At 26.7% G+C, this 57,671-nt stretch carries 63 protein-coding genes, 2 tRNA genes and 2 pseudogenes (2 of these 67 running past the window's edge); 25 read left to right on the top strand and 42 right to left on the bottom strand.

From position 1 onward, the window contains the following. From CNZW441b_RS01600 to CNZW441b_RS01585, 4 genes and pseudogenes are all read right to left on the bottom strand, one after another. Positions 1-268, bottom strand: a pseudogene (locus CNZW441b_RS01600) (type I restriction endonuclease) (its annotated part extends 662 nt beyond the left edge of the window); the annotation flags it as partial. 60 nt (positions 269-328) lie between these two features. Continuing rightward, complete coding sequence (locus CNZW441b_RS01595; RefSeq protein ID WP_216681463.1) at positions 329-1,300, bottom strand: iron-sulfur cluster assembly scaffold protein; 972 nt, start codon at positions 1,298-1,300, stop codon at positions 329-331. Between the two features lie 12 nt (positions 1,301-1,312). Next, entirely contained in the window at positions 1,313-2,494 is a 1,182-nt protein-coding gene (locus CNZW441b_RS01590) for a NifS family cysteine desulfurase (protein WP_216681462.1), read from the bottom strand. 99 nt (positions 2,495-2,593) lie between these two features. Then, complete coding sequence (locus tag CNZW441b_RS01585) at positions 2,594-3,748, bottom strand: hypothetical protein (RefSeq protein WP_131165922.1); 1,155 nt, start codon at positions 3,746-3,748, stop codon at positions 2,594-2,596. Positions 3,749-3,884: 136 nt separating this feature from the next. Between CNZW441b_RS01585 and rpmI the strand changes: the two genes are divergently transcribed. From rpmI to cheQ, 4 genes are all read left to right on the top strand, one after another. After that, a complete protein-coding gene (gene rpmI, locus CNZW441b_RS01580; protein ID WP_002862434.1) occupies positions 3,885-4,076 on the top strand; it encodes a 50S ribosomal protein L35 in 192 nt (63 codons plus the stop codon). A gap of 81 nt (positions 4,077-4,157) precedes the next feature. Beyond that, positions 4,158-4,514, top strand: a complete 357-nt coding sequence (gene rplT, locus CNZW441b_RS01575) for a 50S ribosomal protein L20 (RefSeq protein ID WP_131163019.1) — start codon at positions 4,158-4,160, stop codon at positions 4,512-4,514. Positions 4,515-4,658: 144 nt separating this feature from the next. Next, positions 4,659-5,528 carry a cheVAW transcriptional regulator CheP gene (cheP, locus tag CNZW441b_RS01570; protein ID WP_131163018.1) on the top strand — a complete coding sequence of 290 codons (870 nt, stop codon included), beginning with the start codon at positions 4,659-4,661 and terminating at the stop codon, positions 5,526-5,528. Positions 5,529-5,532: 4 nt separating this feature from the next. Next, on the top strand, positions 5,533-6,012 hold the full coding sequence (gene cheQ / locus CNZW441b_RS01565; protein WP_131163017.1) for a cheVAW transcriptional regulator CheQ: 480 nt from the start codon (positions 5,533-5,535) through the stop codon (positions 6,010-6,012). Here cheQ and CNZW441b_RS01560 read toward each other — a convergent pair. Then, positions 6,009-6,155: a highly acidic protein gene (locus CNZW441b_RS01560; protein ID WP_131163016.1), complete on the bottom strand. Its 147-nt coding sequence runs from the start codon at positions 6,153-6,155 to the stop codon at positions 6,009-6,011. The genes cheQ and CNZW441b_RS01560 overlap by 4 nt on opposite strands. A gap of 89 nt (positions 6,156-6,244) precedes the next feature. Between CNZW441b_RS01560 and moaC the strand changes: the two genes are divergently transcribed. From moaC to CNZW441b_RS01535, 5 genes are read left to right on the top strand one after another with little or no spacing between them, the layout of a single operon-like run. Next, positions 6,245-6,718: a cyclic pyranopterin monophosphate synthase MoaC gene (gene moaC, locus CNZW441b_RS01555; protein WP_131163015.1), complete on the top strand. Its 474-nt coding sequence runs from the start codon at positions 6,245-6,247 to the stop codon at positions 6,716-6,718. Continuing rightward, positions 6,696-6,959, top strand: a complete 264-nt coding sequence (locus CNZW441b_RS01550) for an HP0495 family protein (protein WP_131163014.1) — start codon at positions 6,696-6,698, stop codon at positions 6,957-6,959. Before moaC ends, CNZW441b_RS01550 begins: the two co-directional genes overlap by 23 nt. A gap of 14 nt (positions 6,960-6,973) precedes the next feature. Then, positions 6,974-8,110 carry a hypothetical protein gene (locus CNZW441b_RS01545; RefSeq protein ID WP_131163013.1) on the top strand — a complete coding sequence of 379 codons (1,137 nt, stop codon included), beginning with the start codon at positions 6,974-6,976 and terminating at the stop codon, positions 8,108-8,110. 12 nt (positions 8,111-8,122) lie between these two features. Continuing rightward, positions 8,123-9,292 (top strand): DUF945 family protein, encoded by a 1,170-nt coding sequence (locus CNZW441b_RS01540; protein WP_131165921.1) that lies wholly within the window; start codon positions 8,123-8,125, stop codon positions 9,290-9,292. Continuing rightward, positions 9,289-10,470 carry a replication-associated recombination protein A gene (locus CNZW441b_RS01535; protein WP_216681461.1) on the top strand — a complete coding sequence of 394 codons (1,182 nt, stop codon included), beginning with the start codon at positions 9,289-9,291 and terminating at the stop codon, positions 10,468-10,470. The genes CNZW441b_RS01540 and CNZW441b_RS01535 overlap by 4 nt, the downstream gene beginning before the upstream one ends. Before the next feature lie 195 nt (positions 10,471-10,665). Here the strand turns inward: CNZW441b_RS01535 and purM are convergent, their stop codons facing one another. After that, positions 10,666-11,655: a phosphoribosylformylglycinamidine cyclo-ligase gene (gene purM, locus CNZW441b_RS01530; protein ID WP_131163010.1), complete on the bottom strand. Its 990-nt coding sequence runs from the start codon at positions 11,653-11,655 to the stop codon at positions 10,666-10,668. Between the two features lie 60 nt (positions 11,656-11,715). Here purM and coaE point away from each other — a divergent pair, with 60 nt between their 5' ends. The 3 genes from coaE to CNZW441b_RS01515 are packed head-to-tail and all read left to right on the top strand — an operon-like array spanning position 11,716 to position 13,775. Next, positions 11,716-12,333, top strand: coding sequence for a dephospho-CoA kinase (coaE, locus tag CNZW441b_RS01525; protein WP_131163009.1), 618 nt, complete (start codon positions 11,716-11,718; stop codon positions 12,331-12,333). Beyond that, positions 12,320-13,069, top strand: a complete 750-nt coding sequence (dapF, locus tag CNZW441b_RS01520) for a diaminopimelate epimerase (protein WP_131163008.1) — start codon at positions 12,320-12,322, stop codon at positions 13,067-13,069. Before coaE ends, dapF begins: the two co-directional genes overlap by 14 nt. Beyond that, positions 13,044-13,775: a glucosaminidase domain-containing protein gene (locus CNZW441b_RS01515; protein ID WP_341747182.1), complete on the top strand. Its 732-nt coding sequence runs from the start codon at positions 13,044-13,046 to the stop codon at positions 13,773-13,775. Before dapF ends, CNZW441b_RS01515 begins: the two co-directional genes overlap by 26 nt. Here CNZW441b_RS01515 and CNZW441b_RS01510 read toward each other — a convergent pair. The 7 genes from CNZW441b_RS01510 to CNZW441b_RS01480 form a co-directional block, all read right to left on the bottom strand. Further along, positions 13,743-14,771 carry an ATP-binding protein gene (locus tag CNZW441b_RS01510; protein ID WP_131163007.1) on the bottom strand — a complete coding sequence of 343 codons (1,029 nt, stop codon included), beginning with the start codon at positions 14,769-14,771 and terminating at the stop codon, positions 13,743-13,745. The two genes, CNZW441b_RS01515 and CNZW441b_RS01510, sit on opposite strands and share 33 nt — an antisense overlap. A 5-nt stretch (positions 14,772-14,776) precedes the next feature. Beyond that, positions 14,777-15,844: a peptide chain release factor 1 gene (gene prfA / locus CNZW441b_RS01505; RefSeq protein ID WP_131163006.1), complete on the bottom strand. Its 1,068-nt coding sequence runs from the start codon at positions 15,842-15,844 to the stop codon at positions 14,777-14,779. Positions 15,845-15,850: 6 nt separating this feature from the next. Then, positions 15,851-16,114 (bottom strand): 30S ribosomal protein S20, encoded by a 264-nt coding sequence (rpsT, locus tag CNZW441b_RS01500; protein ID WP_131163005.1) that lies wholly within the window; start codon positions 16,112-16,114, stop codon positions 15,851-15,853. 83 nt (positions 16,115-16,197) lie between these two features. Further along, positions 16,198-16,689: a phosphatidylglycerophosphatase A family protein gene (locus CNZW441b_RS01495; protein WP_131163004.1), complete on the bottom strand. Its 492-nt coding sequence runs from the start codon at positions 16,687-16,689 to the stop codon at positions 16,198-16,200. A gap of 2 nt (positions 16,690-16,691) precedes the next feature. Beyond that, complete coding sequence (locus CNZW441b_RS01490; RefSeq protein ID WP_131163003.1) at positions 16,692-17,858, bottom strand: sulfate adenylyltransferase; 1,167 nt, start codon at positions 17,856-17,858, stop codon at positions 16,692-16,694. Further along, entirely contained in the window at positions 17,836-18,726 is an 891-nt protein-coding gene (locus CNZW441b_RS01485; RefSeq protein ID WP_131163002.1) for a DNA-binding transcriptional response regulator, read from the bottom strand. Before CNZW441b_RS01485 ends, CNZW441b_RS01490 begins: the two co-directional genes overlap by 23 nt. Continuing rightward, positions 18,726-19,838 carry a bifunctional 2-C-methyl-D-erythritol 4-phosphate cytidylyltransferase/2-C-methyl-D-erythritol 2,4-cyclodiphosphate synthase gene (locus tag CNZW441b_RS01480; RefSeq protein WP_131163001.1) on the bottom strand — a complete coding sequence of 371 codons (1,113 nt, stop codon included), beginning with the start codon at positions 19,836-19,838 and terminating at the stop codon, positions 18,726-18,728. Before CNZW441b_RS01480 ends, CNZW441b_RS01485 begins: the two co-directional genes overlap by 1 nt. Before the next feature lie 118 nt (positions 19,839-19,956). On the opposite strand from CNZW441b_RS01480, the gene CNZW441b_RS01475 reads away from it, so the two are divergent. Then, complete coding sequence (locus CNZW441b_RS01475; protein ID WP_216681460.1) at positions 19,957-21,060, top strand: Mrp/NBP35 family ATP-binding protein; 1,104 nt, start codon at positions 19,957-19,959, stop codon at positions 21,058-21,060. Between the two features lie 18 nt (positions 21,061-21,078). Then, complete coding sequence (locus CNZW441b_RS01470; protein ID WP_131162999.1) at positions 21,079-22,239, top strand: tetrahydrodipicolinate N-succinyltransferase N-terminal domain-containing protein; 1,161 nt, start codon at positions 21,079-21,081, stop codon at positions 22,237-22,239. A 32-nt stretch (positions 22,240-22,271) separates the two neighbouring features. On the opposite strand, the gene CNZW441b_RS01465 is transcribed toward CNZW441b_RS01470, so the two are convergent. The 4 genes from CNZW441b_RS01465 to CNZW441b_RS01450 form a co-directional block, all read right to left on the bottom strand. Continuing rightward, positions 22,272-22,739, bottom strand: coding sequence for a Dps family protein (locus tag CNZW441b_RS01465; protein WP_131162998.1), 468 nt, complete (start codon positions 22,737-22,739; stop codon positions 22,272-22,274). Between the two features lie 120 nt (positions 22,740-22,859). Further along, positions 22,860-24,083, bottom strand: coding sequence for a glucose-6-phosphate isomerase (locus tag CNZW441b_RS01460; RefSeq protein WP_131162997.1), 1,224 nt, complete (start codon positions 24,081-24,083; stop codon positions 22,860-22,862). Further along, positions 24,077-24,901 carry a UTP--glucose-1-phosphate uridylyltransferase GalU gene (galU, locus tag CNZW441b_RS01455; protein ID WP_131165909.1) on the bottom strand — a complete coding sequence of 275 codons (825 nt, stop codon included), beginning with the start codon at positions 24,899-24,901 and terminating at the stop codon, positions 24,077-24,079. Before galU ends, CNZW441b_RS01460 begins: the two co-directional genes overlap by 7 nt. A gap of 89 nt (positions 24,902-24,990) precedes the next feature. Further along, positions 24,991-25,065: transfer RNA gene (locus tag CNZW441b_RS01450), tRNA-Glu, on the bottom strand. 126 nt (positions 25,066-25,191) lie between these two features. Between CNZW441b_RS01450 and CNZW441b_RS01445 the strand changes: the two genes are divergently transcribed. Continuing rightward, positions 25,192-25,755 (top strand): manganese efflux pump MntP, encoded by a 564-nt coding sequence (locus CNZW441b_RS01445; protein ID WP_131162995.1) that lies wholly within the window; start codon positions 25,192-25,194, stop codon positions 25,753-25,755. Here the strand turns inward: CNZW441b_RS01445 and CNZW441b_RS01440 are convergent. Then, positions 25,752-26,510: an exodeoxyribonuclease III gene (locus tag CNZW441b_RS01440; protein ID WP_216681595.1), complete on the bottom strand. Its 759-nt coding sequence runs from the start codon at positions 26,508-26,510 to the stop codon at positions 25,752-25,754. The two genes, CNZW441b_RS01445 and CNZW441b_RS01440, sit on opposite strands and share 4 nt — an antisense overlap. A 104-nt stretch (positions 26,511-26,614) precedes the next feature. On the opposite strand from CNZW441b_RS01440, the gene CNZW441b_RS01435 reads away from it, so the two are divergent. Genes CNZW441b_RS01435 through pyrC form a run of 4 tightly spaced genes read left to right on the top strand, consistent with a single transcriptional unit; the run spans position 26,615 to position 29,777 of the window. Next, a complete protein-coding gene (locus CNZW441b_RS01435) occupies positions 26,615-28,138 on the top strand; it encodes a phosphoethanolamine transferase (RefSeq protein WP_216681459.1) in 1,524 nt (507 codons plus the stop codon). Next, the gene (locus CNZW441b_RS01430) at positions 28,135-28,491 is read left to right on the top strand and encodes a diacylglycerol kinase (RefSeq protein WP_131162992.1); all 357 of its coding nucleotides are present in this window, start codon (positions 28,135-28,137) and stop codon (positions 28,489-28,491) included. The genes CNZW441b_RS01435 and CNZW441b_RS01430 overlap by 4 nt, the downstream gene beginning before the upstream one ends. Further along, positions 28,488-28,721 carry a replication/maintenance protein RepL gene (locus tag CNZW441b_RS01425; protein WP_131162991.1) on the top strand — a complete coding sequence of 78 codons (234 nt, stop codon included), beginning with the start codon at positions 28,488-28,490 and terminating at the stop codon, positions 28,719-28,721. Before CNZW441b_RS01430 ends, CNZW441b_RS01425 begins: the two co-directional genes overlap by 4 nt. Positions 28,722-28,769: 48 nt before the next feature. Further along, the gene (gene pyrC / locus CNZW441b_RS01420; RefSeq protein WP_216681458.1) at positions 28,770-29,777 is read left to right on the top strand and encodes a dihydroorotase; all 1,008 of its coding nucleotides are present in this window, start codon (positions 28,770-28,772) and stop codon (positions 29,775-29,777) included. Between the two features lie 17 nt (positions 29,778-29,794). Here the strand turns inward: pyrC and CNZW441b_RS01415 are convergent. From CNZW441b_RS01415 to CNZW441b_RS01385, 7 genes and pseudogenes are all read right to left on the bottom strand, one after another. Then, positions 29,795-30,170: pseudogene (locus CNZW441b_RS01415) on the bottom strand (NINE protein). 44 nt (positions 30,171-30,214) lie between these two features. Beyond that, on the bottom strand, positions 30,215-30,925 hold the full coding sequence (locus CNZW441b_RS01410; protein ID WP_216681457.1) for a class I SAM-dependent methyltransferase: 711 nt from the start codon (positions 30,923-30,925) through the stop codon (positions 30,215-30,217). Between the two features lie 17 nt (positions 30,926-30,942). Next, positions 30,943-31,383 carry an aminoglycoside 6'-N-acetyltransferase gene (gene aac(6') / locus CNZW441b_RS01405; RefSeq protein WP_243830590.1) on the bottom strand — a complete coding sequence of 147 codons (441 nt, stop codon included), beginning with the start codon at positions 31,381-31,383 and terminating at the stop codon, positions 30,943-30,945. Continuing rightward, a complete protein-coding gene (kdsB, locus tag CNZW441b_RS01400; protein ID WP_131165905.1) occupies positions 31,373-32,092 on the bottom strand; it encodes a 3-deoxy-manno-octulosonate cytidylyltransferase in 720 nt (239 codons plus the stop codon). The genes aac(6') and kdsB overlap by 11 nt, the downstream gene beginning before the upstream one ends. Next, positions 32,089-33,492 carry a threonine synthase gene (gene thrC, locus CNZW441b_RS01395; RefSeq protein ID WP_131165904.1) on the bottom strand — a complete coding sequence of 468 codons (1,404 nt, stop codon included), beginning with the start codon at positions 33,490-33,492 and terminating at the stop codon, positions 32,089-32,091. Before thrC ends, kdsB begins: the two co-directional genes overlap by 4 nt. After that, entirely contained in the window at positions 33,479-34,390 is a 912-nt protein-coding gene (locus tag CNZW441b_RS01390) for a tetraacyldisaccharide 4'-kinase (RefSeq protein ID WP_424944996.1), read from the bottom strand. The genes thrC and CNZW441b_RS01390 overlap by 14 nt, the downstream gene beginning before the upstream one ends. Further along, the gene (locus tag CNZW441b_RS01385; protein ID WP_131165902.1) at positions 34,377-35,123 is read right to left on the bottom strand and encodes an NAD+ synthase; all 747 of its coding nucleotides are present in this window, start codon (positions 35,121-35,123) and stop codon (positions 34,377-34,379) included. The genes CNZW441b_RS01390 and CNZW441b_RS01385 overlap by 14 nt, the downstream gene beginning before the upstream one ends. A 61-nt stretch (positions 35,124-35,184) precedes the next feature. On the opposite strand from CNZW441b_RS01385, the gene CNZW441b_RS01380 reads away from it, so the two are divergent. From CNZW441b_RS01380 to CNZW441b_RS01370, 3 genes are read left to right on the top strand one after another with little or no spacing between them, the layout of a single operon-like run. Then, positions 35,185-35,784 (top strand): MBL fold metallo-hydrolase, encoded by a 600-nt coding sequence (locus tag CNZW441b_RS01380; protein WP_131165901.1) that lies wholly within the window; start codon positions 35,185-35,187, stop codon positions 35,782-35,784. After that, entirely contained in the window at positions 35,781-36,071 is a 291-nt protein-coding gene (locus CNZW441b_RS01375) for a hypothetical protein (RefSeq protein WP_131165900.1), read from the top strand. Before CNZW441b_RS01380 ends, CNZW441b_RS01375 begins: the two co-directional genes overlap by 4 nt. Continuing rightward, positions 36,071-36,694 carry a YggS family pyridoxal phosphate-dependent enzyme gene (locus CNZW441b_RS01370; RefSeq protein WP_131162980.1) on the top strand — a complete coding sequence of 208 codons (624 nt, stop codon included), beginning with the start codon at positions 36,071-36,073 and terminating at the stop codon, positions 36,692-36,694. Before CNZW441b_RS01375 ends, CNZW441b_RS01370 begins: the two co-directional genes overlap by 1 nt. Positions 36,695-36,712: 18 nt before the next feature. Here the strand turns inward: CNZW441b_RS01370 and CNZW441b_RS01365 are convergent, their stop codons facing one another. The 11 genes from CNZW441b_RS01365 to pheS form a co-directional block, all read right to left on the bottom strand. Then, positions 36,713-37,462 (bottom strand): flagellin, encoded by a 750-nt coding sequence (locus tag CNZW441b_RS01365; protein ID WP_131165899.1) that lies wholly within the window; start codon positions 37,460-37,462, stop codon positions 36,713-36,715. Between the two features lie 30 nt (positions 37,463-37,492). Continuing rightward, entirely contained in the window at positions 37,493-37,969 is a 477-nt protein-coding gene (locus CNZW441b_RS01360; protein WP_131165898.1) for a DUF4149 domain-containing protein, read from the bottom strand. Further along, positions 37,966-38,772: a peptide chain release factor N(5)-glutamine methyltransferase gene (gene prmC, locus CNZW441b_RS01355; protein WP_131162977.1), complete on the bottom strand. Its 807-nt coding sequence runs from the start codon at positions 38,770-38,772 to the stop codon at positions 37,966-37,968. Before prmC ends, CNZW441b_RS01360 begins: the two co-directional genes overlap by 4 nt. After that, the gene (locus tag CNZW441b_RS01350; protein WP_216681456.1) at positions 38,769-39,956 is read right to left on the bottom strand and encodes a M48 family metallopeptidase; all 1,188 of its coding nucleotides are present in this window, start codon (positions 39,954-39,956) and stop codon (positions 38,769-38,771) included. The genes prmC and CNZW441b_RS01350 overlap by 4 nt, the downstream gene beginning before the upstream one ends. A gap of 243 nt (positions 39,957-40,199) precedes the next feature. Continuing rightward, positions 40,200-42,116: a ribosomal protection-like ABC-F family protein gene (abc-f, locus tag CNZW441b_RS01345; RefSeq protein ID WP_216681455.1), complete on the bottom strand. Its 1,917-nt coding sequence runs from the start codon at positions 42,114-42,116 to the stop codon at positions 40,200-40,202. 21 nt (positions 42,117-42,137) lie between these two features. After that, positions 42,138-42,620, bottom strand: a complete 483-nt coding sequence (locus CNZW441b_RS01340; RefSeq protein WP_216681454.1) for a hypothetical protein — start codon at positions 42,618-42,620, stop codon at positions 42,138-42,140. Next, positions 42,620-44,287, bottom strand: a complete 1,668-nt coding sequence (locus CNZW441b_RS01335) for a 30S ribosomal protein S1 (protein ID WP_216681453.1) — start codon at positions 44,285-44,287, stop codon at positions 42,620-42,622. The genes CNZW441b_RS01340 and CNZW441b_RS01335 overlap by 1 nt, the downstream gene beginning before the upstream one ends. A gap of 92 nt (positions 44,288-44,379) precedes the next feature. Next, positions 44,380-45,213 carry a 4-hydroxy-3-methylbut-2-enyl diphosphate reductase gene (locus CNZW441b_RS01330; protein WP_131165895.1) on the bottom strand — a complete coding sequence of 278 codons (834 nt, stop codon included), beginning with the start codon at positions 45,211-45,213 and terminating at the stop codon, positions 44,380-44,382. Next, on the bottom strand, positions 45,203-46,483 hold the full coding sequence (gene aroA / locus CNZW441b_RS01325; protein WP_216681452.1) for a 3-phosphoshikimate 1-carboxyvinyltransferase: 1,281 nt from the start codon (positions 46,481-46,483) through the stop codon (positions 45,203-45,205). The genes CNZW441b_RS01330 and aroA overlap by 11 nt, the downstream gene beginning before the upstream one ends. After that, complete coding sequence (gene pheT, locus CNZW441b_RS01320) at positions 46,480-48,801, bottom strand: phenylalanine--tRNA ligase subunit beta (protein ID WP_216681451.1); 2,322 nt, start codon at positions 48,799-48,801, stop codon at positions 46,480-46,482. Before pheT ends, aroA begins: the two co-directional genes overlap by 4 nt. Next, positions 48,798-49,790, bottom strand: a complete 993-nt coding sequence (pheS, locus tag CNZW441b_RS01315) for a phenylalanine--tRNA ligase subunit alpha (RefSeq protein ID WP_131162968.1) — start codon at positions 49,788-49,790, stop codon at positions 48,798-48,800. Before pheS ends, pheT begins: the two co-directional genes overlap by 4 nt. Before the next feature lie 116 nt (positions 49,791-49,906). Here pheS and CNZW441b_RS01310 point away from each other — a divergent pair, with 116 nt between their 5' ends. After that, positions 49,907-50,224, top strand: coding sequence for a histidine triad nucleotide-binding protein (locus CNZW441b_RS01310; RefSeq protein ID WP_216681450.1), 318 nt, complete (start codon positions 49,907-49,909; stop codon positions 50,222-50,224). Positions 50,225-50,257: 33 nt separating this feature from the next. Here CNZW441b_RS01310 and pckA read toward each other — a convergent pair whose 3' ends face one another. Genes pckA through CNZW441b_RS01290 form a run of 4 tightly spaced genes read right to left on the bottom strand, consistent with a single transcriptional unit; the run spans position 50,258 to position 56,332 of the window. Further along, a complete protein-coding gene (pckA, locus tag CNZW441b_RS01305) occupies positions 50,258-51,829 on the bottom strand; it encodes a phosphoenolpyruvate carboxykinase (ATP) (RefSeq protein WP_216681449.1) in 1,572 nt (523 codons plus the stop codon). Positions 51,830-51,847: 18 nt separating this feature from the next. Further along, the gene (locus CNZW441b_RS01300; protein ID WP_216681448.1) at positions 51,848-53,626 is read right to left on the bottom strand and encodes a biotin/lipoyl-containing protein; all 1,779 of its coding nucleotides are present in this window, start codon (positions 53,624-53,626) and stop codon (positions 51,848-51,850) included. A gap of 33 nt (positions 53,627-53,659) precedes the next feature. Then, entirely contained in the window at positions 53,660-54,988 is a 1,329-nt protein-coding gene (locus tag CNZW441b_RS01295; RefSeq protein ID WP_131165891.1) for a sodium-dependent transporter, read from the bottom strand. Positions 54,989-54,991: 3 nt separating this feature from the next. Further along, positions 54,992-56,332: a sodium-dependent transporter gene (locus tag CNZW441b_RS01290; protein ID WP_131165890.1), complete on the bottom strand. Its 1,341-nt coding sequence runs from the start codon at positions 56,330-56,332 to the stop codon at positions 54,992-54,994. Positions 56,333-56,544: 212 nt separating this feature from the next. Between CNZW441b_RS01290 and CNZW441b_RS01285 the strand changes: the two genes are divergently transcribed. Next, entirely contained in the window at positions 56,545-56,880 is a 336-nt protein-coding gene (locus CNZW441b_RS01285; RefSeq protein ID WP_131165889.1) for a F0F1 ATP synthase subunit C, read from the top strand. 39 nt (positions 56,881-56,919) lie between these two features. Next, positions 56,920-57,005, top strand: a tRNA-Leu gene (locus CNZW441b_RS01280). 7 nt (positions 57,006-57,012) lie between these two features. Here CNZW441b_RS01280 and CNZW441b_RS01275 read toward each other — a convergent pair. Next, complete coding sequence (locus CNZW441b_RS01275; protein WP_131165888.1) at positions 57,013-57,633, bottom strand: thiamine diphosphokinase; 621 nt, start codon at positions 57,631-57,633, stop codon at positions 57,013-57,015. Continuing rightward, positions 57,611-57,671, bottom strand: the end of a protein-coding gene (pnuC, locus tag CNZW441b_RS01270; protein ID WP_166683063.1) for a nicotinamide riboside transporter PnuC. The gene runs 620 nt beyond the window's last position; only the last 61 of its 681 coding nucleotides appear in the window; the start codon falls outside the window, past its right edge; it ends in the stop codon at positions 57,611-57,613. The genes CNZW441b_RS01275 and pnuC overlap by 23 nt, the downstream gene beginning before the upstream one ends.

Below are 57,671 nucleotides of genomic sequence, written 5' to 3'. Positions count from 1 at the left end.
TAAAATTAACCTAATCCATATCAGTGAAAAATCTATACTCAATTCCATTAGTAAGAATAGCGAATTTTATACTTGGACTAGCATTAAAATATCTTATAAGCTGATTATTGTGATTATTTAAATTTTCAGTATGATTTTTAGCTTCGATAAGAATAAAAGGTTTTGAGTCTTTAAAAATTGCATAATCAACCTTTTCACCTTTTTTTATACCTATATCTGCAGTGTATTCTGGTACTACAACACTGGGGTTAAAAACATCATAACCTAAAACTTAAAATTTAAGTTTTATAAAAATTAAAGCTTATAATATAAGCTTTAATCAAATAAATCAAACAGGCAATACGCGTATATTTGGACTTAATTCTTCTTGTAAAATATTTTCTATAGCATAAAGTGTCGATCCACTGCCACTAGAACATCCACTACAAGCACCAAGATAACGTATATATACATCGATCGTTGCATTTTCTGATTTTTGTATATCAATTACTTCTAAATCTCCACCATCGCCATGTAGCATTGGACGAATTTCACTATCTAAAACAGTCTCTACTGCTTTTAATTGTTTTACAACAGTCATATCATTAAAAGAAATATCATTTTTTAAATTTCCTTGAAGTTTTTCTTTTTCCATTTCAGCCCTAGTTTGTGCCAAAATATCAACTAAATAATACTCTCTACTCTCATGTCCACCTGGTTTTACGCAAGATTTGCAAAATGCTCCTGCTTTTGTAAACTGAGTAATTTCTTCAACAGAATGCAAATCATTAAGTTTAATCACTTCTTTAATTGTTCCAAGGCTCACCCTAGCACATTCACAAACTATAATTTGATCTTCAAAATCTTCTGGATTTACTCCTTTATACTGAGCTGCTGCTTGTTTAATGACATCATAAGCCATTACAGAACAATGCATTTTTTGCGGTGGAACAGCTGGGGTTTCTGGATTATCACGCATTGCAAATTCAACATCTAAATTAGTAATTTTAACAGCTTCATCAACTTTTTTTCCTATACAAAGTTCAACCATAGTATCACTACTTGCAATAGCCGTCCCACAACCAAAACTTTTAAATTTAGCATCTATAATAGTATCTGTTTTCTCATCAACAAGCCAATAAAGTCTTACAGCATCGCCACAACTTTCTGCTCCAAAATCTGCAACGATTAATTTTGCATTACGAGCTTTGGCATCTTCTTCATTAAATTCACCCATATGTTTTGGATTATTCATTCTATCTTGAACTTTTTGAGAATACTCCTCCCAAATTGATCCACCAATTAAACTATTTTTTCCCATAATATTTTCCTTCTATTTATAATTATTTGGATTGTAAGCGTATGTAGAAGAGATAGCTCTTAATCTTTGTGTTGCATTTTCAATTTGTCTTGCAACATAATCAATCTCTTCTTCTGTATTAAAACGTGATAAAGAAAGTCTTAAGGCTGTATGAGCTAAATCATTTTCTGCTCCAATAGCTTCCATTATAGGATTACTTTCAAGCGCCTCACTGGCACAAGCTGATCCTGTGCTAGCTGCAATACCGTTTTTATTAAGATCCCAAAGCATTGCTTCTCCTTCAACCCCTTTTATACTTGCTAAAATTGTATTAGGCACTCTATATTCTCTTCTTCCAATAACTGAAGTATCCTTAATAGATAAAATTCTATCTTCTAATTTATCCCTTAAGCGTCTAATATGAGAATTTTCAAAATCCAACATTGTATTTGCAATACGCAAAGCTTCTGCCATGGCAACGATAAAAGCTACATTTAATGTTCCGCTTCTACGTCCTCCCATATGCTCTCCTCCGTGTAACAAAGGAGTTAATTTTAAACCTTTTTTAATAAAAAGTCCGCCAACTCCTTTAGGACCATGAAACTTATGAGCCGAAAAAGAAGCAAAATCAACATTTACATCTCTTAAATTTACTTTAATCTTTCCCACAGCTTGCGTAGCATCTGTATGGAATAAAGCTCCATATTGATGAGAAAGCTCGGCCATTTCTTTAATAGGAAAAATCATACCTGTTTCATTATTTGCCCACATAACACTTACTAATGCGGTTTTATCACTAATAACACTTTTTAAGTCCTCAAGAGTAGAAACACCCTCATCATTTACAGGAAGTTCTATTACTTTTACTCCTAAAGATTTTAAAAACATAGCAGCACCTATAACAGCTGGATGTTCAACGCTTGAAATAATTACTTCATTACGATCTTTATGCAAAATATAATCAAAATAAACACTTTTTAAAACCCAATTAATACTTTCTGTTGCACAAGAAGTGATAACTATATCATCTAAATCACTGGCACCAAGCCCAGCATAAAGCTTATCCATAGCTTCTCTTAAGGCTGGATGAGTCTGTGAGCCCCATTGATGAAGACTATTTGGGTTGCCATACATATCCTTAAAAAACGGCAACATTAATTCATAAGCATTAGGATCAAGCATAGTAGTTGCATTATTATCTAAATATACTTTCATTTTTTTCCTCATAAATAATTAGGATATTTTTTATCCTGTTAATCTTTTAAACTGATAATAACACAATTTTATAAAATTTAGTTTAAATTATAGAGATATTTAAGACATTACATTAATATAAGAATATAAAATTTTATTTAAATTTGCTTGTCTTTCTCTATGCTTTAAAAAATAATTAAAACTTTGAGTTTTTTCTTGATTGATCTGAGATAAATTTTTATTATTATTTTGATTTTGATACTCTTGTTTTAAGGTATCAAATTCTTTAACTAAAGAATCTGTATAAATTTTAAAAATAGAACTAGAATTTGCAAATTCCCTTAAATCCATATCTTTTTGATAGTTGATATATTGTTGAAAAAATACAGAAAGCTTTTCTTTAGAGATTGTATTTTTATCAACACCATTTACATAAAGATAAAGATCAAAACTCATTTTTTTCTCATTATTTTCTTTAATATAATCTTCAATTGATTCTTTTCCTTCTAAAATTTTATATAAATTTTTATGAGAGTTAAGATCAAGACTTATAGGTTTCATAAAAAAATTTATTTCTTCTTCATTTTTACTTTTTATATCTTGATAAATAAAATTAACCAAAAGACCGGATTTTGAAACTTCTGAATTCTTGCTTAAATACGGTTTAATAATGTCATTCGATGAAGTATTATTTATCGCTTTATCAAAATGAAAATTAATAATTTTATTATCAAGCATTAAGGTATTTAAATTTTTATTTTTATCTAAGGTTAAATTTAATACTTCTTGATTTTCATATATACGATTAACTTGCCCTAGCAAATTCCCATTATCAGTTGAAAATCCTTGCATAAGTTTAGAAATTTTATCACGACTTAAGCTATTATTGTCATTTTCTCCAAAATTTTGATTTACAGCCTTTAAGGAGCTATAATAGCTATTGAGTATATAAGGTAAGTCTATTTGATTATAATTTAAATTTTCATCTTGTCTAACCATCTCTTTAGCTATGCTTCTTGCACTTTTAATATGAATTTGATATGTTTCTGGAATACGAGAAATTCTATTTAAATCTTCGCTAAAAAAACCCTGCTCATTTATTCTAAAGCCAAATTCACTTGGATAAGTTGTCTGAGTAAACTTATAATCAAGAAATGAATTTAACTCATTATTTACATCAATAATCTCTTGTTTATTATTTAAATTTAACAATGTACTTTTTTCATAATGAGTTAAAGCCAAATTTTGATATGGATTAGCTAAACCTACTAACATAAAAATCTCTTTTCAAAAATATTGCTAAAATTTATAAGCAAAAGTTGTGCCAAATTTAATAGCTTTAAATTCAGCATAAAAAAAGCAAATTTTCACTAGTATTTCATACATTATTCTTAAAATTTAAAGGAAAAATATGCCAAAAATGAAAAGCGTTAAAAGCGCTGTTAAACGCTTTAAAGTAGGTAAAAATAAGATCAAAAGAGGCTCTGCTTTTAGAAGTCATATTTTGACAAAAAAACCTGCAAAAAGAATGCGTGATCTTAGAACAGCAAAATATGTTCATAGTACAAATATAAAAGCTGTTGAAAAAATGTTAGGAATTTAAGTTTTTGACAAAAGTCATTTAAACTCCCCTAAGATAAGGGAAAGATCCATTTTGGACGCCAATTTGTAAAAAGGAATAAATATGGCAAGAGTAAAAACAGGTGTAGTAAGACGCCGCAGACATAAAAAAATTTTAAAACTAGCGAGAGGCTTTTATAGCGGTCGTCGTAAGCATTTTAGAAAAGCAAAAGAACAACTAGAAAGAAGTCTAGTTTATGCTTATCGTGATAGACGTCGCAAAAAAAGAGATTTCCGTCGTTTATGGATTATACGTATTAACGCTGCTTGTAGGTTGAACAATATCAGCTACTCTAGATTTATTAACGGCTTAAAAAAGGCAAATATAGAGCTTGATAGAAAAATTCTAGCTAATTTGGCTATGAATGATGCTGATGCTTTTTCAAAAATAGTTCAAAACGTCAAAGAACATTTAAAATAATCTTTTAGAGTCAATTTTATATTTGACTCTAACTTTACTGCAAGATATCTTCATTAAAAAATAAATTTATTTATAGCTAAATAGTAAATTAAAATTTAGATATAATAAAAACTTACAACTATAAACCATAGAAAAGGAATAAAAATGCAATCAAGCAATGAAGATATAAATGAGATTTTACTTAAAAGCGTAGAAATTCTTCCTCCTTTACCAGATACAATTGTAAAGCTTAATAATTATATAGAAAAATCAGGATCTAACATAGAAACAAACAAAGTAGCCGAAATAATCTCTAGTGATCCTTTAATAACAGCTAAGCTTTTAAAACTTGCTAATTCTCCTTATTATGGTTTTTCAAGAGAAATCACAACTATTAATCAAGTTATTACTTTATTAGGCATTGGAAATATTAAAAATCTTATTGCTGCTGATTCTATTAAAGATAATTTTAAAGTTGACCTTTCTCCTTATGGTTTAGATACTTCAGTATTTTTAAATTCTTGTAGAGAAGAAATACTTTTTATTGCAAATTGGCTTAATGAAGAAGACAGACAACTCTCTTATCTTCTTGCTCCATGTGCTCTATTATTGAGACTTGGAATGATTATATTTGCTAATTTTTTAATACAAAATAATAAAGATAAAGAATTTTTAGAATATCTTAAAAAAACAGGATTAAGCGACATAAAAGAAGCTGAAAATAAATATTTAGGGGTTGATCATATATCATTTTTGGGCTTCTTACTTCATCGCTGGAATTTCGATGAAAGCTTAGTTGAAACTATCTGTTATATTCACACTCCGCATTCTGCTTCTGAAAAAGTTAAAAAATCATCCTATGCTTTATCAGTTATCGACCATCTTTTTACCCCATATAATGGTAGTTCCCCTTTTAATGTTAAAACTGCTATATCACTTCTTGAGGAGGCTAATTCTCAAGGAATTTCTTTTAATATGCATAATTTTCTAGCAAAATTACCCCCTAAAGCAAAAGAAAATTTAAATAAAAATTGAAGCATTGATGAAAACTATCATCTTGCCTCCAAATGAATTCTTAGATGATTATATTTTAAATGCCGAATTTCATAAAATTGCAAATATTTCAAAAAATGCTTATAAATTTTGGAAAAATATTAATATAGCCAAATATCAAGGGACAAGAACAATTTTTTTACATAAAAATTGTATTTTAAAAAAATATAGACATATTGTAAAACAATGTAGCGACTTAAGCGGTTTTGTTCTTGCAAGCTCTTTTTGTTCTTTTACAACTTTAGCCCCTTCACATCTAGTTAAAAAAAATAATTCTTCTATTTATAAACTTTTAGAAATTAAAGAAATTTATGGAATCAAATTTGTTAATTTAAAAGCATTTTATGATTTTTTAGGGCTAGACTACCATCAATTTATCTATATAGAAAAATGTCATTTTTTTAGCCCAGCCCCTTTTGAAAAGCGTATTAAGATTACTGAGAGCATGTGTGTTGGATATTATTAGTCCATTTCATAAAAATCATCTTTATCCTCATCGCTGTATTCATAATCATCCTCATCATAATTATAATTTTTTTGATGCTCTTCATAATCTTGACTTTCTTCAAATTCATCATAATCTAAATATTCTTCTTCATCATAAGCCATTTTTTCTCTCCTTATAAATTATATAGGCTATTTTAGCTTAAATTTTTAATCACTTTGTTATAATTTAATATTTTTATTAAGGCATATTTATGAAAATTACACATTTAGATAAAAATAATCAACCCCAAATGGTTGATATAAGTGCAAAAGATATTACTCAAAGAATTGCTATAGCAAGTGGAATTATTTCCATGAGTAAAGAAGCTTTTAATGCCATAAAACAAAATGCAGTCAAAAAAGGACCTGTTTTGCAAACCGCAGTTATAGCAGCAATTATGGGAGCTAAAAAAACAAGCGAGCTTATACCTATGTGCCATCCATTAATGCTTAGCAAAATTCAAACAGATATAGTAGAAAATGAAAAAGAATATTCTTTCAAGTTATCAGTAAGCATAAAGTGCGAAGGAAAAACAGGTGTTGAAATGGAAGCACTTACAGCCGTAAGCATTGGTTTGCTTACTATTTATGATATGGTTAAAGCTATTGATAAAACCATGTGTATTAATAATATTATCTTAGAACATAAACAAGGAGGTAAAAGTGGAGAATATAATAGATCTTAACCAAGAACCCATTATAAATTATCCTACCTATTGGGATTATAAAGTTATTTTTCGTACAGAAATAAAAGCAGAAGAAATTTTTATAGATATTCTAAAACAAAGAGATTTTAAATTTAAACATACAAACTCAAGCAAAAATGGAAAATATCAAAGTTATTTGCTTTCTGTTTATGTAGATAGCAAAATAGACCGTTTAAATATTTTTGAAAAATTAAAAAATAAAGCCCAATTTGTTTTATAGAAAGAATATTAAATATGAAAAATACTATAATTATTTTTGAAAATTCACTTTTAAACTCCCCTAAAGAAAATATTGAAAATTTAATTGAAAAATTAGTTTTTAATCTAGCAAAAGAGCAAATAGATAGAAATAAAAATAATTCTCAAGAAATTCTTAACCAACTTCTAGTTGAATTTTTAAATTCTCTTAAAAAAATTAACTTATTAAACGATGAAAATGTAACTTTGCTTATAAGAACTCTTATTAAAGCAAGTATTTATGAGGAAGAAAAAATTCTTTATAATTACATTGATAAGTTAGCCATTTTCAAAAGAAAGGTCGAAAATCAAAAAAATATGCTAAAAAATCAAATTAGTAATAATTTTTTAGAATTCGAAAAAACCTTACTTCAATCACCTTATAAAGATGATTTGCTTGGCAATATAAATGATGCAATTTTATTTGATATTGAAATGTTAGGAATTTTAAAAGAAACTGCAGAAAGTGCATTTTTAACCACACTTGAAAAAGGTGAAGATATAGAACTAACAAGTAGCGAGATTGCTAAAAATCTTGTATATAATGCTATTTGTGAAACGAATTTTGAAAAAGAAAGAATGCTTAAAATATCAAGCATAATACTAAACACTACTTTTGAAATAGCTAATGAATCTATAGCTTATGCTAAAGATTTATGTCTAGGAAGCATTAAAGGAACCCAAGAAGGCATTGCTTTAGGTATAGAGAAATTTAAAAATTCTCTTGCTTATACAAATTTTAAAGAAGATATTTATATAAAAAGCAAAGAATTGATACGAATAGAAGATGATTTTATTGATCTTTTAAAAGTTGAAAGTAAAAAACAAAATAACCCTTCTAAAAAAATTGTTGAAAGTTTACTAGAAAATGAATTAGATAATATATTTGCAAAGCTTAAACGCTTTGCTTCAGAAAGCAGAGAACAGCTTATTTTTAATCTTCATGAACTTAGAAATAATCCAAAAATTAATGATTTTAATAAGCTTGCTCAAAAGAAAATTTATGAATTTAAACAAGAAATTTTTGAACTTGAAAAAATAAGCAATGAGAAATACAATGATTTAAATTCTAAAAAAGCAAAAAAACTAGGTATAAGACTTTGGGAAAAAGCAAAAAAATTAATAAAAAAATAACCAGGATGAAATATGAAAAAAATTATTAGCATTTTAGCGATACTTATAATAGCTTACTTTGCGCATATTTTTTATATAAGCAAGTTAAATCAAAAAATTTTTAATCTTATTACCCAAAATACAGAATTTTATAAAATTGAAAATGTTAATTTTAATCAAGGCTTCTTTAAATCTCATGCAACATATGATATTGTATTTACAAATTTAAATAAAAATTTAAAAAGCAAAGTTGAATTAAATATGTATAATAATTTTTTCACTTCTAAAAATATAGAAGGTAATTTTAGTAATCCTTTTTTTGATTCAGATGAAATTCTTGGTAAATTTAATACAAAAATAACATTTAATGATGCAAATTTTAATATTTATTTTAATGATATAAATTTAAATCATAAAAAAGAAAATTTTATTTTTAAAGGTCTTAAAGCAAATATCTTATTTGATAAACAAATCAAAATCAAAAACGCTAGTCTTAATATAGACCAAATTATTGTAGATTCATTTTATGAACATATTAAAATAGACAATATAAGTTTCAATAATCATATAAATACCGCTCTTCATATCAATGAATTCTTAAATACTTTTTATGAAAGCGAACAAGAAATTAAAATCTCTAATCTTGATATAGATAAAATTAATTTTACAAATATTATTTCTAGAATGGATACTAATTTAAATGATAATAATACCTTAAATTTTAATATGTCTTTAAATATTGACAATATTTCCAATGAAATTACACCAGACTCTAAAGAAGAGATTAAAAATCTTAAATTAAATCTGTCTTTAAATCAAATATCAAAAAAGATTTTAGAAAATTTAAATAAAGAACTTAATCAAGGAGAAAAACCAAATCTTGAAGTTTATTTAAAAGAATTTTTAAAATTTAATCCTAGTTTAAATATGCAAGAATTTAGTTTTTTTAAAGATAAAAAAGAAATCAAAATGAATGCAAATATACAAACTTATAATACAGATTATCAAATTAAAGCAACAATTACTAGTGATGAAAAAATTTCAAAACTATTTCCTAGCACTATTTTTATAGGCGGATTTGATGAATATTTTGTACAAAAAAATGGGAAGTATGTTATGGATTTTAGTTTAAATAATACAGAAAATGATTTTCATATGAAAATTAATGGAAATGATTTAAATTTAGGAATTTCTTTAGATTGAATAATTTAAGTTTAAAATTTCGTCCTAAAAATTTAGACGAAGTTTTAGGACAATATGAGCTTGTAGAAATCTTTAAAAGATTTATTACTATGCAAAAACTTCCTCATAGCATTTTTTTTGGTCCAGCAGGTTGTGGAAAAACAAGTTTTGCAAGAATAGTAGCCAAAGAATTTGGACTTGATTTTTATGAATTTGATGGCGGCAATTTTAAACTTGAAGAACTTAGAAAAATATTGGAAAATTATAAAAATAGCCTTTATAAACCATTTATTTTTATAGACGAAATTCATCGTCTTAATAAAATTCAACAAGAAATACTTTTAATTCCTATGGAAAATTATCGTTGTATTATAATAGGAGCAAGTACAGAGAATCCTTATTTTGTATTAAGTGAAGGTATTAGAAGTCGTTCTATGCTTTTTGAATTTCAAAGTTTAAAAGCCAAAGATCTTGATATATTATTTTCAAAAATACAAAAAGAATTAGAATTTAGTATAGATGAGGACGCAAAAAAACTATTGCTCCAAAGTTCAGATACAAGATCGATGTTAAATTGGCTTGAATTTGCACTTGTTTTAAATGAAAAGCATATTAGTTTAACAAACCTTAAAAAACTTAAAAATAACATTTCCAATGAAGGAGCAAATTCAAAAGATACACATTTTATTTTAATTAGCGCCTTAATTAAAAGCTTAAGGGGAAGTGATGTAGATGCTAGTCTTTATTATCTAGCTAGATTGATACAAAGTGGAGAAAATGCAGATTTTATAGCAAGACGTCTTGTAATTTTTGCAAGTGAGGACATAGGTAATGCTGATCCTAATGCCTTAAATTTAGCAGTTTCAACTTTACAAGCAGTTAAAAATATAGGCTATCCAGAAGCTAGAATCATTTTATCGCAATGTGTAGTATATTTAGCAAGCGCCATAAAATCAAATTCAAGTTATAAAGCTATCAATCAAGCTTTAACCTATGCAAAAAATAACAAAGCTTTAGAAATTCCAAATTTTTTAAATAACAATCATGAGGATAAAAAGAACTATCTTTATCCTCATGATTTTGGAGGCTGGGTTAAACAAAAATACCTTAGTAAAGATATAAAATTTTATGAAAGTAAGGGTTTTGGCGATGAGGCAAGACTTTTGCAAAATTTAAAAAATATAAAAAATAAAAATTAAAACTTTTTAGTATTAATAAACCACTTCATTAGTGATTTTAAAAAAATTAATTTTTATCTTCATTGCAAATTTCACTTATTTTTTAGTAATAGTAATAAAAATTTTCATTAATCTATCAAACAATGATTTTAAAAATCTTCTACAAACCTTAAAAACCCAGCCAATATTTTATCTAATGTTTTAAAATAATACTTCTTATTCTAAAATAACTCCTTCATTAATCACCACTTCCCCTATAATAAAAGCATCTGAATTTTCTAATACTTTGCTTACATTTTTAGGATCTATAATCATTATTAAACCTACTCCCATATTAAAACTTCTATACATTTCATCTTCCTCAACTGCTTCTGCTATGGTATAAAAAATTTCAGGGGTTTTTAAATAATGTTTTCTAATCACTGCACCCATACCTCTTGGCAGAACTCGTGGTAAATTTTCTATAATTCCACCACCTGTTATATGAGCTAAAGCATTGATAAAAGGTTTTAATTTTAAAAAATCTTTTACATAAATACGCGTAGGTTCTAATAATATATCAATTAATTTTTTACCATCTATTTTATCATCAAAATTCATTCTTAATTCTTCAAATAATACTTTTCTAGCCAAAGAATACCCATTAGAATGAAGCCCAGAACTTGGCAAAGCCAATAAAATATCCCCATTTTTAACAAATTTCATTCTATCTAACTCATCCTCTTCAGCTATGCCTACAGCAAAACCAGCTAAATCAAAATCATTTTTTGCATACATTCCAGGCATTTCAGCTGTCTCTCCGCCTATTAAAGCACAATTTGCTTCTTTACATCCTTTAACAATACTTGCTATAACAGCCTTTGCAACTTCAATTTCAAGTTTAGCACTAGCATAATAATCCAAAAAAAATAAAGGGGTGGCAAAATTGCAAATTAGATCATTTACACACATAGCAACTAAATCTTGACCTATAAAATCATATCTTTTACTCTCTATAGCAAGACGTAGTTTTGTTCCAACTCCATCTGTAGCTCCTAGTATAATAGGCTTATTAAAACCATTTGGCATTCTAAAAGCCCCGGCAAAAGATCCAATATCCCCTACAACATTATCATTAAAAGTCTCTTTCACCAAAGGCTTAATTGCCTTTACAAAAGCATTTCCTTTATCTACGCTTACACCTGCATCTTCATATGAAATTTTCATTTATTTTCCTTTAAGAATGAAAAAGATATTTTAACGAAATAAATTTTAATAAGGCATAAGATGAAAAATGCTTTTTTTGTAACTGCTTCTATAGCCTGTGGAAAAAGTTCCTTTATCAAAATTGCTAATTCTATGGGATTTAAAAGCATTAGCGCAGACAAAATTGCTCATCAAATTTTAGACAGTTTTTCTAAAGAACTTATAGAAATTTTTAGTCCATTTAATACAGATAAATTAAATTTGATTAACGATCATAAAATAGATAGAAAAAATCTTGGCAAAATAATCTTTTCAAATCCACAAGCAAAAAAAATCTTAGAAGATTTTACTCATCCTAAAATAAGAATTAAAATTTTAGAACAAATGCAAATTCTAGAACAAGAAAATAAACCCTTTTTTATAGAAATTCCGCTTTTTTTTGAAAGCGGGGCTTATAAAAATTTAGGTAAAGTAATTTTAATTTATACCTCCAAAGAATTAAGTTTAAAAAGACTCATGCAAAGAGATAATTTAAACAAAGAAGAAGCTTTAAAAAGAATTAATGCTTTAATGGACATAGAAAAAAAAGTCTCTTTGGCCGATTTTGTAATCACCAATGAAAGCTCTTATGAGATTTTTCAAAAAAAAAGTATAAAATTTATTGAAAAACTTTCTAAGGAAACAAATGAAATTTTATAAATATTACGCCAGTGGAAATGATTTTATTATATTTAATGCCAATCAAAAAGGAGATAAAAGCATGCTTGCTAAAACTCTTTGCAACCGTTATGAAGGCATAGGTGCAGATGGAATGATAGCCATATTAAAGCATGATAAACTTGACTTTGAATGGGAATTTTATAACAATGATGGCAGTAAAGCTGATATGTGTGGTAATGGAGCTAGAGCAGCGGCACATTTTGCACATCATTTTAATCATCAAAAAGAAAATATTAACTTTTTAACAGGCGCTGGCATTATAAAAGCACAAATTAAAAATGATCTTGTTAGTATTAATTTAGGAAAAATAAAATACATAAAAGAACCCTTTATTTTTGAAAATAAACTTTGGCAAGAGTGTGATAGTGGTGTGCCACATTTAGTGCATTTTTGTGATGATATTAATCAATTTGATATTCAAAAAGCTAAATTTTTAAGAGATAAATATAATGCTAATGTAAATTATGCTCAAATCATTGATAAATCAACTATAAAAGTGCGAACCTTTGAACGAGGAGTTGAAAACGAAACCTTAGCTTGTGGAACAGGAATGGGAGCTTGTTTTTATTTAGCTTTTCTAAAATCTTTAGTATATAATGAAGTAAAAATAATACCAAAAAGCAATGAAGAATTAATTTTTAGTTTTAAAGATGATGAAATATTTTTTCAAGGTAAAGTGAGATGTTGCTTTGAAGCTAATTATTATTTGCTTTAGTTTTATTTTTCTTTATGGATTTGATAGTTTTGAAAAAAACTATTATAAATTAAGTCCTGAAGAACAAAGAGAAATATTTTTCAATAAAATGAATGAAATGTTTGATAATTCATTTGAGAATATATTAAAAGAAAGAGAATTTGCTCAGAATTTTATCAATGAAGGGGCTAAAACAGGTTTTAGAAACCTTGATATAAATGGTTTAAAAAAACTTATTGAACTTAAAAATAAATATCGTATAAATAATTTATTTAATTTAGATGAATACGAAAAGAAAATTAATCTCATTCCAAAATCCATGGGAATAGCACAAGCCTTAGTTGAAAGTGCAACTGCAACTAGCCGTTTTGCAAGAGAAGCAAATAATTTATTTGGAGAATGGACCTGGGGAGAAAAAGGTTTGGTTCCCAATGAAAGACAAGAAGGAAAAAAACATAAAATAAGAATTTTTGATTCTTTGCAAGAAAGTGTTGATTCTTATATTCTTAATTTAAATCGCCATTTTGCCTATGAAGATTTTAGATCGTTAAGACAAAGTTGTTTCATTCAAGGCAAAAACATTACAGGAATCAAAGCTATTGAAAATTTACACTCTTACTCAGAAAATAAAAATGCTTATATAGGGATTATTAAAAAAATCATAGAAAAATATGAGCTTGAAAAATATGACACTTTAAAAACTCAAAGCCCATTTATCAAAAGGTAAAATCTCAAATTTAACTCCTTGCTCAAAAAAATTTTCCTCATTAGAAAGAGTAATAAAAAATATATGAAATATGTCAAGTTCTAGTGCCTTTGGCAATATTTTCTTGGCCTTAAGTTTTAATAAATCTATATCCAAAGTAGGACTTGCTATAAAGGCTATTTTAGATTTTTTTAAATAAAAAGTAAAAAATTTATTAAAATAAATATCTTCTTTAAATTTAAATAATTCATTTAAAATAAGATTTTCAAAAAGTTTTTTAAAATCTTTTTCTATACAAAAAGAATTTTTAAAAGCAAAATCTTGAAAATAAATTTTTTTTAAAGCTTTACTATCATGTTCCACCTTATAAATAACATACTCATTTTCTAGCTTTTTAATACTTTTATATACACTATCTTTTGAAGTTTTAATTTTATTTTTTAAATTTTGAAAAAGTTTAGTAATGCTAATTTGATTTCCAAGATTACAAGCAAGATATTTTAAAATTTCAAGCTCTAATGCCGTAAAATTATCCCTTAACATTTGATTGTTTAAATTAGATCTTCCATAATTTAAAAAAAGTCCCAAAGAATGATTAGAAGTTATATTTTTACTCATACTAAGAAATTCTTCAAAATCAAAATAATCAAGCTCCAATTCCTGAAAGCCTTCTATTTTTAAATCTTTTTTATTTGTACTTAAAATAATAGGTATATTTATATTTTTTAAAGATATATGATTTTCTAAATTATATAAGCAAAGAATTTTAATTTTTGTATTTTTTTGCAAAAAAGAAGGTAAATTATTTAAACTTTTCTCCTCAAATCTTAAATCTTTTAAATCTAAAAATAAAATTTCATCACTTTTAAACTGAGAAAGATAATTAAAAATTAAAGTTTTTTTACCGCAATATTTTGGTCCCTTAAGAAGTGTGTATGCAGAAGTAATTTTTACTTTTCTTTCATAGGCTAACTCAAATTTATGAGGATTTTCATAAAAAAAATTTAAAATCCTCATAAAAATTAAAGATTTTGTTCTTGCAAAGATAAAGACTGATAATGAGCAATTAATGGCTCTATTATTTCATCAAAAAGTCCATCTTGCATAATTGCATCTAAACGATAAAGCGTTAAGTTGATACGATGATCACTAATTCTATTTTGCGGGAAATTATAAGTTCTAATACGCTCACTTCTATCTCCACTTCCCACTTGAGACTTTCTTGCTTCACTTTCCTTGGCTAAACGTTCATTTTCTTGCATTTCATAAAGTCTTGCTTTTAAAACTTTCATTGCACTTTCTTTATTTTTATGCTGACTCTTACCATCTTGGTTTACTACAACTATTCCACTTGGAATATGAGTTATACGCACAGCACTATCAGTAGTATTAACACTTTGCCCACCATGACCACTTGAACGCATTACATCAATTTTTAAATCATTAGGATTAATTTCAATTTCTATATCATCAACTTCGGGCATAACAGCAACGGTTATTGCTGAAGTATGGACTCTACCTTGTGATTCAGTTTGAGGAACTCTTTGAACGCGATGGGTTCCGCCTTCATATTTTAATCTAGAATAAGCACCATTGCCTTTAACAAGCATTATAATTTCTTTAAATCCTCCAACGCTGCCTTCGCTTGAACTTACAATTTCAAGTTTATAATCACGAGTTTCAGCATATCTTGCATAAGCTTTAACAAGATCTCCTACAAATAAAGAAGCCTCATCTCCGCCTGTTCCAGCACGAATTTCTAGAAAAATATTTCTCTCATCATTGGGATCTTTTGGTAAAAGCAGAATTTTTATCTCTTCTTCGAATTTTGGCCTTAAGTCTTCTAGATTTTTAAGCTCCTCTTTAGCAAGTTCACCTAAATCTATATCACTTAATAATTTTTTATTCTCTTCAATATTTTGCAAAATTTTAAAATATTCTTTTATTTTAGCAACAATAGGTTCTAAATTCTTTTGCTCTTTAGAGAGCAGTGTCATTTTGCTAATATCTTTTAAAACATCAGTATCACTCAGAAGAGAATTAAGCTCTTCATAGCGTTTTAAAAAAGGTTCTAATTTCTCAGCTAACATTAAAATCTATGCAATTTTATTCACCAAAAGTGCCAAACGACTTACGCGACGTGAAGCGGTTTGTTTTTTTAAAAAACCACGACTAACCATAGCATGTATGCTTTTATTGGCTACTTTTAAAGCTTCATTTGCAGCATTTTTGTCATTATTTTCAACAGCTACTCTAACAGCTTTGGTAATGTTTTTAAGTCTTGTGCGGTAAAATCTATTTCTTTCTGTCTTTTTAATTGTTTGTCTTGCTCTTTTTTCAGCTGATTTATGGTTTGCCATAAGCTTTTCTTCCTTTTTTGAAATTAAAACTTAAATTATATAAGAATAAATTTAAAAATATATTAATTTAAGTTAAAATTAATTTAAAATAAGTTTTTTAAACCAATATCCCATTGTAATAAATTAAAATGATTTAAAATTCCATAAATAACAGCACTTAATAATCCTGCAAACAATCCTGCTAACATATCATCTAGCATTACTCCTAAGCCTCCTTTAAATTTTTTATCAACTACTCCTATAATAGAAGGCTTTAAGATATCAAACACCCTAAATAACACAAAAGAAAGCAAAAAAGCAAAAACCGTATTTCCAAAAATTGCCAAAGCTAAAAATACTCCAGCAACCTCATCAATAACTATATGTTTATCATCATGAATTCCGCTTTGTTTTTCATAATCATCAATTATGCGAATTGAAGCAATAAAAATAAGTATAGAAAGCAAAAACAAAGTTTGCATTCCTAAATATTTTAAAATAAAAAACGCAGGAATTAAAGCAGCTAAAGTTCCAGAAGTTCCAGAAGCTTTTTTGACACAACCAGAGTAAAAAAAAGTTAAATATAGCTTTTGCATGTTTACACCATGTAAGACATTTGATGGACTTCTAAAAGTTTTTGATAAAACTCTTCATCTTTTTTGTATTCTAAAATTCCATTAGTAGGAAAGAGATCATTATAAATTTTTTGCATATTTTTAAAACGATTTGGAAAGAGTTTACTTAAAATCATGCTTGAAATTTCCTTTCTCATAAAAATAGCTGGTGGAATGATTCCTGCTCTTAATAATTCTTTTAAAGAGTTACTATTAAAATGCATATGATGATGATGACCATGAGGACATGATTTTGTACTTACTATAATAGCACACTTATCACAAAAAACAAACTCAGGCAAAACAATCACTTCAATACCGTAATCTTTAGCAAATTCATCTAAAATAGTTTTAGGTTGATTGCAATCATAAAACATTCCAAGCCCTGTATGATTTTGTCCTACAATCAATTTCGTACAACCTAAATTCTTAGCAATAGTTCCTTCAAGTCCAGGATTTAAATGGGCATGAAATATATAAGTATCTTGCAAAGGAAATACAAAAATGCGTTCAGGTGGCAAATAATCTTTTATAAACTGGTTTAAATATTTTTCTTTAAGAGAAAAATCAAGTCCATTTTCTTCATAAGACTCTATCAAAAAAACCACTACTAAATCAGCCTTATCAATACTCCACCTAAAAATTCTTTCATGGGCTCTATGCAAAGGATCAAAACTTGAAACAATCGCTGTGATTTTTTTTGCATTAAGGTTATTTTTAATGCTTAAAAATTTCTCCTTAATGCTTTTAATAGGAGAATTGTAAATTTCAAATTCTCCGCTAATACATACATTGGTCTTATCATCTAAAAAACATTCATTAAAATTAAAAATGCTTGTAAAATGACTTTTATATTTAAATTGGGAATGAAAAACTATATGTCCAACTATTTGATTATTTAAAATAAGATCAATTTTATCTCCAAATTCAATGTTTTTTAAAATTTCCTTAACTTTATCATATTTGCAAACAAAGGTTAATGGATAAAGAAAAGTATGACCCTTAAATTTTTTTGTGCGAGAAATTTCCTCACTTTCTTCTTCATTCATTAAATATTTATAAGGACCAAGCATCCCTTCTTTAATGAGTGCAAGAATTTTAAATTCGTTAGCATTAATAACTATATTTTTATTTTCTTTTACTGATTTCATATTTTTTCCTTTTTTCCCATAAAGACTTTCTCGAAATCCCTAATTTTTTAGATAAATCCGTATCTGGAAAAATATTTTGATAAGTAAGTATTATATATTTTACATATTCATCAATAGTTAAAATTTCATTATTATTAATATTTTTTTCATCATTTTTTAAATCAATATAATCAAAATTCATAGGTTTTTCTAGTGTAGTACTTGTATGCAAAATCACCATTTTATCTTTAATAAAATTTAAAACCCTTTCTTTGTCTGTATTTTTTAAAACTTGAAAATTACTTATATACACAATATTATTATAAGAAATAAGCTTAAAAATTTTTTCTAATGAGCTTAGTTCTGAAAGATCAATATATGAAAAGATTAGATCATACTTTTTCATATAATTAAAAACAAAAAAATCAGCATTATTTTGATTATTTGCTTGTAGTATGAGAGGAAATTTAATTTTTTTATAATTATATTCAACGGCTTTTAGATTTTTAAAATGAGATTTAAAATAACTCTCATAGGTATTGTTTAAAACAAGAAGCTTCCTAAAATCTTGATGATGTTTAATCTTTCTTAATAATTCCTCCATCATAAAAGGTTTTTGAATATAATCACTAGCTCCCATTTTTAACGGATCAGAAACAGTATCTGTACTTATATATGAAATAAGAAGAACTATAATACTTGATTTAAATTTTTCAACCGCATTAATAAAATTACTAGTATTTGTAGAAAGAAGAACAACATCATAAGTTTTTTCATCTTTTAACTCATCAAAAGAATTAATAATTTCACACCAATACCCAATTTCACTTAATTTCATACTTATACTCTGTGCTAAGTAAATTTCATTTTCTACAATTAAAACTCTCATTATATTGTCCAATCAAAATATTTCAAATTTACACAAGATAAAACAGCAATACCCTCTTCTCTACCTATAAAACCCAACTTTTCTGTCGTAGTAGCTTTTACATTAACCCTAAATTCATCTATTTCCAAAACTTTAGCTATATTTTTTGCAATATCTTGTTTAAAATCTAACAATTTTGGAACCTGTGTTATAACAGTTATATCAGTGTTTATAATTTCAAATCCTACTTCTTTAACCTTTTTATAGGCTTGCTTTAAAAGCTCCATAGAATTAGCATCTTTAAATTTCATATTTGTATCAGGAAAAAGCTCACCTATATCTCCAAGCGCTGCAGCACCAAGTAAAGCATCGGTTAAAGAATGCGCTAAAACATCACCATCGCTATGAGCTTTTAAGCCCTTGTTAGGATGAATTTTAACTCCTCCTAAAAGTAAAGGGCGATTTTCTCCAAATTCATGCACATCAAAACCATTACCACAAAAAATTTCGCTACTTGGTTTTGGTAAATTTAATTTTTTTAAATCTTCTTTAAAAGTGATTTTTCTTGCACTCTCTTCTCCTTCAACATACCAAATTTTTCCACCTACTGAAGCAATAGCACTACTATCATCGCTAAATTCTTTATCCATTTCTAAAGCTTTTTTAAGCAAAGAGGTGCGTGAAATTTGAGGAGTTTGAACAAGCTTAATTTTTTCTCTTGGCAAAATTTCTTCATCAAATAAAGTAGTATCAACAACTTTTAAAATAGGAGTTATACAATCTGCATGATTAATATTATTAATCAATCTTTCAAATAATTCCTTAGAAATAAATGCTCTAGCAGCATCACTAACCATAACAAATTCACTATCAATTTTCTTAAGAGCATTTTTTAAAGATTGAGATCTTGATTTAGCACCTTCAACAATTTCATAATGAGAAGTAAATTTTTTCATATAAGCAGTATTACCAGAAGTAACAACAACTTTTTTGAAATGATATAAAGAACTTAAATTTTTAGTCACATACAACCAAAGAGGGTCATTTTTTAAACGAATAAATTGTTTTTTTACATCTAAATTAAACCTACTAGAATCTCCGGCTGCAAGTATTATTAAACTTATATCAAGCATACCTTTCCCTTTTTAAGCGAGAATTATAATTTAATATATGTTACCATATTAAACACTTATAAAAAGCTAAATTTTATTTTTTTGTTAGTAGAATAATATTTTAATATAAGGAGAATTAATGTTAAAAAAAATTGAAGAAAAACTTAAAAACATCAAATATCCTGGTTTTGAAAGAGATATTGTTAGTTTTGGTTTTGTAAAAAATATACGTTTTGAAGATGAAATAGTTTTCATCGATATTGAAATAGTATCTGCAAATCCTCAAATTGCAAAAGAACTTAAAGATAATATTGAAACACATCTTAAAGAACTAAATTTAAAAGAGCTAAAAATTAATATCATACAACCTAAAATTCCTGAAGAAAAAAGTAATTCTAGAAGTGGAAAAAACATAGCTCCTCAAATTAAAAACTTCATTATGATTTCTAGCGGTAAAGGAGGAGTAGGCAAAAGTACTACTGCTGTTAATTTAGCTATCTCTATGGCAAAAATGGGTAAAAAAGTAGGACTTTTAGACGCAGATATTTATGGACCTAACATTCCAAGAATGCTTGGAGAAACTGGAACTCAACCAGAAGTTATTGGGCAAAAATTAAAACCTATCTTAACACATGGAATTTATATGATGAGCATGGGTGTTTTAATTGAAGAAGGACAAGGGCTTATGTGGCGTGGAGCTATGATTATGAAAGCTGTAGAACAACTTCTATCTGATGTTATTTGGCCAGAACTTGATGTGCTTCTTCTTGATATGCCTCCTGGAACAGGGGATGCTCAAATTACCTCAGCACAAAGCATTCCAATAACTGCTGGAGTTTGTGTAAGCACTCCTCAAATTGTCTCGCTTGATGATAGCAAAAGGGCATTAGATATGTTTAATAAACTTTACATTCCTATAGCAGGGATTATTGAAAATATGAGTGGATTTTTATGCCCTGATAATGGAAAAGAATATGATATTTTTGGTAAAGGCACAGCAGAAAATATAGCAAAAATTTATAATAGCGAGGTCTTAGCTCAAATTCCTATAGAAATGATAGTTAGAGAAGGAGGAGATGAGGGAAAACCTATAAGTTTCTATCACCCTGAAAGTCTAAGTGCAAAACGCTATATGATAGCAGCTGAAAAAATCTGGCAGTTTATAGAAAAAATCAATCAAGAAGGTGGAGTTAACAATTCTAAAATCCAACCTACAACAAATGGTAAAAATGCCTGTTCTTAAAATATAAGGAGAAAAATAATGATAAATTCTAAAGAAGATTTTTTACTTTTTGTAAAACAAATAGAACAAAAACAAGGATATAAAAGTCCAAAAGCTTTTGGTATCGCAAGACTTGATCGTGGACAAATTAATAAAAATAAAATTTTACAAGCAAATTTTGCTTTTGTAAATTTTGAACAAAATTATGCTTCGGCTGCCATCATGTTTGAAGCTTTTAATAAAAGAGGAGTAGAGATTGACTTTAATGCAAGTGAATTTGTCAATGTCTTAAAATTAGAGGATATTGAATTTGCTCTTTCTTGTTTTAAACCATTTTTAGAAGAAGAAGGTCATCAAAATATTGATTTACTCAAAATTATTAAAGAATCTTTTAAAGATGATGAATATGCTTTTGTGTGTATTTTTGAAGATAAAGAACCTTTAAGCGTTGAAAGTGTCTATTTAAAGCTTTATCTTATTTCAACCAAGAAAGTTCCTTTAAGATCTTTAAATTTAAATGGAGCTTTTGGTCTTTTAAGTAATGTTGCTTGGAGTGATGATAAGCCTATAGAATTAGAATATTTAAGAGTCAATCAAATGAAACTTAAGATGAAAAATCAATATCCAAAAATTGATTTTGTTGATAAATTTCCAAGGTTTTTATCTCATATTATCCCAGAAGAAAATACAAGAATTCTTGAAAGTTCTAAAGTTAGAATGGGAGCACATCTAGCAGCAGGAACAACTATAATGCCAGGTGCAAGCTATGTTAATTTTAATTCAGGCACAACAGGTGCTTGTATGGTTGAAGGGCGTATTAGTTCCTCGGTAATAGTTGGAGAAGGTACTGATATAGGAGGTGGTGCTTCTATCTTAGGTGTATTAAGTGGAACAAGTGGAAATGCTATTAGCATAGGCAAATCTTGTCTTCTAGGAGCAAATTCAGTTACAGGCATACCTTTAGGAGATAATTGTATAGTCGATGCTGGAATTGCTGTTTTAGAAGGAACTAAATTCTTGCTTAAGGATAAAGACAAACTTCAAAAAGTAAATAAAGATTTTGAATTTTCAAAAGATATGTATAAAGGATTAGAACTTCAAGGTTTAAATGGACTTCATTTTAGACAAGATTCTATTAGCGGGGCTATGATCGTAGGATTTAATAAAAAAGCAATAAAACTTAATGAAGATTTACATTAAGCAGAGAAATTTCTCTGCTTAAAATTATTTATTTAACAACAGCTTTGAGAACTTGTTTGACAAGAACTTTGTAAAGTTGATCTTAACATCCAAAGATCTTTTTCATATTTAGCAATTTTTTCTTGTGCAAAAGCAGCTGTAGTTGTATCATTGACTTTTTCAGATTCTTCATTTAATTTTTTAAATTCTCCTAAAAGATATTCATAATCTTGTTTAATAAGATCAACCACTTCAATAGGAGTAAAGCAATCTTTATCTACTTTTGGACTTTTAGCTTTTTCTACTAAAGTCTTTCTGCAAACTATAGCTTTTTCTCCAAGTTGCAATACTCTCTCAGCACAATCATCAAAAAGTTCAGCCATTTCTTCATAAGCTTTTTCTGTATATTCGTGGATTGCAAAAAACTGAAGTCCTTTAACATTCCAATGATAATTATGAAATTTAATCCATAAATGATGTGCATCTGCTTGAATTTGTAATAATTGATTTACTACTGACATTTTATCTCCTTTTTTAATTTTTAAAATTATAACATAAAATTATTAAATAATAATTATTATTAAATAAAATTTTTTATTATAATTTTACTTTACTCTATTATACTCTTTTTCTGTAAAAAATTAACGAGAATTTAATATATTTTTTAAAATAAGCTTTCCAACTTCAACACCAGGTTGATCATAAGTGTTTATTCCTAGCATAATCCCGCAAGCAGAAGTAAAAAGTTCATAATAATACATTAAATACCCTATATGCCAAGGATCAAGATATTCAATTTCAATCAAATCAACACTAAGATTTTCAGAAATTAATGCATGCATTGTTGCATCACACTGAGCATTTAAAAGTTCTTGTAATTTTATATTATTACTTGATGAATCTAAAAATTTAAAATTAATATCTGGTATGATAGGAGAATTTTTAAGATTTTTTATTTTTAGAAAAGTTATAGTTTTATTTTTAGGACCATCCATAATAAGTTGCAAAAAACTATGCTGATCTCTTGCTCCAATTAAAGCAATAGGAGTTAAACCTATTCTTTTGTATCCTTGTTTTTTGCCCAAACTCTCAGCAATAAGCTGTATATACCATTCATTAAAACCTCTAAAAATATCATTATAACTAAATAAAACATTAATATTGGCATTTTTATGCGTACAATAATGATAAGCTTTTTGCAAAATTTCATCTTTTTTATGGATAAAAAAATCTTCAAAACAAGCTCTAGCTCCATTTAAAAGCTCTTTTGCATCATAACCACAAAAACAAAACGGCACTATACCTACAGCCGAAAGTATACTAAAACGTCCTCCAACATTATTTGGAATAAAAAAAGTTTTTATATTTAAATCTTTAGCTTGCTTATGCAGATTTGAATCTTTATCTGTAATAAAAATAAAATAATCTTGTAACTCATTCAATTTTAAATTAAAATATCCAATAATAATTTTAAAAATTGAAATAACCTCAATAGTATTACCCGTTTTACTTGTAATTAAAAAAAGACTTTCTTTAATATCAATACATTTTAAAATTTCCATCAAAGTAGAAGATGAAGTATTATCTATAATATAAAGATTCTTTAAACTCGTATTTTGATTAAAAAGCAAATCTTTTAGAGCTTTCACCCCGCAACTTGATCCGCCCATTCCAACTAAAATAATATTTTTAATATATTCTTTATCTTTGATAAATTCTTTACTTTCATCAATAAGCTTTAAACTTGTGTCAATTAAATGATAATATCCTACATCTCCACTTTCAAATTCATCATTAATACGATTAGCATAAGATCTAATATTCTCAAATTTTGTCGTCTTAAAAAATAAAGTATTTTTTAGCATAGACTTTTCTTATAGAAAAAATTAGTTGCTTCTACAAAACCATCAACACTCCCACAATCAAAACGTTTTCCTTGAAATTTATAAGCTAAAACCATACCACTTAAAGCTTGGGTTAATAAAGCATCAGTAAGTTGAATTTCTCCATTTTTTCCAGCTTTAGTATTTTCTAAAATACCAAAAATATCTGGAGTTAAAATATATCTTCCTATTATTGCTAAATTACTTGGAGCTTCATTAATATCTGGTTTTTCTATCATAGAATTTACCATAACTAAATTATCTTCTACATTATTTCCAGTAACTATTCCATAATTTGAAACTTGATCTTTTGGCACTTCCATAACTGCAACAATAGTGCAACGATATTTTTCATAAATTTTAACCATTTGAGACATTACATTAAAGCCTTCTTCATTAACACACAAATCATCAGCTAATATCACCCCAAAAGCCTCATCTCCAACTAATGGTTTGCTTTTTAAAATCGCATCACCCAAGCCTTTCATTTGATTTTGTCTTGTAAATGTAAAAGTACAACGATCTATTAAAGATCTTATATCATTTAATAAATACTCTTTTTTTGTTCCTGAAATTTGATGTTCGAGTTCATATGAAATATCAAAATAATCCTCTAAAGCTCTCTTTCCTCTTCCTGTTACAAATCCCATATTATCCATACCAGCCTCTAAAGCTTCATCAACACCATAATGAATAAGAGGCTTATTAAGAATTGGTAACATTTCTTTTGGAAGAGTTTTTGTTGCGGGCAAAAATCTTGTTCCATAACCGGCTGCTGGAAAAATACAAGTTTGAAGCATAAATTTTCCTTATCTTATTTTATTAGAAAAATTATAACAGAATTTATTAAAAATTAATTTAGAAAGCAAAGTGTGATTTTATAAAAAAGTGGTGACCCATACGAGACTCGAACTCGTGTTACCGCCGTGAAAGGGCGATGTCCTAACCGCTAGACGAATGGGCCTTTCAGTTTAATATGAGTTTTAAAGAATGAATTATACATTTATTATTCTTAATATTATATTAAATTATAAATTAATATTTTTAAATTATAATTTCATTATTTTTGCAAATCATACAAAGGTTAAATATGGATATTTTTAGTTTAATTTTTCTATCTATTGCTTTGGCAATGGATGCTTTTGCTGTCTCTTTATGCAAAGGTTTTAGCGTTAAAAAATTAAATATAAAACATTATCTTTTGGTAGGAGTTTATTTTGGTGGCTTTCAAGCTTTAATGCCTTTATTAGGATATATTATAGGGATAGAATTTGAACCTTTTGTTAGAGAAATTGATCATTGGATAGCTTTTATACTGCTTGCTTTTATTGGCATAAAAATGATTAAAGAATCATTTGAAAATAAAAGTTGTGAAAATATAGCAAACGAATTTAATTTTAAAACCATGCTCTCCTTAGCCATTGCAACAAGTATTGATGCATTTGCCATAGGAGTAAGTTTTGCTTTTTTACAAGTTAATTTATTATTAGCACTTTTTTTAATTGGTTTTATTACCTTTATACTTTGTATTTTTGCACTTAAAATTGGTAATCAATTTGGCGTTTATCTAAGCTCTAAAGCAGAGTTATTAGGAGGTGGAGTTTTAATCTTGCTTGGGGTAAAAATTTTGATTCAGCATCTATTTTTTGATTAAATATCAATCTCAATACCAACAGGAGCATGATCTGAGCCAAACACATCATCTCTTATAAAAGCATTTTTTAATTTATTTTTTAAACCAGCGGAAATAAAAAAATAATCAATTCTCCAACCCACATTTCTTTCTCTTGCTTTCATTCTATAACTCCACCACGAATATCTTTCTTTGACATCTCCATTGATTTCTCTAAATGTATCAATAAAACCCATATTAAGCAAATCATCAATCCAAGCTCTTTCTATAGGTAAAAATCCTGAAGTATTTGAATTTGCTTTTGGATGAGTAAGATCTATTTCCTTGTGTGCAGTATTTACATCGCCACAAATAATAATTTCTTTTTTTTCATTTAAAAGTTTTTCAAGATATATTAAAAAATCTTTATAAAATTTCATTTTAAAATTTAAACGTTCTTCATCTTTTTGCCCATTAGGAAAATAAATATTAAAAAGAACTATATTTTTAAAACGATGTTCTAAAACCCTTCCCTCATCATCATCAAAAAATTCACATTTTTTTACTTCACATTCAAAATTACAAAGACTCATAACTCCAGAATATCCTGGCCTTTTTGCAGAATTAGAATAAATATATTTAAAAGGATATTCATAAATTTTTTTAGGAAACTTATCTTCATGAGCTTTGATTTCTTGAAAACCTATAAAATCAATTTTTTCTTCATTGATCCAATCTAATGCATTTTTATCACAAATAGCTCTTAAACCATTTACATTCCAAGATAATAACTTCATATCTATCCTTAAAATAAAAAGTGCAATCATAACACATTTTTTCAATTTGTGCCATGCGTTAATTTAATATTTTTATAATAAATTTTTGAATTTGAAAGGAAAATATGCTAAAAATCTCATGGTTTAAATTTGTATTATTAAATTCTTTATTAATAACTTGCTTAAATTTCAATCTTTTTATTTTTGTATATGAAAAGATTCAAAATACTTGGCTTACTTTGGCTTTCATTGTTATGTATTTTTTATTGATACATACTATTTTTTCTTTATTGTTTATTAAATTTCTTACAAAAATTTTCTCTATATTTTTTATTTTAAGTTCTTTAATAAGTATATATTTTATTCATTATTATGGAGTTTTAATAGACTCTGATATGATTTTAAACGCTATGCAAACAGATATAAAAGAAGTCAAAGAACTCATAAATTGGCGTTTAATCCTTTTAACTCTAGGTTCTTTAATATTAATCATTTTTATTATTAAATTAAAAATAGTTAATTCTAAAATACTTCCTACTAAAATAATGAGTATATTTTTAGCTTTAATTTTATTTTTATGTATATTTTTACCTTTAACTAAAACTTATATTCCATTTTTTAGAAATTATAATGAAATTAGAATGTATAACACCCCTTTTTATCAAATTTACTCTTTATGGCGCTACTATAGTAAAAATATAAAAGCCAAAGAAAAATTTAAAATCATAGAAAATGATGCTTATATAGAAGATAATACCAGCAAAAAACTTCTTATTTTGGTAGTGGGCGAAACCGCAAGAGCAGCAAATTACTCTTTGGGAGGTTATACTATAAATGATACAAACGCTTACACTAAAAAAGAAAAGGTAGTCTTTTTTAATGATGTAAGCTCCTGCGGAACAGCTACAGCTATAAGTTTACCTTGTATGTTTTCCATTTCAAAGAGAGAAGATTTCTCAATCAACGAATTTCAAGAAAATGCTTTAGATATTTTACAAAAACTTGGAATCAATACTATTTGGATTGATAATAATTCAGGAGGTTGCAAGGGAGTTTGCGATCGCATTAAACAAACAGAATTATATTCTTATCAATATGATGGGAATTTACTCGACTCACTCAAAGAAAAACTAGAAAATCTCAAAAATCAAAATATTATAGTATTACATTTACAAGGATCGCATGGACCGACTTATTACAAACGTTATCCTAAAGAATTTAAAAAATTTTTACCAACTTGCGATACCAATACGCTTGATAAATGTTCACAAGAAGCACTTATTAATACTTACGATAATACCCTACTTTATACAGACTTTATTTTAAGTGAAATTATTACACTTTTAAAAGAAAAAAGCGACTATCAAAGTTCATTAATTTATATTTCTGATCATGGAGAAAGCTTGGGAGAAAATGGTTTATATCTTCATGGAATGCCTTATGCTTTTGCTCCAAAATATCAAACACACATTCCTTTAATTTTTTGGAGTAATGATAGTAATTTAATAAAATTAGCAGAAAAATACAAAAATTTAAAACTTTCTCAAGATAATCTTTTTAGCTCTCTTTTGGGATATTTTAATGTAAAAAGCAATGTTTATCAAAGTAATTATGATTTGTTTAATAATTCCTTAAAGGCTAATCCTTGAAACCAAAATATCATTTTTTTAAAAATACTAAATATGCTATAGAAGGAATTTGGAGTCTTATTAAAAATGAAACTTCTTTTTGTATAGAGCTTGGTATTATTATTCCTGCTATTATTATAAGCTTTTTTCTCCCAATTTCTTTGTTGGAACATTTAATTTTAATTTTTGTTCTAATGCTTATTTTAATTATAGAAGCATTAAATTCAGCAATTGAATCTTGCGTTGATTTAACAACAGACAAATGGCACGAAAAAGCAAAAATGGCAAAAGACTATGGTTCAAGCGCTGTATTTTTTAGTATCGTTTTGGCTCTTTTTACTTGGGGAATTATTTTGGGACATTTATATTTATGAAATTTGAAAATTTGATAAAAGAACTTTTTGGAAAAAAGCGTTATGAACTTTTAAAATTTTTATGTGAAAATGCTGATGATAATGGATTTATTATGATAAAAATAAGTGATATTGAAAAAAAACTTCATCAAAGCAAACCTACAATTATTGCAACTTTTAAATTTTTAGAAGAAAAAAAAGTTTTTAAAAAACTCAAAAATGGTTTTTATCAACTTTATATTAAAGAATAAATATGTATTCATTTATATAATTATAAAAATTTATAACAAGGAGTAAAAATGAAGCTTAAAAATCCTTTGGATATGCATTTACATTTAAGAGATGAATCAATGTTAAAACTTGTTGCACCTTTAAGCACAAAAGATTTTCGTGCAGCTGTCATTATGCCTAATTTAGTTCCCCCACTTTGTGATATTAAATCATTAAAAGCTTATAAAGAGCGTATTTTAAAGGCAAGCAATGATAACCACTTTACTCCTTTAATGACACTTTTTTTTAAAAATTATGATGAAAAATTTTTAGAAAATGCAAAAGATGAAATTTTTGCTATCAAACTTTATCCAGCAGGAATCACCACAAATTCAGAAAATGGAATTTCAAATTTTGAAATTGAAACTTTAAAACCTACTTTAGAAGCTATGAGTGCTTTAAATATTCCTTTATTAGTACACGGAGAAACAAATGATTTTGTAATGGATAGAGAAAGCAATTTTTCAAAAATTTATGAAAAATTGGCAAAAAATTTTAAAAATCTTAAAATTATAATGGAACATATAAGCACTAAGACACTTTGTAAATTGCTAAAAGATTATGAAAATTTATATGCAACCATCACCTTGCATCATTTAATACTTACTTTAGATGATGTCATTGGTGGAAAAATGAAACCTCATCTTTTTTGCAAACCTATTGCTAAAACTTATGAAGATAAAACTGCACTTTGTGAATTAGCCTTTAATGCTTATGAAAAAGTAATGTTTGGAAGCGATAGTGCTCCTCATCCAAAAGATGAAAAAGAATGCTGTGGTTGTGCAGCAGGAATTTTTAGTGCTCCTATAGCCTTAAGCGTTTTAGCTGAATTATTTCAAAAACACTCAAATCAAGAAAATTTACAAAAATTTATATCAGACAACGCTTGTAAAATCCATAATTTAAGTTTTAAAGAGGATAAGATTATTACTTTAGATAATGAAAATTGGCAGGTTCCAAACGAGTATAAAAATGAAAATGAAAAAATTATTCCTTTTATGGCTGGAGAAAATTTAAGATTTCAAGTAAAATCCTAAATTATATAATTTAGGATTTATTCTAATGCTCTTAAAATTTTTTTAAGATTATCTTTTTTAATGCCTTTCCATACTAAAAAATAATCCACAATACACCAAATCCATAATATAAACAAAATAAAACTGCCTATAAAATCCAAATCGTAATCACACCTATAATCCAAGTTAAAAGTTTTAAAAGACCTAATTTATATCACCTTTATAAAAATGATCGGCTCCAAAAATACCCAAAAAGAAACCTAAAATTAAACCAACAATATGGCTTTTGAAATTTAAAGTTGCAATGTTATTAATTTTATCTTCACTAGAATTTTTGAGTTTTTCTTGAACAAGAGTTAAACTTTGTGATGGAATTTTATCAGAAATCATCATTAAAGCAATATTGGCATCCATTAAGCATTCCTTAAAAAATAAAAAGCGTTATAATATCTAAAAATTCAAAAAATTAGAAGTTTTATTTTTGATTCAATTTGCTCTTTTACTTCTTCTTTTATAAAATTTTCTAATATCCTTTTATCTGTTTTTACTCCATTCATATCTAAATGCCACAAAGCATTTTCAATAGCTTCCTCACGACTTCTTTGAACTACTCGCATCTCATTAAAAATTATCTTATGAAATTTAATATTTTTCTCAATTAAAAAATTTTCTAAATCTTTTTTATAAAATCCTTTAAATTCTGTATTAAAATGTCTAAAAATAGGATCTAAAAAATCACTCTTTCTATAATCAGCCCATCCAAGATAAATTCTAAGTGGAGCCAAAGTCATAAAATTTTTATAATCTATTTCATTTTGCAAAGCAGGAGACATGCTTAAAAAAGCTATATCACATCTAAAATTAGGATTTTCTTTATAAAAAAGATCAAAACTTAAATTCTGATATTTAATATTATTTATGCCCAAATTCAAAGCATCTTGACTTAAAATTTCTAACATGATTTTTGAACTATCTAATGCTAAAATTTCTTTAGCTACTTTTGCAAAATGCAAAGTCCAAACTCCTGTTCCACAACCTATATCAATCATCAATTTATCTTTAAAATCTATATTCAATTTTTTAAATTCTTCAAAACTATCTTGCTGAATCTTATTTAAAGTCTCACTATATCTTGCGTAAGTTTTAGCTTTTTTATCCCATAAATTCATTTTAGTCCTATCAAAAATTAAATTTTAAGTTTTTTTATAAAACAAACAAGATGATTGGTAATATCAAAACCCATAGCTTGATGAAATTTAATACTATCAAGATTCTTAGACTCACAATCACTTGCAAATTCTAAAGCTCCTTGTTCTAAAGCCCATAACTGGCAAGCTTTTAATAAAGAACTTGCATAAGATTTTCTCCTAAATTCTTCTTTAACAAAAATTGCCTCCAAATAACCAACAGGAGATGTTTTAGATCCTTCTACATAATCAAATCTTAAAGAAGCTAATGCAAAAGCAATCTCTTTATTTTCTACATACAATAAGAAAAAAATATGATTTTTAGAACAAAGCAATTTCTTAAGTTCTTGTTCTAAAGTATTTTTATCACCACCAAAAAGTAAAAAAGCCAATGGTAATAAAATTGGTAAATCACTTAAATTTGCTTTTTTAATGTGCATGATCAAAAATTTTTAATGCCTTTTCATAATCCTCTAAAGTATCTATACCTATACTTTTAGTAGCAATTTTAAGCATTTTAATTTTTTTACCATTTTCTAATGCTCTTAATTGTTCTAATTTTTCACTTTTTTCTAAATTTGAACTTTTAAATGCACAAAATTCTTTTAATGATTTAACCCTATAACCATAAATTCCTAAGTGTCCTTTAAAATCATTATAATCTTCTCTTTCAAAAGGAATTTTAGCTCTTGAAAAATACAAGGCAAAATCAAATTTATCAATTACAACTTTAACCAAATTTGGATCACTAGCTTCAATTTTAGATATATTTTTATAACAACTTGCCATAAAAACATCTTCATTTAAATTCATAGAACAAAATTCTTTAAATTTAATTATATTTTCTTCCTCTATAAAAGGCTCATCAGCTTGCACATTGATAATAATTTCATTTTCATTTAAATTTAAAATATCACTTGCTTCTTTAATCCTATCTGTGCCACTTTCATGATCTTTTGAAGTTAAAACTGCCTTAAAACCAAAATCTTTAGCAATTTTTAAAACCTCTTCATCATCTAAAGCTATAATCACCTCATCAATTTTTGACATTTTTTGAGCTGTTGCTATAAACATTGGAACATTATTAATTTTATAAAGAATTTTTTTAGGAAATCTTGTTGATTTTAATCTGGCAGGTATAATTATCATTGTTTTATCCAATCTATAATTTCATTTTCAAGCTCATCACACTTATAAGCTTTTAAATTCTCATTTTTTATATCAAATAAAGCAAGTAAATCTGGTTTTATTTGATAATCAAATTTTAAAGCAATTTCAAGCATAGCTTCTTTTTCATTATTTAACTCTTGATCAAATAAAGCTTTGTATATACTTGGGGTAAATTTTGTCCATTCTGCTGTTGAAGTTATAAGAGTACTTTTATCTTCATCTAAAAGTTTAAAACAAGTTGCCGTATGTGGATCAATTAAAAAATCTTTAGAATATTTTTTAATAAAATTCATACATTCTAAATCTGAACAAGAAGAAGCATCAAAATCTTGCTTTAAACTATCAAGTTCATCTTTATTTAAATAAAAATATTTTTTTTCTTTTAAGTCATTCATCAATTCTTTGGTTCTTAAATCTTTAAATTTATCAAAAAGCAAACGCTCTATATTTGAAGAAATTAATATATCCATAGCTGGAGAAATAGTTTTTTTAAGACTTCTTTCTCTTATATCATAAATACCTTGATTGAAAAAATCACTTAAAACATCATTAGAATTAGTAGCAATTTTAATACGATCTATTTTAGCTCCCATTTTTTTGGCATAATATGCTGCTAAAGCATTGCCAAAATTACCACTTGGAACTATAACATCTAATACTTTATCAAGTTTCACACAAGCATAGTAATGATAAATCATTTGAAACAAAATTCTTCCAAAATTAATAGAATTTGCTACACAAAGTTTAAAATCTAAATTACTCAATATCCTTTTAAAATCATCTTTTAATAATAACTTTTTTAAAGTATTTTGAGCATCATCAAAATTTCCTTCTATTGCAAAAACTCTTAAGTGATTTTTATTTAAAGCTTGCATCTGTAAAGCTTGAATTTCGCTTGTGCCATCTTTAGGATAAATACAAACAACCTTAATATTTTGAAATTTTTCAAAACTTTTTAAAGTAGCTGGTCCGGTATCGCCACTTGTTGCACAAATAATTAAAATTTTATCATTTTTATTTAATTCATTTAAAAGCACGCCAAAAGGTTGCAAGGCCATATCTTTAAAAGCACGAGTTGGACCATGATAAAGCTCATTGATAAACAAATTTTCATTTACTTTTCTTAAAAATAAAGCTGTTTTATCATCAAATTCTTTATAAGTTTGCAAGGCCTTTTTAAATAAATCAATATAACCAAAATGAAAGTGTTCTATAAATTTTAAAGCAAATTCTTCGTAACTTAAATCTTTTAAATCATAAGCATTAAAAGGTAAAATCTCATCAAAAGTATAAAGTCCTCCATCTTTTGCACTAGGATTAATTAAGGCTTCTTTAAAATCTATTTTATTTTTTCTATCTCTTGTGCTAACAAGTTGCATTAAAACTCCTTAAATAGTTTTGTAAAACTTTTTTAAAACTATCTTCTAATTCTATATTTAATTCTATAATTTGACACTTAAAACCAAAATCTTTTACTTTCACATAGTCTTTAAAAGTAAGCATTAAAGTATCGCAATGATGTTTATCAAGTAATTTTTTAAGTTCTTCTTTTTTAAATTCATAATGATCATTAAAAAAATAACAAGCTCTAGCCTTTATAAAATGCTCATAAAGCCTGAAAGGCTTAGCAATAGCTGTTACTAAAATAGCTTTAGGATTTTCCTTTACAAAAGAATAGCGATAAAAATCTTTACCCTCTTTTGCAATAAAATTTGCCTTCTTTTTATAAAATTTAGGAAGTCTATAAGCTCCACTTGGCAAAGTAAAATTAAAATAAGGCTCTATCTTGCTTTCTAATAAAATATCAAACTTTTTGATATAAAATTTTGAAAAAGCATCATCAAGTAAAATAATTTTAGCCCCTAAATCAAAAGCTTTTTGTATACCTTTTACTCTATTTTCACTTACTATCACTCCACTTATATTTTCTTCATAAGCATATTCCATAGCTTCATCGCCACTTTGTATTACATCGCATAAAATTTGGTTATTGGCTTTTACAACAAAAAGTCCTTTGCTTTTTCTTTTATATCCTCTAAGTACGATAAAAACTCCTTCAAATTCTTTGGCAATAGCTTTGCATATTGGAGTTTTTCCATTGCCACCAAAACTTAAATTTCCCACACTAATGATGGGTTTTTTAAAATCTATGTTTTTTCTAAAATATAGATTTAAAATAGCCATCAAAGAATATAAAAAACTTACAGGAAGCAAGATAAAAGCCAAACACTTTTGCCAAAAAGATGGTTTAAAAAAATATCTATCAAGCCAAGTCATTAAATATTTCCGGTAAAGATCTTTTAAAGGCATTTTTTGCCATTCTTTCTTTAAGCATGGAAATTAGCTCAGGATTTAATTGTAGCATTTTCTTTTCATCATTAAATTCTAAAGCTTTTAAGCCTTGATCAATTTCCTCATAAGAAAAACCTAAATCCTCTTGATCATTTTGCCCTACCCAAAGATCAGCACTTGGAGCTTTTTGTATAAAGGCTTGATCTAAATTTAAAAATGTAGCCAAATTATAAATTTCACTTTTATAAAGACTTCCTATAGGGTTAAAAGCACAAGCTAAATCTCCATAAATTGTTCCATAGCCTAACATCAACTCGCTTTTATTTGAAGTTCCAACAACCAAATATCCTTTTAATGCAGAATAATCATAAAGCAAGCTCATACGAATTCTAGCACATAAATTACCCATTCTGATTTTGTTTGTATCCTGACTTTGCTCTAAAAATGAAGCTAAAATTTTATCAATTTTAATAATTTTATATTCTATATTTAATTTTTTACAAAGTTTAAGAGCATCTTGTAAATTTTGTTCGTTTGAGTATTTACTTGGCATTAAAAGAGCAAAAATATCAGTTTTTAAAGCATTCTTGCAAAGTGTTGCTACTAATGCTGAATCAATTCCTCCGCTTAAACCAAGCACTACTCCTTTTGCATTCGCACTTTTAACCTTTGTTTTTATAAATTCATAAATTCTTTGAGTTAATTTTTCATAATCCATAAGTTTTATACCTTTAAAATAATGTATAATTATAATAAATTTTAAAGCAAGAAGGATTAAAATGCAAATAATTAAACAAGCTTGTGGTCCTTATGAAACAAATTGTTATATTTTAAATACAAACAAGGGTGAATTTATCATAGATCCTGGTATGGGGGCTTTAGAATTTATAGAAAAAAATGTTGAAAATCCTATAGCCATTTTAAATACTCATGGACATTACGATCATGTATGGGATAATGCCAAAGTTAAAAATAAATTCAATATTCCTATTTACATTCATAAATTAGACGCATTTTTTCTTGAAGATCCTTTCAATCAAGGTTTTGAAAAAAGTAAAGCCGATATTTTAGTTGAAAATGAAAATGACATTGACATTAATGGTATAACTTTTAAATTTCATTTTTTACCTGGTCATACTCCAGGTTGCTCAATGATAGAAGTAAAAGGTGAAAATTTAATGTTTAGTGGAGATTTTTTATTTTATAGGAGTATAGGAAGATGGGATTTTCCTTATTCTAATGCTCAAAATATGAAAGAAAGTTTAGAAAAAGTTCTACTTTATAAAGAAGATTTTCGTCTTTTGCCTGGACATGGAGAAGAGAGTACTTTGCAAGAAGAGATTCTTCATTTACCAAGTTGGTTAAGGTATTTTCATTGAATTTGGATTCTCTTTTATTATACATTTTTATTTTTTTAAATTGTTTTGCATTGCTAGGACTTAAATTAAAAAATAAAACAAAGAAGAAAGTCTATAAAATTTGTCCTTGTAAAAAAATGGCAGAAAATGGAACCTTAAGCACTCTTTGTATGTATAGTGCTATGGGTGGATTTTTATATAGTGCTACTTCTATTAGTTTTATTGGTTTTAAAAATTTAGAGCTTAATCTTATCTTTTTATTTTCACTTTCGTGTGCTTATTTAGGATGGAGACTAAAAGAAAATTGATGGATTTAGAAAATATACTAAAACTTACACAAAATATTCGTTTAGTTGGTGCAAGCAAATATGTTGATGCTGCAAGCATTAAAAATTTTCACAAGCTAGGTATTAAAGAATTTGGGGAAAATCATATTCAAGCTTTAAAAACAAAAAAAGAAGAACTCGATAAAGAAAATTTAAATATAAAATGGCATTTTATAGGAAATCTTCAAAGCAATAAAATCAATCTTTTAATCCGTCAAAAACCTCATTTATGGCAATCTTGCAATGGAATTAAAATAGCTAAATTAGTTGATAAAAAATTAGATTATACTTTAGATACTCTACTTGAAATCAATATAGCAAAAGAAGACTCTAAACAAGGAATACAACCTGATAAAGCCTTAGAAGAATATCTTCAAATTCAAGAAGAATGTCCTCGCTTAAATTTATGCGGAATTATGTGCATGGCCTCTCATAGTGATGACAAAAAACAAATTGCTAAAGATTTTGAACAAGCTTATAAAATTTATGAAAATTTAAAAAAATACAAAGCTACAATTTGCTCTATGGGTATGAGTAATGATTTTGAAATAGCTATTAAATGTGGATCAAATATGGTAAGGCTTGGGAGTATTTTATTTAAATAGAGTCCCAAAAGACTCTATTTAACCTAATAAACTAGCTAGTTTAGCTTGTAACATCATATTAGATTGTGCTGCTATAAATGCAGAAGCGTTTTCTTTTAAATAAGACTGATTTAAATCATTCACATTTTTTGCTAAATCATTGTTTAATAAATTACTTTCTGAAGATTTAGCATTAATGCTGTTTTGAACACTAGAGTTAATATTTGAAGTTAAAGAATTTATACCTGATCCAATTTCTGATCTTAAAGTTCCAAGTTGGTCTTTAAAATTTGAAATACTTTCAGGATCATCAATGCTTAAATTTTTTGTATTTAAAGCATTTAAATTAAAATTTTCACTTCCACTTCCAACTACAAAATCCATACTTTGAAATACATTCTTGCCATTATAGCTTGCATTGTTAAAAGAATCTTCAATTGATTCTTGAATGCGTGATGCTTCAGTCCTTAAGATTGATTTTTGACTATCATTTAAAGCTGCATTATTCATTCTAACAGAAAGCTCACTTAATTTATCCGCACTTTGAGAAATGCTACTTAAACTTGCATCGGCTATTTGTAAAACACCTATAGCATCATAAGTATTAGCAATACCTTGATCTATAGTATTAGCATTTGATCTTAAAGAATCGGCAATAGCTAAATTAGAACTATCAACTCCACTAATAGCTCTAACAGCAGCAATGTTTCCTAAGGCTTTTTCAGAAGCTTTTTGAGCACTATCTAAATAATGATTTTGCTGCATTACATTTGTATTACTGACTTTCATAGTTCCTCCTTTAGTTAAATTTATACTATTTTAGTATTTTTTATCTATCTTAAAGCTTAAAAAAAACAAAATAACTTGCATTATAATGATAATTTTTAATACAACCTCACTTGCTGAATGCATACTTTTAAATTCTTCATTTTGTATTACTTGTTCGCCTAAAATTTTTTGCTGTTCTGTTATATAATTACTAAAATAAAAAACAAATAACAAACCTAAAATTAAAATTAATAAAGAAAGTATTAATTTTGAAAATCTAACTTGAAATTTTATTTTGTATTTAAAAAAACTATAACATTCATAAAAAAAGTTAAAAAATGATACAAAAAGTAAGATATAACCAAATTGTATAAAAATCTGAGTCATCATTAATCCACTTTGAAAATGACTCAAAACTCCTTCTCCTATAATATTCTTAGGATAAAAAATAATTGGCGCAACTACGACTCCAAGAATCAATTCAATACCCACGATCGCACTGAGTAAAAAAAGATTAATAGCTTTCATTGTTCTCTCCTTAAAATTGCTAAAAAAGCTCTATTAAAACCTCTTTCATCTTTAAAAAACTGACTTTGATAAAAATTTTTACTTAAAAGTTTCTGTAAAATTTCTTTTTGATCATAGCCAAATTCACAAGCTAAATATTTGACATTATTAATAAAACTAAATTCTATAATATCTTTTAAAACTTCATATCCTTTTTCCCCGCCAAATAAAGCCTCTTTAGGTTCACTAAGAACCCATTTATCAAGCTTATAATTATTTTTAATATAAGGAGGATTTGAAAAAATAAGATCAAATTTTTTATCTTTTAAATCTCTAAAATCAGATAAAATAAAATTGATTAAATGGTCTACTTTATGAAATTTTGCATTTTTCTTGGCAATCTCTAAAGCCTTAACACTAATATCACAAGCAGTGATTTTAAGGTTTAATTCTTTGGCTAAAACAATGCCCAAAATTCCACTTCCAAAACCTATTTCCAAGATATTTTCAAAATGATTCTTTTTACATAGCTCAATGAGTCTTGTAAGTAAAATTTCACTATCGTATCTTGGAATTAATACTCCATTTTCAACATAAAATTCTAAATTATAAAAATAAGCCTTTTTAAAAATATATTCAAAAGGCTCTCCTTTTTTAAAACGTGAAATTAAATCAAAATAAGGCTTTTCATCAAATTCTAAATCCTCATTTAAAAAAAGCCAAATTTTATCCTTTTTTAAATATTCACATAAAATAAAAATAGCTTCACTTTCATAGTCTTTTAAAGACTCTTTAGCTAAATTTAATGCTTGTTTTATCCTCAATCTAAAGCCTTAAGTCTATCGCTAATACTTGGATGACTTAAATGAAAAAAAGTATAAATACGACTTGATTTTACAAAGGCTTTATTTTCTTTTGCAAGAGTAATTAAAGCACTTTTCATATCATTTTTTGAAGTCATTTTAGCACCATATTGATCAGCATTAAATTCATTATTTCTACTTAATAAATTAACCAAAGGAGCAACAATAAAGCTAAAAACATTGCCAAAAATCAATAAAAGCAAAAATACTCCAGCATCAACATCTGTTAAATGACTTTCTTCGTAAACAAAATTTGGTAAATTAGCAAAAAGAAAAAATAAAATAAACATTACCAAAGCATTAATAAATAAAAATTTGATTATATCTTTATGAACAAAATGTCCCAATTCATGACCTAAAACAGCCAATAACTCTTTTTGACTTAAAGCTTTTAAAAGCGTATCAAATAAAACAACTCTTTTACTTTTAAAAAGACCTCCAAAATAAGCATTTAAACGCTTATCCCTTTTACTTGCATCAATTACATAAATTCCATTAGCATTAAAACCACATTTGTGCATTAAACTTGTAATCTGATTTAATAAATTTTCATCGTTAAGTTTTTGCATCTTATTAAACAAAGGGGCGATTAAAATAGGATAAATAACATTTATAATCAAAATAACCACAAAAGAAAATATAAAAGCTATTATCCACCAAAAAGCTCCAAAATAATTATAAAAAAACAACAAAGCATATAAAATTAAAAAACCAAAAATTACTAATAAAATTAAAGATTTTATACCATCTTTAATAAAAAGCATTAAAGTCATATTAGAAAAACCCTGTTTTTTATTTTTAACAAAATTTTCATATAAATTAAGCGGCAAATTTAAAAGACTGGTTATGATTAAAAAAAGAAGTAAAAACAAGGTATTTTCTAAGATAGAATTAGAATGAATAAGAATTTTTTTAAGATAGAAAAAACCAAATGCAATCCAAAGCATATTAATAATTAATGTATAAAAATTAGAAAATATTTTAAATTTTTCATTTTCAATTGCTATATTTGCTGCATTTTTATAAGCTTCATCCTCTAAAATGAAAGCTTTTTTTAATTTTTGCTTTTCTAAAAATTGAATTTGTATGTAAGAAATCAAAGAAAAAATTGCAGTATAAAAACATAAAATTGCAATTAAAGTCATTTATATACTCCTTAAATAATTTTATCTCAGTTTTACTATTAAAAAGTTAATATTATATAAAAAAGTTAATTAGGAAAAATATGCTTTTGAGAAAAAAATTATTCCAACAAAGCAAGATAAAGATATCATCTTGGATCATAGATTATATTGTTTTAAACAAAAAATGATTAACATAGCACATAATAAAAACTCCGTTATTCTACTTTCAAAAGCACTTAGTAAATTGATTAAAAACCATAAATTTTAACTTTTTTCCAATACCCTAAAATAATCTTCTTCAAGAATTTTAAGTTCATTTTGTGCTTGTATTAATTCTTTAGAAAGCTTCTCAATACCTATTTCTTTATAAAATTCAGGATTTGATAAAGAATTTTGAAGTCTATTGATTTCTTTTTCTAAAATTTCAATTTTATCAGGATAAGTTTTTAAAATTTCATTTTCTTTATAGCTTAATTTTTTACTTGTTTTTTCTTTATTGGAATTTGAATTTTCTTTCTTTAACTCATTTTCATATTGTTCAATTTCGCTAATTTCTCTTTCATTATCTAAATACTCTGTATAAGTTATATGTTCTATATTAATCTTGCCATTTTTTTCAAAAGCATAAATTTTATTAGCAATTTTATCAACAAAATATCTATCATGTGAAACAAATAAAATCGCACCTTTATAATCCAAAAGATACTCTTCTAAAATATTAATTGTCGAGATATCAAGGTCATTTGTTGGTTCATCTAGAATCAAAACATCGTATTCTTTAGTAAAAAGCAAAGCTAAGGCAACTCGGTTTTTTTCTCCACCGCTTAATACGCTTACGGGTTTATCTAGAAATTCTTTCGGAAATAAAAACTGTTTTAAATAACCATAAATATGAATATTTTTGTCTTTAACCAAAACTCTATCTCCTCCATTGGGACAAAAAATTTCAATAAGAGTTTTATCTGAATTTAAAAGTGTTCTTGCTTGGTCAAAATATCCAATTTTTATATCTCCTCTTTTAATCTTTCCACTATCACTTGAAACTTGATTTAAAAGAATTTTCAAAAATGTTGATTTGCCACAGCCATTTTTCCCGACTATTGCTATACGTTCATTTTGCAAAATTCTTGTACTAAAGTCCTTAAAAAGAACCTTTTTTCCTATGCTTTTACTGATATTATCAAGTTCAAAAAGCATTTTTTTTCGGTTTAAATTTTGATTTAAATTTATTTGAGTTGCTCTTTTAATTTCAAGCTTAAGGCGATTTATAATGCCAGGATTCTTTTTTGCTTCTTCTCTCATTTTTAGAATTCTTTCTTTACGTCCTTGATTGCGCTTAAGTCTTGCTTTAACACCCCTTTTTAACCACTCTTCTTCATTTTTAAGTTGTTTTAATAAATTTTCATAACTCTTAGAAAGGCTTTGAAGAATTTGGGATTTTTTTTCTAAATAATTTGTATATCCTCCTTCAAAAACATTAATACAACCATTTTCTATCTCAACGCATTTATGGGCTACTTCTTCTATAAAATATCTATCATGGGAAATAAAAATAATACACATTTTAGATTTTTTAAGCATATCCTCTAAAAAGCTTGTCATATAAACATCTAAATGGTTAGTTGGTTCATCCAAAAGAAGAATATCAGGATTTTTAAGCAAAAGAATACAAAGTCCAACTCTTCGGATCTCACCTCCGCTTAAAGATGAAACCATTTGATCTTTAAATTCTAAAAGTTTGAATTCATTTAATATTCTATAAATTTTTTGATCGATATTCCAAGCATCTTTACTATCAATTAAATTCATAAGCTCATCAATTCTTTTTAATAAAACTTTATTATAGGGATCTTTGGATAATTGATATTGTAAATTTTCATACTCTTTTAGAGTATCATAAATTTCTTTAAGCTCTTTATGAATCAACTCATTAACACTTAAATTAATTTCAAAATTAACCTGTTGAGAAAGCATTGCTATGGTTTTTCCATTTTGTCTTATAATTCTTCCGTTATCTAAAGGTAATTTTCCAAAAATAATTTTTAAAAAAGTGGATTTTCCTTGCCCATTTTTTCCAATTATAGCAATTTTTTCACCCTCGTGAATACTAAAATTAGCTTCATTAAGAATAATTTTTTCATCAAATCTTTTTGATGCATCAATCAAATCTATGAGTGCCAAAAAAATCCTTAAAATAAATTTTTATAACCATATTTCTTTTGCTTTAGCATTGATTTTATAATCTTTTAATTTCTCAATAATACTTTCAATTAAAGTTTTATTGTCTGTATTTAGAAAAATCTCTGGATTATCTTTTGACTTTAATAAAAAATAATCAATATTAAAAAAATTCAAAGTTTGCTTTAAACAAAATATAGAATAAATATCATATTTGTTAATCACTAGCTGATAGTATTTACTTTTTTCTTTAAAATCACTTGTATCAGCTTCAAAATGCATACTAAACTGCTCTGCTGCTGGAGTGTAATCTTTCAAAGTCCACTTAGCAATTTCTTCTTGCCAAGTGGGATTATTGTTAGTAGGGACTGATTGAGTCATATTGTCTTGCATAAATTGCGGAATAAATTGGACATTTGCCTTAAAACTCCACAATAAAAAGAAAACAATAGCAAGTAAAACAATTAAAAAAAAACTTAAAAATCCTATAAGGAAATACTGTTTCATTATGATAAATGATCTTTTATAATATCACCCAAAGTAATTTTATCATTATTATTAATTTCGTTTAAAGTCTCTCTTTCTTTTATTTTTAATAAATTCTTTACACTTAAACGAATTCTATTCTTTTTTTCATCAATAAAAGCAATACTTGCTTCAATCTCATCACCAATTTTTAACCTCTCAAAATCTGAAATACTAATATCTTCTTTATGAATTAAAGCATCAACTTCTTCGCTAAGTTCCACAAAAATACCAAATTCTTTAACATCTCTAACAATTCCTTTAACTATATCTCCAATTTGATGTTTTTTAGCATAATTTTGAACAGGACTTTGAATTAATTCTTTTGTACTTAAAGATATTTTTTGATTTTCTGTATCTATCTTAATTATTTTAACTTTTATTTTATCTCCACTTTTAAACAAATCTTTACATTTGATATTTCTATTCCAAGAAGCATCTTCATTATGTAAAAGCCCCTCTATAGACTCAAATTTAACAAAAGCTCCAAATGAGGTTATTGAAGTAACTTCACCCTCTATAATATCACCACTCTTGTGCATTTTGATAAAATTATCAAAAGGTTTTGCTAATAAATTTCTTAAGGATACCCTTAAACGTCTTTCTTCAGGATTTATTTCAATCACTTCAACATCAATTTCTTGCCCTTTACTAAGATAATCTTTTGGGGTTTTAATATTTTTATCCCAAGAAATCTCGCTAATATGTAAAAAACCTTCTATATCATTACCTAAATCAACAAAAGCTCCATATGATTCTATATTTGATACTACAACTTTAATGGTATCTCCAACTTCCAAGGTGTCTTTTATTTCCATCCAAGGATCAGGTAGAGCCGCTTTAATAGATAAAGAAAGATGTTTTTTATCTTTATCATATTTAATCACTTTAACTGGAACCTTATCGCCTTCTTTATAAAAAAGATTTGGATTTACAGGACCTTTATATGAAATTTCACTATAATGAACAAGTCCATCAATTCCTCCAACATCGACAAACATACCATAAGTTGTTATTTTTTTAATAACTCCTTCTATGAGATCTTGTGTTTGCGTGATATTATAAATAGTCTCTTTTCTCTTTCTTCTTTCTTCATCTAAAATCTTTTTCCTTGAAATAACAATACTTTGATTTTCTTTATCAATCTTGATAATTTTTACTTTAAAAGTTTTGTTTAAAACATTACCATTTTCTTTGAAACCATATTGGGATTTAGGTAGAAAAAATTCAACATTATCTTTATTTATAGCTATAAGACCACCTTTATTTTTTCCTATAATTTTAACCTCAAAAATGTCCTCTTGGTATTCTTTATAGTTCTCAATAAACCAAATTACTTTTTCTTTTCTTAAAGCTTTACTATGAGATATTAAAGATTTTCCATTGCGTGACCCAATGATAGCAACTTTTATTTTATCGCCGATTTTGAATAATAAATTAGAATTCTCATCTTGAATTTCGCTAAGATCTAAAATTCCTTCTGATTTTTCTCCTATATCTATAAAGACTTCATTATCTTTAATACCAACTATAATACCTTCTGTTATGGTCTCTTTATTTGATTTATCAAATGCTTCTAAAAGTTGTCCAAAATCTTCGTCATCAAAAATTTCGTCATCTTTTTGAACTTTTTTATCCGCCTCAGTCATTGGGTTCCTTTTTAATTTAAATTTATGAATTGTATCTTATTTTTTATAAATTAATACTAATTTTTTTCTTTTTTGACAAAATAATTACATTTTTATTCTATATTAAAAGACCTAATCTCATTCACAACTTCTTGAATAATCCAATCAGGAGTGCTTGCTCCAGCACTAATGCCACACAATTTTTTATTTTGAAACCAACTTCGATCTAATTCGTTTTTAGTTTCTATTAAATAACTATCACTACAATAATTTTTTGCAATCAAAAAAAGTTGTTTAGTATTAGATGAATTTTTTCCTCCTACTATAATTACAATATCACTTTTTTGAGAAAGTTTAGCTATAGCTTCTTGATTTTTAAAAGTAGCATCACATATGGTATTAAAAACTCTTACTTCTCTTACTTTTAGTATTAAAAAATTTACAATTTCCATAAAATCTTTTACTTTTTTAGTTGTTTGAGATACTACAGCTATTTTATTAGAAAAATTTATATTTTCCAACTCTTTTTTATCAAGCACTACATAAGCTTTAGTGCTTACATAACTTTTTACTCCTTTTACCTCTGGATGGTTTTCATCTCCAAAAATTACCACTTCATAGCCATCTTTGCTCATTTTTTCACAAATTTGCTGAGGCTTTGTTACAAAAGGACAAGTAGCATCAAAAATTTCAATTTCTTTTTGCTTTAAATTTTCTAAATCTTGTTTGGTAATACCATGAGTTCTTATAATAGCTCTTTTTTCATCACTAAGCTCTTTAACATCATTAAGTGTTTTAACATTAAATTTTTTTTTAAGACGCATGATTTCTTCATTGTTATGAATTAAAGGTCCAATTGTTGCAGCATTTTTAATTTGCTCAGCTTTTTTAATTGCTCTTTTTACCCCAAAACAAAAACCATAATTTTCAGCTAATTCAATCTTCAACTTGTGCTCCTAAACTCTTTAAAATATCTTTGAAATTTGGAAAAGAAGTTTTAATACATTCACTTTGTTTAATTTCAATTCCACACACCAAACCCAAAATAGCAAAAGCCATTGCTATACGATGATCATTAAAACTTTCAATTTTAGCTTTTTTAGGAAAACCTGACATAACTTCAAAACCATCATCTAATTCTTTTGCTACAATCCCGCATTTTTTTAAATTTATTACTATACTTTTAATGCGATCACTTTCCTTTACTCTTAATTCTTTAGCATTTCTTACAATACTCTTTCCTTTAGCAAAGATAAAAGCTATAGCAAGAGCTGGTAATTCATCAATAAGCCAAGAAATATTTTCTCTAATTTCTATACATTTTAATCGACTACTTTCAACATAAATCTCACCAATATCTTCAAAATCTCTTTTATAAGTTTTATAAGTAATTTTAGCTCCCATGTTTCTTAAAACTTCATATGCTTCAATGCGGGTTTTATTAAGCAAAACATTCTTTAAACAAATAGAAGAATTAGGCAATATAACTGCTGCTAATGCAAAATAAAATGCAGAAGATGGGTCATTAGGTATGGTAATATTTAAAGCTTTTAAAGGTTTTTTTAAAGGATTAATTTCAATTTCTAAACAATCATTACTTATACTAATTGGAGCATTCATGGCTTTTAGCATATTTTCACTATGATTCCTACTTAATTCTTTTTCCCTATAAAAAGAAGTTGATTTTGTATGAAACCCTGCTAAAATCATTGCTGTTTTAAGCTGAGCTGAAGAAATTTCACTCTTAAAATCAAAAGGTTTTAAGTTTGTTCCTTGTATACAAAGCGGAGCAAAACTTGCATTTTCACGCCCATAAATTTTTGCTCCTATTTCTTTAAGAGGACTACAAATTCTATCCATAGGACGTTTATTTAAAGAATTATCCCCATTTAAAATAAAAAAACCAGATACCCCGCTTAACAATCCTATTAATAAACGCATTGTTGTCCCAGAGTTACCACAATTTAGAATATTATCAGGAGTAAGTAAAACACGAGGCGGAATAATCTTAACTTGATTATTTACAATCTCAACTTTAGCTCCCAAAGCTTTAAGTATAACCAAAGTTCCCAAAGAATCTTCTGCCAAAAGATAATTTTTAGCTATGCTTGATTCTTTACAAAGCAAAGAAAATATGGCAAAACGCTGAGAAATGCTTTTATCAGCCGCAATATCATCTATCTTTTTATTAAAAAACCCTAAAGGGTAAACTTTCATCTTAAATTTAAACCCAAATCTTTTAAACCTTCTAAGATTTTATCCATACATGAAGCCACTTCACTATCTTCTAAAGTTTTTTCTTGATCTCTAAAAGTAAAAGATATAGTAAGACTATATTTATCTTGCAAAGTTTCATCTGTATAAAGATCAACTATTCTAAAGTTTTCTAAAATATCAAAATGAAAATTTTCTATATAAGTTTTAATTTTATCATAAGAAAAATTCTTTGGAATTAAAATGCTTAAATCTCTATGAATACTTGGAAATTTAGAATAAATTTTAGCTTTTTTATCTTTTAAATTAATAGTATCTAAATCAAACTCACACACATAAGTTTTAAGCAAAGATCTTGCATTTTCAAGTTTTAAGTGCAATCTTCCTATAAATCCAATTTTAATACCATTAACATATAAATCAGCTTGTTCATAAGGGCTTAAAAAAGTATAATTAGAAGCAATAAGCTTAAATTCTCCTATTATATTTTTAATATCAAGTAAAAAATCATAAAAATTTACTAAATTAGGTTTTGCTTTATTAGAAATTTTGCTTTCCTCTTTATATCCTGAATGTATAAAAGCCATATGATTTAATTCTTGATTATTTTGATCAAATACTACCCCACTTTCAAAAAGTTTAACTAATTTTTTTGAATTTTTGATATTTAAACTTGCTGCATTTATAAGATGATTTAAAAGCGTGGTTCTTAAAGTATTTAACTCTTGATTTATGGGATTTACTAGTGTTAATTGTATAGGTTTAAAATTAAAATCTTTTAATTCTTCCTCATTATCTAAAATAAAATGTAAACTTTCAAAATAACCATTGTTAACAGCTTTTAATCTGAAATCTAAAAGTTTTTTATAATCTTTATAAACCAAATTTAATCTATTTTTTTCAACAAAATTTAAATTCTTAGATTTTATATTATCTATTCCTATAATTCTAACAACTTCTTCGCAGATATCAGCTAGATTTTTAATATCTGGCCTATGAATAGGAGGTTTAACATTTACTAAACCTTCTGCAAAAAAAATAATTTCAAAACCTAACTTTTTAAGAATCTTTAAAATCTCATCTTTATCAACAACTTGCCCTATAATGTTATTTATAGTTTCAATATTTAAAGAAATACTAGGAATCTCTTTTTCTTCAGAAATTTGCTGAGAACTGCTATAAATAATAATATTTGGAATGGTTTTAAAAATCTTAAGTAAAAAATCCATTCCCAGATTAAGTTTTGGCTCACTTCCTCTAAAACTTCTATAAAAAATATCATTATCTTGTTCTTTGTAAACATTTTTTGCATTAGCTATTGTAAAAGGATCTGTGTAATTTGCTTCTATAATAATAATTTTTGTTTCTACATCACATTTTAACTTTTTTTCCTGATATATACCGCTAATTCCTAATATTTGATTATTACAAGAAACTTTTGTAGCGCCATTTGCTTCCTTGCTTAAATTAAAGGTTAAATCCTCATTCTCCTTGCTTAATTCATTAAAGTTATATGCATTAAAAAGCACTCCGGTAGAATAAGTTGTATAAAAAAGGAAATTTTCAATTGTATTTGTTTTTAAAGCCCCAATTTGTGCCAATCTTAAACCATATAAAAGCCCAAGTTTTATATTTTCCTTAATCTCAATTGCTCTATAATTAAATAAACTATTAAGATTTTTTTCAGCCTGAAGTCTTAAAATTCTACCAATACCTAAAACATTTTCTTCCTCTTTAAAAACAGGAAGTTTTTTTAAATTCAAATCCCAAGCAGTTGCTAGATCTCTTGCTATACCATAAACACTTAAACAATCTCCTCTATTAGGAGTTAATTCAACTTCAATCAAATCATCATTAAAGACACTATATTCATTCAAAGCTCGACCTAACTCTAATTTACCTATACTCTCGTCTAAGATTAAAATTCCGTCATTAATTTTAGCAAAACCTAATTCAACAGAAGAACAAAGCATACCGTAAGAGTCTACCCCTCTAAGCTTTGTTTTATTAATCGTCATACCATTTGGCATTATAGCCCCAATTAAAGCTACAGCTACAAATTGTCCTTGTGCTACATTAGAAGCTCCACACACGATTTGCAAAATCTCATTGCCAACATCAACTTGACAAATACTTAATTTATCGGAATTTTCATGTTTAACTTTTTCTTTAACAAAACCTACAACAATTTTATCAGAAACTCTTAGCCTATAAGCATTAGCAACTTCAATCCCTATAGAATTTAAAGTATTAACCAATTCACTTAAATTCTTATTTTCTATATCAAGCCAATCACTTAACCAACTTCTTGTAATTATCATCTAAATTGCTCCAATAGTCTTAAATCTCCTTCAAATAAAGACCTTAAATCAGGAATTTGATGAAGCAGCATAGCAAATCTTTCAACACCAAGCCCAAAAGCATAACCACTTACATTCTTATAATTTACAAAATTATACACATTAGGATCTACAATACCACAACCTAAAACTTCAAGCCATCCTGTATTTTTACAAACTCTACATCCTTGACCTTTACAAAAAACACAAGAAATATCAACTTCTGCAGAGGGCTCTGTAAAAGGAAAAAAACTTGGACGAAATCTAATATTAATATCCTTAAACATATAATGCAAAAAGTCTTCTAAAACACCTTTTAAATGAGCAAAACTTATTTTTTGCCCTTCCTCTACCACAAGAGCTTCAACTTGATGAAACATAGGAGTATGCGTTATATCAAAATCTCTTCTAAAAACAACACCAGGTGCTATCATACGAATAGGTGGTTTTTGCTTTAACATGGTTCTAATTTGCACAGGAGAAGTTTGAGTTCTTAAAAGTCTTTTATCATCAAAATAAAAAGTATCTTGCATATCTCTTGCTGGATGAGATTTTGGCAAATTTAAAGCTTCAAAATTATAAAAATCTTCTTCAATCAAAGGACCTTTTTCGATGCTAAAATTTAAATTTGAAAAATATTCTATAATCTTATCCATAGTGCTAAGAACTGGATGTAATGCCCCTGATGTAGCACTTTCATCAAAATAAGTAAAATTTAAAACATCTTGTTTCATTTTTTCATTTAATTCTAAATCTTCTAATTCTTTTAATTTTAAAGAGAAAAAATGATTAAATTCATCTTTTTGTTTATTTAATATACTTGCTAATTCCTTTTTTTCTTCACCTTCGATATTCTTAAGCTCTGAAAATTTTTGTGTTAATATGCCTTTTTTTCCAAGAACTGAAATTCTAAGATTTTCAAGATCATTTAAATTATCACATTTTTTAATTTGTTCAATAATTTCTTGCAATTTGTTACCTTACTTTCATAATTATTTATAAAAATTTAAATTTATTTTATAAAAATAAATTTAAATTCACAATAAAAATTCTAAGATATAATTGTAGAAAAATAAAAAGGATAAAAATGCACGAAAAAACTATTTTTGAAAAAATTGTTGATGGAGAACTTCCTTGCAATAAAGTCTTAGAAAATGAAGATTTTTTAGCTTTCTATGATATTAACCCTAAAGCTCCTATACATATTTTAATTATTCCTAAAAAACATTTTAAAGACTTTCAGGAATTTGACCCTGATTTAATGGCAAAAATGACTTCTTTTATACAAGAATTAGCAATACTGTTAGAACTTGATAAAAAAGGCTATAAGCTTTTAACAAACTGTGGAAAAAATAGTGGTCAAGAAGTTTTTCATCTTCATTTTCATATGTTGGGTGGTTTTTAAATTTTTGCAAAAGTAAAATTACTTTTGCAAAAATTATAACTTAGGACCGAATTTACTATATTCTATTCCCTCTTTTACATCTTCATAACGTTTAAAATTTTCTATAAACATCATAGCCAACTTATTTCTTGTATCAATATATTCTTCTTTGCTACTCCAAGTGTTAATAGGATTTAAAAGCATAGTTTCAACACCATTTAAAGACTTAGGTATCAATAAATTAAAAATATCAAAATTTTCAAATTCGCATTGATTAATACTTCCATCTAAAATGGCATTAATACAAGCTCTAGTAGCTTTTATACTCATTCTTTTACCAACTCCATACTTTCCACCACTCCAACCAGTGTTTATTAAATATACATTAACCTTATGTGTATCTATCTTTTCTCCTAGTAATCTTGCATAAACAGTTGGATGAAGAGGCATAAAAGGTTCACCAAAACAAGCTGAAAAAGTTGCTTGTGGCTCAGTAATTCCACGCTCTGTTCCTGCCACTTTTGCTGTATAGCCACTTAAAAAATAATACATAGCTTGTTCTTTATTTAACTTACTAACAGGAGGCAAAACTCCAAAAGCATCAGCTGTTAAGAAAATAATATTTTTAGGATGAGAAGCCTTTAAATCTTTTTTATGGTTTTTAATATGTTCAATTGGATAAGAAACTCTAGTATTTTCAGTTTTTGAAGAATCTGCATAATCAACACTCTTATCATCTCTTAAGACAACATTCTCCAAAAGGGCATTTTTCTTAATAGCTGCATAAATTTCAGGCTCATTATTTGGATCTAGATTAATCGTTTTAGCATAACATCCGCCTTCAAAATTAAAAATTCCCTCATCATCCCAACCGTGTTCATCATCACCTATTAATTGTCTATTAGGATCCGTTGAAAGCGTGGTTTTTCCTGTACCACTTAATCCAAAAAATAAAGCCACATCTCCATCTTTTCCTACATTAGCACTACAATGCATAGAAAGTTTATTTTCAAGCGGAAGCCAATAATTCATCATAGAAAAAATTCCTTTTTTCATTTCTCCGCCATAGTAAGTTCCTCCAATAATCGCTATGTTTTCTTCTATATTAAAAACAACAAAAACTTCTGAATTTAAACCATCTTTTTTAAAATCTTCATTAATACACTTACAAGCATTATAAACAACAAAATCGGGATTAAAATTTTCTAATTCTTCTTTAGTAGGTCTTATAAACATATTTTTTACAAAGTGTGCTTGCCAAGCAAATTCAGTAACAAAACGAACACTTTTTCTAGAATTTAAAGAAGCTCCACAATAAGCATCTTGAATATAAACATTTTTTCCGCTTAATTGTTTTTTAACTTTTTTTAAAAGTTTTTCAAATAATTCTTTACTAATAGGTTGATTAATTTTTCCCCAAGAAATATATTTTTGAGAAGGATCTTGTTTAACAAAATATTTATCTTTAGGACTGCGTCCTGTAAATATTCCTGTATCAACACAAAAAGTGTCATTAAAACAACTTTCTCCTTCTTGATTGTTTTTTTCATGTTCATTTAACTCTTCATAACTTAAATTATAAAATACTTTTATATTTTCTAAACCCAATGCATCAAAATTTTTCATGACTTTTCCTTAAAAATTTTATCTAAAACTTACAATAATTTGACCTTCGCTCACACTATCACCTAATGATACAAAAATCTTCTCAATAATTCCATCTTTTGGAGAATTAATATCCATTTCCATTTTCATAGCTTCTAAAATCATTATCTTTTGCCCTACTTTAACTTCTTCTCCTTCTTTAACACAAATTTTAAAAACATTTCCAGAAATTTCAGAAGATATTACTTTTTCACTATCAAAATTATTTTGTGTATTTGAATTAGTTTCTTTTTTTTCTTTAACAATTAAATCCTTATTATCTTTTGGATTAATTTCAACATCATATTTATTTCCATTAACTAAAACTTCAAATTTATTTTGTTTTAATGACAAACTTTTAGGCAACTCATCTTGTATCTTACGAACATTAACTTTAGCCTCTCCCTTTAAAAAAGCTATTCCTTTTTCTTTACAAGCTGCTACAATAAAAATATTTTCTTCACTTTGCTCAATATTGTGTTCTTTTAGAATTTTTTTAATATAAGCTATGCTTTTTGTCTCATCTTCATCAGCTAGATCAGTGGCCAATTTTGTAGTTGGTTCTAAATTTAGCTGCTCTGAAGCAAGTTTTACAATCTCATCATCTGGTTTAACCGGAGTTTTTCCAAAATATCCAAGAACCATTTTACCATAACCAGGAGCAATTTTTTTCCAAGGACCAAAAATTACATTATTAAAAGCTTGTTGAAAATAAAATTGCGAAACAGGTGTAACAGAAGTTCCAAATCCTCCTTTTTCTACAACCTCTTGCATTGCTTTAATTACCTCAGGAAGTTTATTTAAAACATTATTATCTCTCATCATTTGAGTGTTAGCCGTTAATGCGCCTCCTGGCATAGGAGAAAATAAAATAAGAGGATTTGTCATAGAAGCTTCAGGGGGTAAAAAATATTCTCTTAAACAATCTTTTAAAATTTCTTCATATTGTAAAACTTTTTCCTCATTTAAACCACCCAAATCATAATCCTTGCCTTTTACAGCATGAAGCATGGTTAAAATATCAGGCTGGGAAGTTCCTCCGCTTACTGGCGCTGCTGCTAAATCTATGCCATCTACACCAGCTTCTAAAGCTGCCAAATAACAAGCAACACTAACTCCTGCACTCTCGTGAGTGTGAAATCTTATATGTGTTCCTTGTGGCAATATTTTTTTAGCCATTTTAATCGTTTCATAAATTTTATTTGGATTTGAAGTTCCACTAGCATCTTTAAAGCAAATACTTGAAAAAGGAATTTGTTCTTTTAAAATTTCTTTTAAAATTCTTTCGTAAAAAGGAACATCATGAGTTCCTTTACAACCTGGTGGTAAATCCATTAAAGTTATAGCTACTTCATGTTTTAATCCGTATTTATTTATACATTCTGCACTGAATTTAAGATTATTAACATCATTTAAAGCATCAAAATTTCTTATCGTTGTGGTTCCATGTTTGGCAAATAATTTAGCATGCAAATCAATTATTTCTCTACTTGCTGTTTCTAAAGCGACAGTATTAACCCCTCTTGATAAAGTTTGCAAATTTGCTTCTTTTCCAACAATTTCTCTAAATTTATCCATCATTAAAAAAGCATCTTCATTTAAATAAAAATATAAACTTTGAAATCTTGCTCCACCGCCAAATTCAAAATGAGTAATTCCCGCTTCTTTTGCAGCTTCTAACGCCGGAAAAAAATCATTCATTAAAACTCTTGCCCCATAAATTGACTGAAAACCATCTCTAAAAGTTGTATCCATTATATCTATAAATTTTTTAGCCATACGTTTTTTCCTAAAAGTCTAAATTCTCAAGCATTATACAAAAATTTGATAACACATGATAAAAATTATTGCCAAAGGCGAAATAAAACAAATAAAAAATAACCAAAATAAAAAAACTTTTTTATTTAGAAATTTACAAAAAACTTTATAAATCCTTTTTTTATCCATAAAAAAACCAACAAAAATAGAACTTGCTATTGCTCCTAAAGGTAATAAAAAATTTGAAGTAAAATTATCCAAAACCTCAAAAAAATTAACTTTTAAAAAAGAAAAATTTTTATTAAGAGATAAGATACAAAGTATTCCTAAAATATAAACAATAAATCCTACAAAGACTAATGCTTTTACGCGTGTTATTTTGTAATTATTTATTATATAAAAAACAAGAGGCTCTATCATAGAAACCGCTGAAGTAATCCCAGCAAAAAATAAAGCTAAAAAAAATCCAAAAGCCAAAAAATAACCAAAAATTCCAAGCTGCTTAAATAGGCTTATTAAGGAAATAAAAACCAAACTAGCACCTTGAGAGTGAGGATTGGCTCCAAATTCAAAAATAAAAGTAAAGACTATAAGCCCCATCATCAATGAAATTAAAAGATTTATTAATATAATTAAAATTGAACTTTTAATAAAATTTGTTTTCTCATTTAAAGCTGCTGAATAAGTTACAATACAACCAATACCAAGACAAAGAGTAAAAAAAGCAAGCCCTAAAGCCTTTAAAACGGATTGAAAACTAAAATTAGAAAAATTAGGATAAAAAAGATAATTCAAAGCTTTAATAAACCCATTATCAAATTTCATACAAAAAATTAACATCAAAATTAACATCAAAAAAAGACTAGGCATAATAATAATATTAAGCTTTTCAATCCCTTTTATTAAACCTTTAGAAACAATAAATAAAGTTAAGAAAAAAGACAAAGAATAAAATAATACAGAAATACTTAAATTTTCACTAATTAAATATGTAAAATCAAATTTTGCTTCTTCTAAATTCATAGGCAAATAAAATATACTTGTCACAGTATATTTTAAAACCCATCCCATAATCATAAGATAAAAAGAAAGAACAAAAATTCCCCCAAGCATAAACAACCCAGCATAACGCCATTTTTCAGGATATTTAATAGCAAGACTTGAATAAGCATTTGCCAAATCACTCTTGCTTAACCTCCCCATAGCAATCTCTGCTAAAAAAACACTAAAGCCTATTGTTAAAGTGAAAAGTAAATATAAAAGTACAAAAATAAAACCCCCATTTTCTGCACTCAAAGTTGGAAATTTCCATGCATTTCCAAGACCTATTGCACCACCAGCTACTACTAAAACAAAACCTATTTTGCTAAAATAATTTCTCATAATTTATCTAATAAATGTACTAATCATGATAATAATCACAGCTAGAGGAGAAATAAAACGCAAAAATACATACCAAAGCTCAAAATAAATCCCTCTCATATAAGGTTTAAAAAGAATTTTTAAACCCTCTTTCTTCATGATAAAGCCAACAAAAATAGCCACTAAAATTCCACCAAGAGGCATAATAATCTTACTTGATAAAGAATCCAATATATCAAAAAAACTCATTCCGAAAAAGCTAAAATATCCATGAGTAAAACTAAGATAAGATAAGATACAAAAAATACCTAAAATATATACAATAAATCCAATTATTATAAGAGCTTTTTTACGACTCATCTCATAAGTATTGATAAGATAAAAAGCAAAAGGTTCTATCATAGAAATTGCAGAAGTTATTCCAGCAAAAATTAAAGATATAAAAAAAGCAACAGCAAAAATAGAGCCTATAATGCCTAATTTAGAAAACAAAGTTGATAAAGAAATAAAAATCAAACCAGGACCACTTGCGGCTGGATCTGCATTGAATTCAAAAATAAAAGTAAAGACTATAAGCCCCATTAAAATACCTACTAAAATATTAATAAAAATAATATTTAAAGTGCTAGTAATAAAATTTGTTTTATCGGGTAAACTAGCAGAATAAGTGATTATAGTTCCAACTCCTAAAGAAAGACTAAAAAAAGCCATTCCTAAAGCTTCCAAAACAGCAGAAACGGAAATTTTTGAAAAATCAGGAACAAATAAAAATTCAGCTGCCATATAAAAACCATCTTTACTCATTGTATAAACTAGCATCATAATAAGCAAAATAAATAAAGTTGGCATCATCCAAATATTTAACTTCTCAATTCCATTTTTAACACCTTTAGAGACTATATAAAAAATAACAAAAAATACCAGAGTAAAACAGATTAATTGACTCAAAAAATCTTTATGCAATAATTCATTAAATTGATCTTTTGCAGAATTAATATCAAAAGGTAACTCAAAAGTAATACTTAAAAAAACATATTTTAAAATCCAGCCAATAATCACACTGTAAAAAGAAGCAATTAAAATATTGGCTATCATAGTAAAACCAGCAAAAGACCATGCTTTTTTATGTTTAGGGGCTAATGTTCTATAAGCATTTACTGGATCTTTTTCACTTAGTTTACCAAGAGCCAATTCAGCAAGAAAAATAACAAAACCAACCCCAAGAGTTAAAATAAGGTACAAAAGAACAAAAGCCGAACCCCCATTTTGTCCAACCAAAGTTGGGAATTTCCATGCATTTCCAAGACCAACAGCTGATCCTGCTACAGCTAATATAAAACCTATTTTTGAAAATTTAGAACTCAAAATACAACCTTCATTTAATATTTATTTTTATTTAAGTATTAAAGCAAAAAAAAGTTTAATTTTTATTGAGATAGTCAATTTTCAATAAAAATAAAGTTAAATGATTATATAATTTCAGTTTAAAATATGCTTTATCATTTAAAAGTAGGGATACGCAAGCCGAAATTATGATTTAAGTATTTTTTTAATAATTTAAATAAGGATAATTACTTATGAAAAAAACTATTTTTTTATTGTGTGCTTTAACAGCAGTGGCTTTTGCTGAAACAAACACTACTGCTCAACTTAATATACAGGCAACGATGGATGTATGGATTAAAGCTTTCTCAGTTTTAGCAGCTGGTTTAGGAGTTGGGGTTGCTGCTTTAGGTGGTGCCATAGGTATGGGAAATACAGCAGCAGCAACAATAGCTGGAACAGCTAGAAATCCTGGACTTGGATCTAAATTAATGACTACAATGTTTATTGCACTCGCAATGATTGAAGCACAAGTTATTTATGCTTTAGTAATTGCTTTGCTACTTCTTTACGGAAATCCTTTCCTATAAAATTAAGCTTCTAAATTTTAGAAGCTTTTATTCTTTAAAGCGGTTATGGTGGAATTGGTAGACACGCTATCTTGAGGGGGTAGTATGCCTTGCATGTGCGAGTTCAAGTCTCGCTAACCGCACCATTTAAAATTATAAATATTTTTTATAAATCAATAGCTCACAAACCTTATTTGTTTTAATATAAAAATTATCTTCTAAAGCTTCATTTAATGTAGCACTAGCTAAAAGTGGTAGCGATAATTCTTTAAGAGGATATTTAAGATTTTTTGAACTAATTTTTATATGTGGATCAAAGCAAAATATAGAAATTTGCTGTCCTTTAACGCTAGAAATCTTACAAGGAGTTTTAACAACTTCAAATTCACCATAATCACTTTTTATAATAATATTTTTACAAGATTTAGCATATAAAAGCAATAAAGAAATATTTCCTAAAGTATGATCTTCTCTTTTACCAGTGGCACCTAAAATTATAAATTCATCAAAACCCAAATTTAAACCATAATAAAAAGCTTTAGATAAGTCATTGCTCATTTGATCTGGAACATAAACGATTTTTTTAAAATATTTTTCTTTTAACTTTTTATTAATACTATCTAAATCACCTATAATTACATCTACTCTAATATTTAAACGAGCAATATGCTTTATTGCGCCATCGCAGACTATAACAAAAGGGGCATTTTTTAGTTCATTAATTAAAAATTTCTTTTTGGGAAAAGCACCATTAGCAATTATATAAGCTTTCATTATAACTCTTTTTCCATGTAAAATAATAATACAAACCA

The sequence above is a fragment of the Campylobacter novaezeelandiae genome (genome assembly GCF_018968685.1).
GTDB lineage: Bacteria > Campylobacterota > Campylobacteria > Campylobacterales > Campylobacteraceae > Campylobacter_D > Campylobacter_D novaezeelandiae.
This window is presented reverse-complemented; position numbering and strand designations above follow the sequence as displayed.

Bases quoted from the DNA above. Each gene is read 5' to 3' on its own strand.
- CNZW441b_RS01595 (WP_216681463.1), bottom strand. From the start codon at position 1,300: ATGGGAAAAAATAGTTTAATTGGTGGATCAATTTGGGAGGAGTATTCT.
- CNZW441b_RS01590 (WP_216681462.1), bottom strand. From the start codon at position 2,494: ATGAAAGTATATTTAGATAATAATGCAACTACTATGCTTGATCCTAAT.
- CNZW441b_RS01585 (WP_131165922.1), bottom strand. From the start codon at position 3,748: ATGTTAGTAGGTTTAGCTAATCCATATCAAAATTTGGCTTTAACTCAT.
- rpmI (WP_002862434.1), top strand. From the start codon at position 3,885: ATGCCAAAAATGAAAAGCGTTAAAAGCGCTGTTAAACGCTTTAAAGTA.
- rplT (WP_131163019.1), top strand. From the start codon at position 4,158: ATGGCAAGAGTAAAAACAGGTGTAGTAAGACGCCGCAGACATAAAAAA.
- cheP (WP_131163018.1), top strand. From the start codon at position 4,659: ATGCAATCAAGCAATGAAGATATAAATGAGATTTTACTTAAAAGCGTA.
- CNZW441b_RS01560 (WP_131163016.1), bottom strand. From the start codon at position 6,155: ATGGCTTATGATGAAGAAGAATATTTAGATTATGATGAATTTGAAGAA.
- moaC (WP_131163015.1), top strand. From the start codon at position 6,245: ATGAAAATTACACATTTAGATAAAAATAATCAACCCCAAATGGTTGAT.
- CNZW441b_RS01545 (WP_131163013.1), top strand. From the start codon at position 6,974: ATGAAAAATACTATAATTATTTTTGAAAATTCACTTTTAAACTCCCCT.
- CNZW441b_RS01540 (WP_131165921.1), top strand. From the start codon at position 8,123: ATGAAAAAAATTATTAGCATTTTAGCGATACTTATAATAGCTTACTTT.
- purM (WP_131163010.1), bottom strand. From the start codon at position 11,655: ATGAAAATTTCATATGAAGATGCAGGTGTAAGCGTAGATAAAGGAAAT.
- coaE (WP_131163009.1), top strand. From the start codon at position 11,716: ATGAAAAATGCTTTTTTTGTAACTGCTTCTATAGCCTGTGGAAAAAGT.
- dapF (WP_131163008.1), top strand. From the start codon at position 12,320: ATGAAATTTTATAAATATTACGCCAGTGGAAATGATTTTATTATATTT.
- CNZW441b_RS01510 (WP_131163007.1), bottom strand. From the start codon at position 14,771: ATGAGGATTTTAAATTTTTTTTATGAAAATCCTCATAAATTTGAGTTA.
- prfA (WP_131163006.1), bottom strand. From the start codon at position 15,844: ATGTTAGCTGAGAAATTAGAACCTTTTTTAAAACGCTATGAAGAGCTT.
- rpsT (WP_131163005.1), bottom strand. From the start codon at position 16,114: ATGGCAAACCATAAATCAGCTGAAAAAAGAGCAAGACAAACAATTAAA.
- CNZW441b_RS01495 (WP_131163004.1), bottom strand. From the start codon at position 16,689: ATGCAAAAGCTATATTTAACTTTTTTTTACTCTGGTTGTGTCAAAAAA.
- CNZW441b_RS01490 (WP_131163003.1), bottom strand. From the start codon at position 17,858: ATGAAATCAGTAAAAGAAAATAAAAATATAGTTATTAATGCTAACGAA.
- CNZW441b_RS01485 (WP_131163002.1), bottom strand. From the start codon at position 18,726: ATGAGAGTTTTAATTGTAGAAAATGAAATTTACTTAGCACAGAGTATA.
- CNZW441b_RS01480 (WP_131163001.1), bottom strand. From the start codon at position 19,838: ATGCTTGATATAAGTTTAATAATACTTGCAGCCGGAGATTCTAGTAGG.
- CNZW441b_RS01475 (WP_216681460.1), top strand. From the start codon at position 19,957: ATGTTAAAAAAAATTGAAGAAAAACTTAAAAACATCAAATATCCTGGT.
- CNZW441b_RS01470 (WP_131162999.1), top strand. From the start codon at position 21,079: ATGATAAATTCTAAAGAAGATTTTTTACTTTTTGTAAAACAAATAGAA.
- CNZW441b_RS01465 (WP_131162998.1), bottom strand. From the start codon at position 22,739: ATGTCAGTAGTAAATCAATTATTACAAATTCAAGCAGATGCACATCAT.
- CNZW441b_RS01460 (WP_131162997.1), bottom strand. From the start codon at position 24,083: ATGCTAAAAAATACTTTATTTTTTAAGACGACAAAATTTGAGAATATT.
- galU (WP_131165909.1), bottom strand. From the start codon at position 24,901: ATGCTTCAAACTTGTATTTTTCCAGCAGCCGGTTATGGAACAAGATTT.
- CNZW441b_RS01445 (WP_131162995.1), top strand. From the start codon at position 25,192: ATGGATATTTTTAGTTTAATTTTTCTATCTATTGCTTTGGCAATGGAT.
- CNZW441b_RS01440 (WP_216681595.1), bottom strand. From the start codon at position 26,510: ATGAAGTTATTATCTTGGAATGTAAATGGTTTAAGAGCTATTTGTGAT.
- CNZW441b_RS01435 (WP_216681459.1), top strand. From the start codon at position 26,615: ATGCTAAAAATCTCATGGTTTAAATTTGTATTATTAAATTCTTTATTA.
- CNZW441b_RS01425 (WP_131162991.1), top strand. From the start codon at position 28,488: ATGAAATTTGAAAATTTGATAAAAGAACTTTTTGGAAAAAAGCGTTAT.
- pyrC (WP_216681458.1), top strand. From the start codon at position 28,770: ATGAAGCTTAAAAATCCTTTGGATATGCATTTACATTTAAGAGATGAA.
- CNZW441b_RS01410 (WP_216681457.1), bottom strand. From the start codon at position 30,925: ATGAATTTATGGGATAAAAAAGCTAAAACTTACGCAAGATATAGTGAG.
- kdsB (WP_131165905.1), bottom strand. From the start codon at position 32,092: ATGATAATTATACCTGCCAGATTAAAATCAACAAGATTTCCTAAAAAA.
- thrC (WP_131165904.1), bottom strand. From the start codon at position 33,492: ATGCAACTTGTTAGCACAAGAGATAGAAAAAATAAAATAGATTTTAAA.
- CNZW441b_RS01390 (WP_424944996.1), bottom strand. From the start codon at position 34,390: ATGACTTGGCTTGATAGATATTTTTTTAAACCATCTTTTTGGCAAAAG.
- CNZW441b_RS01385 (WP_131165902.1), bottom strand. From the start codon at position 35,123: ATGGATTATGAAAAATTAACTCAAAGAATTTATGAATTTATAAAAACA.
- CNZW441b_RS01380 (WP_131165901.1), top strand. From the start codon at position 35,185: ATGCAAATAATTAAACAAGCTTGTGGTCCTTATGAAACAAATTGTTAT.
- CNZW441b_RS01370 (WP_131162980.1), top strand. From the start codon at position 36,071: ATGGATTTAGAAAATATACTAAAACTTACACAAAATATTCGTTTAGTT.
- CNZW441b_RS01365 (WP_131165899.1), bottom strand. From the start codon at position 37,462: ATGAAAGTCAGTAATACAAATGTAATGCAGCAAAATCATTATTTAGAT.
- CNZW441b_RS01360 (WP_131165898.1), bottom strand. From the start codon at position 37,969: ATGAAAGCTATTAATCTTTTTTTACTCAGTGCGATCGTGGGTATTGAA.
- CNZW441b_RS01350 (WP_216681456.1), bottom strand. From the start codon at position 39,956: ATGACTTTAATTGCAATTTTATGTTTTTATACTGCAATTTTTTCTTTG.
- CNZW441b_RS01340 (WP_216681454.1), bottom strand. From the start codon at position 42,620: ATGAAACAGTATTTCCTTATAGGATTTTTAAGTTTTTTTTTAATTGTT.
- CNZW441b_RS01335 (WP_216681453.1), bottom strand. From the start codon at position 44,287: ATGACTGAGGCGGATAAAAAAGTTCAAAAAGATGACGAAATTTTTGAT.
- aroA (WP_216681452.1), bottom strand. From the start codon at position 46,483: ATGAAAGTTTACCCTTTAGGGTTTTTTAATAAAAAGATAGATGATATT.
- pheT (WP_216681451.1), bottom strand. From the start codon at position 48,801: ATGATAATTACAAGAAGTTGGTTAAGTGATTGGCTTGATATAGAAAAT.
- CNZW441b_RS01310 (WP_216681450.1), top strand. From the start codon at position 49,907: ATGCACGAAAAAACTATTTTTGAAAAAATTGTTGATGGAGAACTTCCT.
- pckA (WP_216681449.1), bottom strand. From the start codon at position 51,829: ATGAAAAATTTTGATGCATTGGGTTTAGAAAATATAAAAGTATTTTAT.
- CNZW441b_RS01300 (WP_216681448.1), bottom strand. From the start codon at position 53,626: ATGGCTAAAAAATTTATAGATATAATGGATACAACTTTTAGAGATGGT.
- CNZW441b_RS01295 (WP_131165891.1), bottom strand. From the start codon at position 54,988: ATGAGAAATTATTTTAGCAAAATAGGTTTTGTTTTAGTAGTAGCTGGT.
- CNZW441b_RS01285 (WP_131165889.1), top strand. From the start codon at position 56,545: ATGAAAAAAACTATTTTTTTATTGTGTGCTTTAACAGCAGTGGCTTTT.
- CNZW441b_RS01275 (WP_131165888.1), bottom strand. From the start codon at position 57,633: ATGAAAGCTTATATAATTGCTAATGGTGCTTTTCCCAAAAAGAAATTT.